This window comes from Rhizobium sp. P1_E6, assembly GCF_056405875.1.
In genome coordinates, this window is record NZ_JBFUBG010000036.1 from 1 (window position 1) to 55,023 (window position 55,023).

47 protein-coding genes, 1 tRNA gene, 1 pseudogene and 2 riboswitches are annotated in these 55,023 nt (G+C 59.8%); of the genes and pseudogenes, 19 read left to right on the top strand and 30 right to left on the bottom strand.

Annotation, left to right across the window (positions count from 1 at the left end):
• Both AC1D35_RS18335 and AC1D35_RS18340 read right to left on the bottom strand, forming a co-directional pair.
• A pseudogene (locus tag AC1D35_RS18335) lies at positions 1-318 on the bottom strand (adenylate/guanylate cyclase domain-containing protein); the annotation flags it as partial.
• Positions 319-401: 83 nt separating this feature from the next.
• Positions 402-1,424, bottom strand: coding sequence for a LacI family DNA-binding transcriptional regulator (locus AC1D35_RS18340; protein WP_113308281.1), 1,023 nt, complete (start codon positions 1,422-1,424; stop codon positions 402-404).
• A 94-nt stretch (positions 1,425-1,518) separates the two neighbouring features.
• Between AC1D35_RS18340 and AC1D35_RS18345 the strand changes: the two genes are divergently transcribed.
• The 3 genes from AC1D35_RS18345 (at position 1,519) to AC1D35_RS18355 (ending at position 4,690) form a co-directional block, all read left to right on the top strand.
• On the top strand, positions 1,519-2,706 hold the full coding sequence (locus AC1D35_RS18345) for a phytanoyl-CoA dioxygenase family protein (RefSeq protein ID WP_113308282.1): 1,188 nt from the start codon (positions 1,519-1,521) through the stop codon (positions 2,704-2,706).
• Positions 2,707-2,789: 83 nt separating this feature from the next.
• Positions 2,790-3,611, top strand: a complete 822-nt coding sequence (locus AC1D35_RS18350) for an SDR family oxidoreductase (RefSeq protein ID WP_113308283.1) — start codon at positions 2,790-2,792, stop codon at positions 3,609-3,611.
• Between the two features lie 167 nt (positions 3,612-3,778).
• Positions 3,779-4,690: an SMP-30/gluconolactonase/LRE family protein gene (locus AC1D35_RS18355; protein WP_113308284.1), complete on the top strand. Its 912-nt coding sequence runs from the start codon at positions 3,779-3,781 to the stop codon at positions 4,688-4,690.
• Between the two features lie 11 nt (positions 4,691-4,701).
• On the opposite strand, the gene AC1D35_RS18360 is transcribed toward AC1D35_RS18355, so the two are convergent.
• The 6 genes from AC1D35_RS18360 to AC1D35_RS18385 all read right to left on the bottom strand — a co-directional run bounded on the left by AC1D35_RS18360 (position 4,702) and on the right by AC1D35_RS18385 (position 10,102).
• Positions 4,702-4,983 (bottom strand): MurR/RpiR family transcriptional regulator, encoded by a 282-nt coding sequence (locus AC1D35_RS18360; RefSeq protein ID WP_162748453.1) that lies wholly within the window; start codon positions 4,981-4,983, stop codon positions 4,702-4,704.
• Between the two features lie 70 nt (positions 4,984-5,053).
• Entirely contained in the window at positions 5,054-5,803 is a 750-nt protein-coding gene (locus AC1D35_RS18365; protein ID WP_113308286.1) for a ThuA domain-containing protein, read from the bottom strand.
• A 16-nt stretch (positions 5,804-5,819) separates the two neighbouring features.
• Complete coding sequence (locus tag AC1D35_RS18370) at positions 5,820-6,902, bottom strand: sn-glycerol-3-phosphate ABC transporter ATP-binding protein UgpC (protein WP_113308287.1); 1,083 nt, start codon at positions 6,900-6,902, stop codon at positions 5,820-5,822.
• Positions 6,903-6,921: 19 nt separating this feature from the next.
• Positions 6,922-7,833, bottom strand: coding sequence for a carbohydrate ABC transporter permease (locus AC1D35_RS18375; protein WP_477939402.1), 912 nt, complete (start codon positions 7,831-7,833; stop codon positions 6,922-6,924).
• Between the two features lies 1 nt (position 7,834).
• Complete coding sequence (locus AC1D35_RS18380; protein ID WP_477939404.1) at positions 7,835-8,722, bottom strand: carbohydrate ABC transporter permease; 888 nt, start codon at positions 8,720-8,722, stop codon at positions 7,835-7,837.
• Positions 8,723-8,809: 87 nt separating this feature from the next.
• A complete protein-coding gene (locus AC1D35_RS18385; protein WP_477939405.1) occupies positions 8,810-10,102 on the bottom strand; it encodes an ABC transporter substrate-binding protein in 1,293 nt (430 codons plus the stop codon).
• Positions 10,103-10,303: 201 nt separating this feature from the next.
• On the opposite strand from AC1D35_RS18385, the gene AC1D35_RS18390 reads away from it, so the two are divergent.
• The 3 genes from AC1D35_RS18390 (at position 10,304) to AC1D35_RS18400 (ending at position 14,667) form a co-directional block, all read left to right on the top strand.
• Positions 10,304-11,308, top strand: coding sequence for a Gfo/Idh/MocA family protein (locus tag AC1D35_RS18390; RefSeq protein WP_113308291.1), 1,005 nt, complete (start codon positions 10,304-10,306; stop codon positions 11,306-11,308).
• A gap of 10 nt (positions 11,309-11,318) precedes the next feature.
• On the top strand, positions 11,319-12,317 hold the full coding sequence (locus tag AC1D35_RS18395; protein WP_113296778.1) for a LacI family DNA-binding transcriptional regulator: 999 nt from the start codon (positions 11,319-11,321) through the stop codon (positions 12,315-12,317).
• Between the two features lie 106 nt (positions 12,318-12,423).
• Positions 12,424-14,667, top strand: a complete 2,244-nt coding sequence (locus AC1D35_RS18400; RefSeq protein WP_113308292.1) for a glycoside hydrolase family 2 protein — start codon at positions 12,424-12,426, stop codon at positions 14,665-14,667.
• Positions 14,668-14,700: 33 nt separating this feature from the next.
• Here AC1D35_RS18400 and AC1D35_RS18405 read toward each other — a convergent pair whose 3' ends face one another.
• From AC1D35_RS18405 to AC1D35_RS18420, 4 genes are all read right to left on the bottom strand, one after another.
• Positions 14,701-15,816 carry an ABC transporter ATP-binding protein gene (locus tag AC1D35_RS18405; protein WP_477939408.1) on the bottom strand — a complete coding sequence of 372 codons (1,116 nt, stop codon included), beginning with the start codon at positions 15,814-15,816 and terminating at the stop codon, positions 14,701-14,703.
• Between the two features lie 3 nt (positions 15,817-15,819).
• A complete protein-coding gene (locus AC1D35_RS18410) occupies positions 15,820-16,767 on the bottom strand; it encodes a carbohydrate ABC transporter permease (protein WP_113308294.1) in 948 nt (315 codons plus the stop codon).
• Entirely contained in the window at positions 16,764-17,717 is a 954-nt protein-coding gene (locus AC1D35_RS18415) for a carbohydrate ABC transporter permease (RefSeq protein ID WP_113308295.1), read from the bottom strand. The genes AC1D35_RS18410 and AC1D35_RS18415 overlap by 4 nt, the downstream gene beginning before the upstream one ends.
• Positions 17,718-17,793: 76 nt before the next feature.
• Positions 17,794-19,053: an ABC transporter substrate-binding protein gene (locus AC1D35_RS18420; RefSeq protein WP_113308296.1), complete on the bottom strand. Its 1,260-nt coding sequence runs from the start codon at positions 19,051-19,053 to the stop codon at positions 17,794-17,796.
• Positions 19,054-19,354: 301 nt separating this feature from the next.
• Between AC1D35_RS18420 and AC1D35_RS18425 the strand changes: the two genes are divergently transcribed.
• Entirely contained in the window at positions 19,355-20,416 is a 1,062-nt protein-coding gene (locus AC1D35_RS18425; protein WP_477939411.1) for a LacI family transcriptional regulator, read from the top strand.
• A gap of 7 nt (positions 20,417-20,423) precedes the next feature.
• Here AC1D35_RS18425 and AC1D35_RS18430 read toward each other — a convergent pair whose 3' ends face one another.
• The 7 genes from AC1D35_RS18430 to AC1D35_RS18460 form a co-directional block, all read right to left on the bottom strand.
• Positions 20,424-21,647 carry an adenylate/guanylate cyclase domain-containing protein gene (locus tag AC1D35_RS18430; RefSeq protein ID WP_113308297.1) on the bottom strand — a complete coding sequence of 408 codons (1,224 nt, stop codon included), beginning with the start codon at positions 21,645-21,647 and terminating at the stop codon, positions 20,424-20,426.
• A gap of 95 nt (positions 21,648-21,742) precedes the next feature.
• Positions 21,743-22,717 (bottom strand): class 1b ribonucleoside-diphosphate reductase subunit beta, encoded by a 975-nt coding sequence (nrdF, locus tag AC1D35_RS18435; protein ID WP_113308298.1) that lies wholly within the window; start codon positions 22,715-22,717, stop codon positions 21,743-21,745.
• 14 nt (positions 22,718-22,731) lie between these two features.
• On the bottom strand, positions 22,732-24,900 hold the full coding sequence (gene nrdE, locus AC1D35_RS18440; RefSeq protein WP_113308299.1) for a class 1b ribonucleoside-diphosphate reductase subunit alpha: 2,169 nt from the start codon (positions 24,898-24,900) through the stop codon (positions 22,732-22,734).
• The gene (nrdI, locus tag AC1D35_RS18445; protein ID WP_112544454.1) at positions 24,879-25,292 is read right to left on the bottom strand and encodes a class Ib ribonucleoside-diphosphate reductase assembly flavoprotein NrdI; all 414 of its coding nucleotides are present in this window, start codon (positions 25,290-25,292) and stop codon (positions 24,879-24,881) included. The genes nrdE and nrdI overlap by 22 nt, the downstream gene beginning before the upstream one ends.
• A 13-nt stretch (positions 25,293-25,305) precedes the next feature.
• Positions 25,306-25,527 (bottom strand): glutaredoxin-like protein NrdH, encoded by a 222-nt coding sequence (gene nrdH, locus AC1D35_RS18450; protein ID WP_113296768.1) that lies wholly within the window; start codon positions 25,525-25,527, stop codon positions 25,306-25,308.
• 266 nt (positions 25,528-25,793) lie between these two features.
• A riboswitch (cobalamin riboswitch) is annotated at positions 25,794-26,020 on the bottom strand.
• A 176-nt stretch (positions 26,021-26,196) separates the two neighbouring features.
• Positions 26,197-28,521: a 5-methyltetrahydropteroyltriglutamate--homocysteine S-methyltransferase gene (metE, locus tag AC1D35_RS18455; protein ID WP_477939414.1), complete on the bottom strand. Its 2,325-nt coding sequence runs from the start codon at positions 28,519-28,521 to the stop codon at positions 26,197-26,199.
• Positions 28,522-28,628: 107 nt separating this feature from the next.
• Positions 28,629-28,834, bottom strand: a riboswitch (cobalamin riboswitch).
• Between the two features lie 40 nt (positions 28,835-28,874).
• A complete protein-coding gene (locus AC1D35_RS18460; RefSeq protein ID WP_113308300.1) occupies positions 28,875-31,169 on the bottom strand; it encodes a heavy metal translocating P-type ATPase in 2,295 nt (764 codons plus the stop codon).
• A 70-nt stretch (positions 31,170-31,239) separates the two neighbouring features.
• On the opposite strand from AC1D35_RS18460, the gene AC1D35_RS18465 reads away from it, so the two are divergent.
• On the top strand, positions 31,240-31,662 hold the full coding sequence (locus AC1D35_RS18465) for a MerR family transcriptional regulator (protein ID WP_113296765.1): 423 nt from the start codon (positions 31,240-31,242) through the stop codon (positions 31,660-31,662).
• 38 nt (positions 31,663-31,700) lie between these two features.
• Positions 31,701-32,912, top strand: coding sequence for a TIGR03862 family flavoprotein (locus AC1D35_RS18470; protein ID WP_113308301.1), 1,212 nt, complete (start codon positions 31,701-31,703; stop codon positions 32,910-32,912).
• Here the strand turns inward: AC1D35_RS18470 and AC1D35_RS18475 are convergent.
• Positions 32,899-34,758 (bottom strand): cytochrome c biogenesis protein DipZ, encoded by a 1,860-nt coding sequence (locus AC1D35_RS18475; protein ID WP_113308302.1) that lies wholly within the window; start codon positions 34,756-34,758, stop codon positions 32,899-32,901. The two genes, AC1D35_RS18470 and AC1D35_RS18475, sit on opposite strands and share 14 nt — an antisense overlap.
• 16 nt (positions 34,759-34,774) lie before the next feature.
• Positions 34,775-35,263 (bottom strand): peptide-methionine (R)-S-oxide reductase MsrB, encoded by a 489-nt coding sequence (gene msrB / locus AC1D35_RS18480; RefSeq protein ID WP_113308303.1) that lies wholly within the window; start codon positions 35,261-35,263, stop codon positions 34,775-34,777.
• Positions 35,264-35,680: 417 nt separating this feature from the next.
• Between msrB and AC1D35_RS18485 the strand changes: the two genes are divergently transcribed.
• The 8 genes from AC1D35_RS18485 to AC1D35_RS18520 all read left to right on the top strand — a co-directional run bounded on the left by AC1D35_RS18485 (position 35,681) and on the right by AC1D35_RS18520 (position 45,866).
• Entirely contained in the window at positions 35,681-36,640 is a 960-nt protein-coding gene (locus AC1D35_RS18485; RefSeq protein ID WP_113296761.1) for a sigma-54-dependent Fis family transcriptional regulator, read from the top strand.
• A 169-nt stretch (positions 36,641-36,809) separates the two neighbouring features.
• Positions 36,810-38,318, top strand: a complete 1,509-nt coding sequence (gene adh, locus AC1D35_RS18490) for an aldehyde dehydrogenase (protein ID WP_113296760.1) — start codon at positions 36,810-36,812, stop codon at positions 38,316-38,318.
• Positions 38,319-38,391: 73 nt separating this feature from the next.
• Positions 38,392-38,787, top strand: coding sequence for a DUF779 domain-containing protein (locus tag AC1D35_RS18495; protein ID WP_113308304.1), 396 nt, complete (start codon positions 38,392-38,394; stop codon positions 38,785-38,787).
• An 85-nt stretch (positions 38,788-38,872) separates the two neighbouring features.
• Positions 38,873-39,469: a DJ-1/PfpI family protein gene (locus AC1D35_RS18500; protein WP_113308305.1), complete on the top strand. Its 597-nt coding sequence runs from the start codon at positions 38,873-38,875 to the stop codon at positions 39,467-39,469.
• A gap of 123 nt (positions 39,470-39,592) precedes the next feature.
• On the top strand, positions 39,593-39,943 hold the full coding sequence (locus AC1D35_RS18505; protein WP_113308306.1) for a ribbon-helix-helix domain-containing protein: 351 nt from the start codon (positions 39,593-39,595) through the stop codon (positions 39,941-39,943).
• 182 nt (positions 39,944-40,125) lie between these two features.
• Complete coding sequence (locus tag AC1D35_RS18510; protein ID WP_113308307.1) at positions 40,126-41,256, top strand: calcium:cation antiporter; 1,131 nt, start codon at positions 40,126-40,128, stop codon at positions 41,254-41,256.
• Positions 41,257-41,457: 201 nt separating this feature from the next.
• Positions 41,458-42,654: an efflux RND transporter periplasmic adaptor subunit gene (locus AC1D35_RS18515; RefSeq protein WP_113308308.1), complete on the top strand. Its 1,197-nt coding sequence runs from the start codon at positions 41,458-41,460 to the stop codon at positions 42,652-42,654.
• Positions 42,655-42,695: 41 nt separating this feature from the next.
• The gene (locus AC1D35_RS18520; protein WP_113308309.1) at positions 42,696-45,866 is read left to right on the top strand and encodes a multidrug efflux RND transporter permease subunit; all 3,171 of its coding nucleotides are present in this window, start codon (positions 42,696-42,698) and stop codon (positions 45,864-45,866) included.
• Between the two features lie 15 nt (positions 45,867-45,881).
• Here the strand turns inward: AC1D35_RS18520 and AC1D35_RS18525 are convergent, their stop codons facing one another.
• The 6 genes from AC1D35_RS18525 to AC1D35_RS18550 all read right to left on the bottom strand — a co-directional run bounded on the left by AC1D35_RS18525 (position 45,882) and on the right by AC1D35_RS18550 (position 51,475).
• Positions 45,882-46,211, bottom strand: a complete 330-nt coding sequence (locus AC1D35_RS18525; protein ID WP_113296753.1) for a hypothetical protein — start codon at positions 46,209-46,211, stop codon at positions 45,882-45,884.
• Complete coding sequence (locus AC1D35_RS18530; protein WP_113308310.1) at positions 46,208-46,996, bottom strand: DUF2092 domain-containing protein; 789 nt, start codon at positions 46,994-46,996, stop codon at positions 46,208-46,210. The genes AC1D35_RS18525 and AC1D35_RS18530 overlap by 4 nt, the downstream gene beginning before the upstream one ends.
• 155 nt (positions 46,997-47,151) lie before the next feature.
• Positions 47,152-47,952: a hypothetical protein gene (locus tag AC1D35_RS18535; protein WP_113308311.1), complete on the bottom strand. Its 801-nt coding sequence runs from the start codon at positions 47,950-47,952 to the stop codon at positions 47,152-47,154.
• A gap of 532 nt (positions 47,953-48,484) precedes the next feature.
• On the bottom strand, positions 48,485-49,267 hold the full coding sequence (locus AC1D35_RS18540; RefSeq protein WP_477939422.1) for a FadR/GntR family transcriptional regulator: 783 nt from the start codon (positions 49,265-49,267) through the stop codon (positions 48,485-48,487).
• Between the two features lie 192 nt (positions 49,268-49,459).
• On the bottom strand, positions 49,460-50,446 hold the full coding sequence (locus tag AC1D35_RS18545) for a substrate-binding domain-containing protein (RefSeq protein ID WP_113296749.1): 987 nt from the start codon (positions 50,444-50,446) through the stop codon (positions 49,460-49,462).
• Between the two features lie 48 nt (positions 50,447-50,494).
• On the bottom strand, positions 50,495-51,475 hold the full coding sequence (locus AC1D35_RS18550) for an NAD-dependent epimerase/dehydratase family protein (protein WP_477939424.1): 981 nt from the start codon (positions 51,473-51,475) through the stop codon (positions 50,495-50,497).
• Positions 51,476-51,732: 257 nt separating this feature from the next.
• On the opposite strand from AC1D35_RS18550, the gene AC1D35_RS18555 reads away from it, so the two are divergent.
• Positions 51,733-52,473 (top strand): sugar ABC transporter ATP-binding protein, encoded by a 741-nt coding sequence (locus tag AC1D35_RS18555; protein WP_113308313.1) that lies wholly within the window; start codon positions 51,733-51,735, stop codon positions 52,471-52,473.
• A gap of 40 nt (positions 52,474-52,513) precedes the next feature.
• Positions 52,514-53,512 carry an ABC transporter permease gene (locus AC1D35_RS18560; protein WP_477939426.1) on the top strand — a complete coding sequence of 333 codons (999 nt, stop codon included), beginning with the start codon at positions 52,514-52,516 and terminating at the stop codon, positions 53,510-53,512.
• A 154-nt stretch (positions 53,513-53,666) separates the two neighbouring features.
• Here the strand turns inward: AC1D35_RS18560 and AC1D35_RS18565 are convergent, their stop codons facing one another.
• From AC1D35_RS18565 to AC1D35_RS18575, 3 genes are all read right to left on the bottom strand, one after another.
• The gene (locus tag AC1D35_RS18565) at positions 53,667-54,020 is read right to left on the bottom strand and encodes an EF-hand domain-containing protein (RefSeq protein WP_113296745.1); all 354 of its coding nucleotides are present in this window, start codon (positions 54,018-54,020) and stop codon (positions 53,667-53,669) included.
• Positions 54,021-54,037: 17 nt separating this feature from the next.
• Positions 54,038-54,280 (bottom strand): glycine zipper 2TM domain-containing protein, encoded by a 243-nt coding sequence (locus AC1D35_RS18570; RefSeq protein ID WP_113296744.1) that lies wholly within the window; start codon positions 54,278-54,280, stop codon positions 54,038-54,040.
• Positions 54,281-54,852: 572 nt separating this feature from the next.
• Positions 54,853-54,929: transfer RNA gene (locus AC1D35_RS18575), tRNA-Met, on the bottom strand.
• Positions 54,930-55,023 lie beyond the last annotated feature (94 nt).

Below are 55,023 nucleotides of genomic sequence, written 5' to 3' on the forward strand. Positions count from 1 at the left end.
TCGCACCTCTCGCACCTCTTTGGTACCGGTCGTCCAGAGATAATAGAAAGCCGAGCGGCGCCAGGTATCGAGGCCCTGCCCTTCGCTCGAAGGGCCATATTCGAATTCGCCCTCGAACGCCTCTGAATTGTCCCAGCGAAAAGCCCGGCCTTCATGGACCGGATGAAGCGTATCCATCAGCGCCATCGCACGATCGAGCCGCATGCCAGCCTTGCGGCAGGCCCCGCAAAAGCCAGCCAGCAACTCTGCTTCAGACACGCCATTCAGGCCCTGTTCGGTCACCCAGGCTGCAATTGTGCCTACGTCGCTATGATCCATGCGCGCTCCTCGCTTCCCGCAAGCTGTAGCGTGAATCTGCCGCGGATGGAAAGACAATCAACCCGGATGGATTCCCGAACAAATCATTGCACAGCCGGCATATTGTAGGGCGTGACGATTTCGACGGCCGAAAAAGAAGCCGGTGCCGTCCGATTGGCGGGAAGCGCCCGCGTCATGATCGCACGGAAGGCCGAGCGCGCATCGGTCCTGAGATCATGATGCAGCACGAAATCGATCCGCCGTTCGGCGAGCAGGATGCGATTGTCGGCATCGAGGTCGTGAGCCACGAAAGCCGAGATCGGTCGGCCCGCAGCCTCGAAGGCAGCAAGCACCGCGCAATTGCCGCCACCGACCGAATAGACGGCGTTGATGACAGGATCGTCCACAAGAGCTGCCGCAACGAGCGTACCTGTCGCGGCATCGGTGCCGTGCCCTTCGCTGATTTCGATAATGCCGATCGAAGGATAATGCGCACGGATCACCCGGCGAAAACCGATTTCCCGCTCTTCCTCGCCCCTGAAACGGCCACTTGACAACGTCACCAGCACTTTGCCCCCTGCAGCCCCGAGCAGCCGGCCGATGAGATAGGCAGCGGTCTCGCCCGCTGCCCGATTGTCGGTGCCGGCATAGGCAGAGCGCCCCGAATTCGGCAGGTCAGTGACGAGCGTGACGACCGGAATGCCCGCTGCCTCCAGCCGTGCGACGGCAGCGACAACTTCAGGCACATCAGGCGCCTTCAGAACGATACCATGCGTGCCGCGCAGCCGGATACGGTCGAGAAGCTGCACAAGCTCGGCTGCCCGCATCACCTCGGCGAAATGGAAGCGGCAGCGGAAGACGGTCGGCAGGAAAGTCGCAACCTCTGCTTCGAACGCAGCCCGAACCGCATCGCTGAACCGCTCCGGCGTCTCCATGACGATATCGATCGCAAGCTTCCGGCCGGCGACATCGGCGCCTGCCTGCTTTTCGAGTTCGGCCATCGCTGCCCTCACCCGCGTCTCCGTCTGCCGCCGCACACCGGGCCTATCGTTCAGCACCCTATCGACGGTCGCCGTGCTGAGACCTGCCTGGAAAGCGATATCCTTGACGAGAAAGGGATGGGCCATATCAGCTGTTCTGATGGATTTTTGATGGTTTCCTGATCTATATCAGGCTCCCAGCCGGCGTATAGTCCCTTCATCGGAAATGGAGGAGCACCCGATGAAATCAGACAACCAGCAGAAGCTGCGCGCCGATCGCGTCTGGCTGACAGAGGACGCCTGCGATCTCACCGATTTCCGCGCCCTTGCCGAGAAGACCACCTTGCTTGCCGACTATCCGACGGCCTCCGCCGTCGAGAAGAACGTATTGATCTACGACAGCCGCAAGGTCGTCGAGGCGGCTTCGACGCCGGAAGGCCGCCGCGCTGTTCTCGCCGAAATCAGCGAAGCTTTCGGCATCGGCCCCGGCGTCGTGGTCTTCAAGCGCGCCTATGAAGATACCGGCATCATCGACCGGGCGAGCGTGATCTTCGACGAAATCATCGAGGAGCAGCACCGCACCTCGACCGGCGGCGGCGACCATTTTGCCAAGCCTGGCGCCAACGACCGCATCTGGAACTCGCTCGAAAAGCACTGCCTTGCCGATCCCGAGAACTTCGCCTGCTACTACGGCAATGCCATCGTGGCGCTGGCAAGCGAGGCGTGGCTCGGCCCGCATTATCAGATGACGGCGCAGGTCAATCGCGTGAACCCTGGCGGCGCCGCGCAATCAGCCCACCGTGATTATCACCTCGGTTTCCAGTCTTCCAAGGTGATCGAGCAGTTCCCCGCGCATGTCCATCGCCTCTCGCCGGTGCTGACCCTGCAGGGCGCGGTCGCCCATTGCGACATGCCGCTCGAAAGCGGCCCGACGCTTTTCCTGCCGCACAGCCAGACCTATGAGCCGGGCTACCTCGCCCTCAAGCGCCAGGAATTCAAGGACTATTTCGACCAGCACCATATCCAGCTGCCGCTGGAAAAGGGTGACGTCGTCTTCTTCAATCCCGCCCTCTTCCACGCCGCCGGCACAAACCGCTCGAAAGACATCAAGCGCGTGGCGAACCTGCTGCAGGTTTCCTCGGCATTCGGTCGGGCAATGGAGACCGTCAACCGCGAACGCATGAGCGCCGGACTTTTTCCGGCCCTCAAGGCACTGAAGGGCAAGCTCTCTGCCGGCGAGATCGCCAATGCCGTCGCCTCCTGCGCGGAAGGTTATTCCTTTCCAACCAATCTCGACCGCGATCCACCGGTCGGCGGCCTCGCGCCGAAGACCCAGGCGCAACTGATGCATGAGGCGTTGGCCGAGAACTGGAGTGACGAGGCATTCACATCGGCACTTGCCGAACAGGCGGCGAAGAAGCTGAGCTGACGCTTGGCCTTCCACTATAATCATCTCAAAGCCCCTCGCCGCCGGCGAGGGGCCATTCGCATGTCATCAGGAGGAAAAGACATATGAGCACTGATCACACCCGCCTCGACGGCAAGATTGCCATCGTCACCGGCGGCACACAGGGCCTTGGCGCCACTATCGCCCGCCTCTTTGCCGAACGTGGCGCAAGAGGCATCGTCATCTGCGGCCGCAACGAAACCAAGGGCAAGGCGAAGGCCGAAGAGATTTCGTCAAAGACCGGCACCAAGGTCGTCTACGTCAGGGCCGATCTCGGCAAGGTCGAGGATGCGCAGAATGTCGTCCAAGTCTGCGACCAGACGTTCGGCCACGTCGATGCACTGGTCAATGCAGCCGCCATCACCGACCGCGGCACGATCCTCGATACCAGCCCTGAACTCTTCGATGCGATGTTTGCCGTCAATGTCCGCGCACCCTTCTTCCTGATGCAGGAGGCGGTGAAGGTCATGCGCCGCGAAAAGATCGAGGGCACCATCGTCAATATCGGCTCCATGTCCGCCAAGGCCGGTCAGCCCTTCATCGCCGCCTATTGCGCCTCGAAGGGTGCGCTGGAAACGCTGACCAAGAACACCGCCTATGCGCTGTTGCGCAACCGCATCCGTGTCAACGGATTGAACATCGGCTGGATGGCCTCAGAGGGCGAGGACCGCATCCAGAAGGAATTTCACAAGGCCTCGGATGACTGGCTCGCCGAGGCCGCCGCCAGCCAGCCCTTCGGCCGCCTGGTCGATCCGGAAGAGGTGGCCCGCGCCTGCGCCTATCTCTCCTCTGCGGAATCCGGCCTCATGACCGGCTCCGTCATCTGCTTCGATCAGTCGATCTGGGGCGCCTATGACGGTTCGCCGCATCCCGTTGCTGCGCTTTAAACCTCATGAGCAATTCCAGCAAAACTGTGCAGCGGTTTTGCGTTCGGAATTGCGTAGAAACTAAGAAACGGGAATGTCCGCAGCCCGGCGCTTTCTGCAGCCGGGCTCTGGAACGTTCAGCCGTTTGCCGCTACGAAGGTGGAATATCGATCTGGGAGGAATCGGGCATGGCCGGAAACGAGCTTTATGATAACAGAGATGAGCGTTTCGGCGCGTTGATCGCCGGCAGCGCGGTACTGGAAGAGCTTTACACAGGCTGCCGCTGGGCCGAGGGTCCCGTCTGGTTTTCCGATCTGAATTGCCTGATCTGGAGTGATATTCCGAACGAACGCCTGATGCGCTGGGTACCGGATGGAACGGTATCCGTCTTCCGCTCGCCTTCGAACTACGTCAACGGCAACACCCGCGACCGGCAGGGCCGCCTGGTTTCCTGCGAGCACGGCGGCCGTCGTGTCACCCGCACCGAGCCGGACGGCCGCATCACGGTTCTCGCCGACAGCTATGAGGGCAAGCGGCTGAACTCCCCGAACGACGTCGTCGTGAAGTCCGACGGTTCGATCTGGTTCACCGATCCGAGCTACGGCATCATGTCTGACTATGAGGGCCACAAGTCTCCGGAAGAACAGGAGACGCGGAATGTCTACCGCATCGACGCCGCGACCGGCGAGATCGAAGCCGTCGTTACCGACTTCATCCAGCCGAACGGCCTTGCCTTCTCCCCGGATGAGCGCCAACTTTTCATCGCCGATTCCGGCTCCTCCAATCACGAAGTCCCGCGCCATATCCGCGTCTTCGATGTCGTGGACAGCCGCAAGCTGACGAATAGCCGCTATTTCTGCTCGATCGACAGCGGCGTGCCGGATGGCCTTCGTTTCGATGTCTCGGGAAATCTCTGGACGAGCGCGGCTGATGGCGTGCACTGCTTTGCCCCTGATGGGACGCTGATCGGCAAGATCAAGGTGCCGCAGACCGTCTCCAACATCACCTTCGGCGGTCCGAAGAAGAACCGGCTCTTCATCACTGCCACGCGCTCGGTCTATTCGATCTATACGACGACGAACGGCGCGCAGTATCCGTAAAATCCGGCGGACTATTCCTTCCGGACTGCAGCCCGCAAGCCTTGCTGGAAAACCTGCTTCATCTCGGCAAAACCTTCAAAGCCGAGATGATGCGCGAAGCGGATAACGCTGGTCTGCGAGACGTTGCAACGCTCGGCTATCTTCTGACTGCTTTCGAAGGCGAAAACATCAGGTCGCTCGGCGGCCAGCCTCGCCAGCGTATCCAGCCGCCGCGGCAGATCGCGATGGATGGACACCCAGAATGCCTTGCTGAGAAAGGCATCACTGTCAGCCTTCATCGAAACAGTCTGCATTTGTCCCTCCATGCGTTACCGCCCGCGGAGGCCAAAGGCGTCATGACCTCAGCCCCGCGGGCGGAACTGCTTAAGCTTTCACTTTGTCCGGCCGGCCGTGCAACGGCTCCTTGCGATGCCAATTTTCGAGAATGCGGCCATCCGTGTGCTTCTGCTGCGCCCAGCGGATGCCGTTCGAGATGACCTTGTGTACGATCTTGTCATGATAGATCGGATAGGTCTCATGGCCGGGGCTGAAGAAGAAGATACGCCCGCGGCCGCGCTGGAAGGTGCAGCCGCTGCGGAACACTTCGCCGCCGGAATACCAGGAGATGAAGACCAGCTCGTCCGGCTGCGGGATATCGAAGGGCTCGCCATACATTTCCGAGGCGTTGACCTCGAAATAGGGCGGCAGGCCCTCGGCGATCGGATGCGAGGGATTGACCACCCAGACACGCTCCAGATCACCCTCAGGCGTCTCGCGCCAGGAGAGGTTTGCATTGGTGCCCATCAGCCGGCGGAAGAGCTTGGAGTGATGGCCGGAATGCAGGACCAGCAGGCCCATGCCCTTCAGCACCCGCTGCTGCACACGGTCGATCAGCCCGTCGCTGACTTCCTCATGCGCCATGTGCCCCCACCAGAGCAATACGTCGGTATCGTCGAGCACGGAGTCCGGTAGCCCCTCGTCCGGATCGTCGAGCGTACCACGGCGGATCTCGAAATCGGGATGGGCGATACCGGCAGCGATCGCACCGTCTATACGGTCAGGGTAAATGTCCTGAACCTCTTTGTGGACCTGCTCGTGGCGTCCTTCGTTCCAGATAGTGACCTTGATTGTCATGCGAGTCCTCGATGTTTCAAGCTTGGGCCGACCGGACGACCCGGCCGGCAGAATCGAACAGATGGCAGGCGGCGCGCTCCGCCGTCAGCGAAACGCGGTCACCGGGGCGGATGGTCATATCGCCCTCGGTGCGCACGACGATCGGCTGCTGCTGCGAACCGACCGTCAGATAGGTCTCGACGCCGAGCCGCTCGACGATGACGACCTCGGCCGAAAAATCGCCCTGCCCCTGTGGCGCGAGCTTCAGATGTTCCGGTCGGATGCCGAGCTTCGCTTCGCCCTGCGGCACGACGCCATTGGCGTCTGAAAGATCGATGGCAAGGCCGAGCGGGCTTTCCAGATGCACCTTGCCGGCATCCCGGCGCGTCGCCGTCATCGGCAGCACGTTCATCTTCGGCGAACCGATGAAGGTCGCGACGAACTCGTTTTCGGGCTGATGATAGAGCTCCATTGGCCCGCCCTGCTGGGCGACGACACCCTTGTTGAGAACGACGATGCGGTCAGCCATCGTCATCGCCTCGACCTGGTCGTGCGTGACATAGACGACGGTCGCCTTCAGCTCGCGATGCAAGCGCTGCAGCTCGGCGCGCATCTGTACGCGCAGTGCCGAGTCGAGGTTCGACAGCGGCTCATCGAACAGGATCAGTGACGGCTTCTTGATGATGGCGCGGCCGATCGCCACGCGCTGGCGCTGGCCGCCGGAAAGCGCTCCCGGCTTGCGACCGAGGTAGTCCGTCAGCTGCAGGATCTCGGCGACGCCTTCCACCTGCTTCTTGATTTCGGCTTCCGGCACCTTCTTCAGGCTCAGCGAGAAACCGATATTTTCCCCGACCGTCATATGCGGATAGAGCGCATAGGACTGGAACACCATGGCGATACCGCGCTTATCCGGCGGCACGTCGTTGATGCGCTGGCCGTTTAGCACCAGATCGCCCTCGTCGATACCTTCGAGGCCGGCGATCATGCGCAGCAGCGTGGACTTGCCGCAGCCGGACGGGCCGACGAACACGGCGAATTCGCCGTCTTCCACCGTGATATCAACGCCCTTGATGACTTCGAGCGCGCCGTAGAATTTGCGAACGTTTCTGAGATTGATCATTCGTTTCTCTTTCTTGATCTCAGCCCTTCACACCGCCCGAGAAAGTCTGGACGAGGAAGCGCCGCGCAAAGCCGAAGGCGACGACGGCCGGCAGCAGGTAAATGAAGGCGAGAGCCGTCAGCAGGCCGTAGTCGATCTCGTTGATGCGCAGAAAGGCGCGGAAGAGACCGAGCGGCAGCGTCTGCAACTCCGGCGACGAGAGGAAGATCAGCGGCAGCAGGAAATCGCCCCAGGCCGACATGAAGGCGAAGAGCCCGGCAGCGGCCAACCCCGGCATGGCAAGCGGGATCAGCACACGGCGAATGAGCTGCATCATCGTCGCGCCGTCCATGACCGCCGCCTCTTCATAGTCGCGCGGCAAGCCGTCGAAGAAGGTCTTCATGATCCAGAGCCCCAGCGGCAGCTGCATGGTGGCAAGCACCAGCATGATGCCGAGATAGCCATCGATGAACCCGGTCCAGCGCATGATGTCGCGCGCATAGCTGCCGAAGACCGGCCGCAGGATCGCAGCTTCCGCATTGTTCAGCGTCAGCAGGAACTTGTAGAGTGGCACGACGAGTGCGGTCGGCGGCAGCACGCGGATGAGCAGGATCGCATAGAGGAACGGCAGCTTCCACCAGGCTCGCGTGCGTGACAGGGCATAGCCGCCGAGTCCTGCCAGAACCATGACGATAAGCGTCGCGCCGCCGACCACAAAGAGCGAGTTGAACAGCCACTTCGCCCCGTCTTCTTTGGTGAAGACGCGCACGTAATTTGCGAAGGTCCATTGTTCCGGCCAGCGCAGGAAAAGCTGCGCGTTGCCATCGAAGGAGGCGAGCAACACCCAGAAGAAGGGCACGGCGCAGAAGATCGAGATGATCGTCAGTGTTGCGTAGGCAAGCAGGTCGGAGCGGGTCTTGTTGGCCCCTTCACTCGGGGAAATAACGGCCATGTCAGACCTCCACCTTCATGGCTCGAACATAGCCGATACCGAGGATCAGCGAGATGAGGAGCGCGACGACCGCGACCGCAGCGCCGTAACCGAGCTGGAAGGCCGTAAACGACTGGTTATAGATATAGATGCTGACGACCTCCGTTGCCCCGCCCGGCCCACCGCGCGTCAGCGCATAGACAAGGCCGAAGACGGCAATGGTGGAGACGGCCGAGATCAGCATGTAGAGCAGGATCGTCGGCATCATCAGCGGCAGGGTGATGCGGCGGAACATCTGCGAGGGCGTTGCGCCATCCATGCGTGCCGCCTCGTAAATCTCCGAGGGAATGGTGCTGAGGCCCGCCGTCAGCAGGATCATCGCCGTGGCGATGCCGCGCCAGGTATTGACGATGATGATCATCGACAGCGGGAAAGCATTCAGCCAGTCGGCGGGATCGATGCCGAAGAAGGCGACGATGCGCGACAGCGTGGCATGTTCGCCGCCGGCCAGCATCGAGATCCACATAAAGCCGGCAACGACCTCAGGTGCTGCGTTCGGCAACAGAATGATCGCGGAAAAGAYCTGCCGGAAGCGGATTGACCGACGCAGCGCCATGGCCGAGATCAGCCCGAGCACGAACTGCCCGATGACGGCCGAACCCATCACGAACACGAAGGTGACGAACAGCGAATTCCAGAACTTCGCATCGTTGAAAAGGCGCACGTAGTTGCGGATGCCGACGAAACGCGGCCGCAGCGCCGCAGCACCCGTCAGCGCCTCATTGGTGAAGCTCAGATAGACGGAATAGAGCGCGGGATAGATCACAAAGGCCAGAAGCAGGATCAGCGATGGCAGCAGAACCAGCAGGAGTTGGCGCTCGGTTCGCTTTTCATGAGAGTTTCGGGCCATTGAAGCTCACAACCTTATCGAATGAAATCGGGAAGACGCGGCAATCGTGCCGCGTCCCCGTCTTGGCGGGAGGAAGATATCAGTGACTTACTTGACCATGTCGTCGCCGAGCGTTTCCTTGACGTAATCGACAAGGATCTTCTGGGCGCCGGCAGCATCGGTTTCCTTGCGCAGCAGGGCTTCGGTGGCGCGCGCCACACCTTCGGCAACCGTGCCGAAACCGGAAGCCTGCTTCAGGAAGACAGCGTTTCCAGCAGCAGCATGGATCGGAACGAGTTCCGTCAGTTTCTGGAATTCCGGATCCTTGGCGGCATCCTTGCTGGCCGGAATGTTGCCGATGCGGGCAGCATAGGAGACCTGCGTTTCGACCGAGCCGATTTCCATCAGCGCTTTCTTGGCAAGTTCCACATTGGCGGACTTGGAGCTGACGGCCCACGGAGCAGCAAGGTTGGCAAGCACATACTGGCCGCCGCTCTGGCCCGGAACGGTCCAGGTGCCGACAATCTTGGTCACGTCAGGGATCGGGTTCTTGCTCTCACGGCCCCAGTCGAAGATGTAGCACCAGGAGCCGCAGGTGGTGGCGGCGAGCTTTCCGGCCGGGAACATTTCATACTTCGGCACGACCCAGGGCTCCGGCCCGAGCAGCGGCTGTACCGGCATCAGATCCTTGTCGATGAGCGTCTTGTAGACGTCGAACACATCCTTCACGCCTTCGCCGTTCAAGTCGAGCTTACCGTCGGCACCGACGAGCTGCGGCGTCTTGGAACCGACGATCAGGTGCTGGAAGCCTTCGTCGAACGCGCCGCTGCCCCAGGAAACGCCTGCCGGGAAGAGCAGGCCGTAAGAGCCGGTCTTCTGCTTGACCTCGGCTGCGCGATCGAGCAGCTCCTGCCAGGTCTTCGGCTGTTCCGTGGAAATGCCGGCCTTTTCGAGAACGTCCTTGCGGTAATAGATTTCCTGAATGCCGAGCATGAACGGCATCACATAGGTTTCTCCGTCAGGGCTGACGGCGAGCTGCTTGGCAACATCATAGAGGTTGGCGTAGCCGTCCCAGGCCTTGAATTCGGTGGTGACAGGCGCGAGATAGCCGGCTTCCACCATGTCGGCGACGGCAGCCGTCGTCGGAATGGAGAAGAGATCGGGTGCATTGCCGGCACCCAGTTCGGTCAGAAGCTTTGTAAGATAATCTTTGTCGGGTGCCGGATATTCAATGACCTCGACAGTCACGCCATATTTTTTCTCGATCCGCTCGACAGTCGACTTCATGGCGTCGATGCCGGCCTGACCGTGATTGGCGATACGGATTGTTTCAGCATGGGCCAGCGTCGAAACAGCGCTGAGCAGGATGGCGCACAAACCACCAATAACCGTCTTCTTCAACGGAAGTCCTCCCTTTTTAGAGTTACGGCGCCCTCCAGCACCGGCGACGAAAATGTACACGCATTCTGAATACTGACAAGACGATTTTTAAATCGTTTTCTGGCATCAAATTATCATATTGATTTTACTGTATTATTTATGCCTTGCCTTCGATCTATCGTTTGTGTAATCGTTTGCACAACGATATCAGGGAGGATTTCGATGTCTCAGAAATTACGCCTCGGCGTCATTGGCGCCGGCTTGAAAGCGGCTGAATATGCAGAGAGCTGGGCAAAGATGCCGGAAATTGAATTCGCAGCGCTTGCCGACACCAGCGAAACCTCCCGCAAACGCCTGACTGACGTCTGCACCGCGGCCGGTGCGCCGGAGCCGAAGGGCTTCGCCAATTACCGGGATCTGCTCACAAAATGCCGCAACGAACTCGACATCATCTATGTCTCGACCCCGCACGCTTCCCATGCCGAACAGGCGACCGCCGTCGCCGAAGCCGGCCTCGATCTCTTCCTGGAAAAGCCGATGGTGACCACGGTCGCCGAGGCCGAGACGCTGATCGCGGCACAGAAGAAGAGCGGCGTAACCATTGTCACCGCCTTCCAGGGCGGCCTGTCTCCGTTGGTACTCGACACCCGCAAACGCGCGCTGTCAGGCGAATTCGGCGAACTGATCGCCATTTCCGGCATGATCTGGGAAAGCTGGTCTTCGAACTATGACGGGCACTGGAAGCAGCAGCCGGAAATCTCCGGCGGCGGTTTCATGTTCGATACCGGCGCGCACATGATGAACACCGTCTGCCTGCTCGCCAATTCCGATTTCGACAGCGTCTCCGCCTATATGAACAACCACGGCAAGAAGGTGGATATCGCCACCGCCGTCTCCGCCCGTCTGAAGAACGGCGCGCTGGCGACCCTGACGGCCGCCGGTGAAGGCCCTCCCGGCTGCGCCTCCTACATCACCTTCTTCTATTCGAAGGCGATCGTGCGGATCGACGCCTGGGGCGGCTGGCGCGAAATCAGCGTCGGACGTACCAGCGAACCGCGCGAAGAGGCCGAGATTCTCGGCAATCCAATGAAGAATTTCCTCGCCATCCGCGCCGGAACGATGGAAAACTCTGGCTCCGTTGAAATGGGTCTCAGATTCGCTAGGCTCTGGGATGCAATCAAGCAATCGGCAGCGGCCGACGGCACCCCCGTCAGGATCACCGCATAGGCGCAAGACGATGAGCGGAACGAACAGACGGCGGATCACCTCGAAGGAACTGGCGAAATTGGCCGGGGTATCCTCGGCCACCATTTCCCGGGCCTTTTCGCCGGATTCCAGGATCGGCAGCGCCACGCGTGATCGCATCCTCGCCGTCGCCCGGGAATATGGCTACCAGCCGAATGCGATCGCTCGTTCGCTGAACAACCAGCGTTCGCGCCTCGTCGCGCTCGTCGTCAATGCCATCGGCAACCCCTGCGAGGCCGAGGAGCAGCAGCTTCTCGTCCACCGCCTGCAGGCCCGCCAGCTCCTGCCCATCATTCTCTGCTGCGCCGATCATTCGGACCGGCTGCAGCTCATGCGGCTCGCCTCGACCTATCAGGTCGATCACGTCGTCATCTTCTCCGACATGGTGTCGATGCAGGACGCCGTCGATATCTTCCACACCACGAAGCCGATCATCGTTTCCTTTGAACCGCTGGAAAACGAAGATGTCTCCAACATCCGCATCGACGGAGCCGCCGGCGCCGGCGAAATCATCGACAAGATCGTCGCCGACGGCAAACGGCGCTTTGCCTATCTCTCCGGCACCAAATCGAGCTGGATCGACAAGCTGCGCCGCAAATGGTTTGCCGACGCTCTGGCGCGCCACGGCCTTGCCTTCGAGGCTGAAGCCTTCGGTGACTATTCCTATGATTCCGGCTTCAAGGAAGCGGTCCTCTTGCTGCACCGTTCCAAGGTCGATGCCGTCATCTGCGGCAATGACGTCATGGCGATCGGCGCGCGCGATGCCGCCCGCCGCGTGCTCGGCAAGAATACGCCCAACGACATTGCCATCGTCGGCCAGGATGGCATTGCCATGGCTGGCTGGGATTGCAACGACCTGACGACGCTGAGCCTCGACCACGCCGCCTTCATGGACGCCGTCGTCGAAGTGATCGAACGCCATGAGGCCGGCGATGAAGGCCCGCACAGCATCACGCTTGCCTGCACGCCCCGCTGGGGCTCGACCGCCTGAGGGGGCGGTTCCAGTCATTCGCATCGAGGAGGATTACCGATGACCACCCTTTTCCGCGCCGCCATCCGGCGCCACCTCTCCCTTGCCGCCTGCCAGGGAGAATGAGATGCGCTCTGTCGTTTCCTTGAACGAATCCTGGAGCTTCCACGAAGGCTTCAGCCCGAGCCTGACTGAAGCTTTTGACGGCGTCAGCATGGTCCACCTGCCACACACCGCCGTCGAGCTGCCCTTCAACTATTTCGACGAAAAGCGCTATCAGCGCGCCTTCACCTATCAGAAGGTGCTGCGCTGGCTGCCCGAATTCGAGGGACGCGAAGTCTCCATCCTCTTTGACGGCGCCATGGCCGACAGCGTCGTCTATCTGAACGGCGAAGAGATCATCGCCCATAAGGACGGCTACACGCCTTTCGAGGCTCGCCTCACCGGCAAGCTGATCAAGGGCGACAACCTGATCACCGTCAAGATCGACGGAAGCGAGAACCCGGCCATCCCGCCCTTCGGCGGCCGCATCGATTATCTCACCTATGCCGGCATCTATCGGGACGTCTGGCTGAAGGTCACCGAAAAGGTTTTGATCCGCAATCTCAAGATCGAAACGCAAGACGTTCTCTCAGACACGAAGTCGGCGACAGTGCGTGTCGACATCGCCAACCCGCAATTTCTGACTTATGCGGCAACCGTCACCGGATCGCTGAGAGATGCGCACGGCAACATACTTGCGAGTGCGGCCGGCGAAACGATCGGCACCACCACTACGCTGTCCTTCGGTGGCCTGACCGATATAACGCTCTGGGATCTGTCGAACCCGGCGCTCTATGAAGTCTCGGTCGAACTGAGGACGGAGCATGGCGCGGACAGAACCACCGCTCATTTCGGCTTCCGCACCGCAAAGTTCACGCCCGAAGGTTTCCTTCTGAACGGGCATCCCGTGAAGCTTCAGGGCCTCAACCGCCATCAGGCCTATCCCTATGTCGGCTATGCCGCCGGCCGCTCCGCGCAGGAGCGCGACGCCGACATCATGAAGTCGGTGCTGAAGTGCAATATCGTGCGCACCTCGCACTATCCGCAGTCCAAATGGTTCCTGGACCAGTGCGACCGCATCGGCCTGCTCGTCTTCGAAGAAATCCCCGGCTGGCAGCATATCGGCGATCTCGACTGGCAGAAGGAATCCATCGAGAACGTGCGCCGCATGATCGAGCGCGACTGGAACCATCCCTCGATTATCATTTGGGGCGTGCGCATCAACGAGTCGCTCGACAGCCACGACTTCTATACCGCGACCAACCGGCTGGCCCACGAACTGGATTCCACCCGCCAGACCGGCGGCGTTCGCTATCTGACCGAAAGCGAGTTGCTGGAAGACGTCTATACGATGAACGACTTCATCCTCGGCAACGAGGAACTGCCGGGCGCCAACCGTCCACGCACGGCGCTGCGCAGCCAGCAGGAAAATACGGGCCTCTCCTACAAGGTCCCTTACATCATCACCGAGTTCAACGGCCACATGCATCCGACCAAGATGTATGATGCCGAACAGCGCCAGGCCGAACATGTGCGCCGCCATCTGGAAGTACTGAACGCTGCTTACGGCGACCCGGATATTTCAGGCGCGATCGGCTGGTGCATGTTCGACTACAACACCCACAAGGATTTCGGCTCGGGCGATCGCATCTGCTATCACGGCGTCATGGACATGTTCCGCGAACCGAAATTCGCCGCCTATGTCTATGCCAGCCAGTGCGATCCCTCCGATGAAGTGATCATGAAGCCGGTCACCTTCTGGGCGCGTGGCGAACGCAGCATCGGCGGCGTGCTGCCACTGATCATCCTCACCAATTGCGACGAGGTGGAACTGAAATATGGTTCCCTAACGAAGCGTATCGGCCCGGATCGCGAGAACTATCCGCACCTGCCGCATCCGCCCGTCGTGCTCGACCACCGCCATTTCACCCAGGATGAACTCGGGCGCTGGGGCTTGGAATGGATCGATGGTGAGTTCACCGGCTTCATCAATGGCGAGCCCGCGGCAAGGCTGACGCTGGCAGCCGATCCATTGCCAACCAAGCTGGAAGTCTCTCCCGACAGTACCACGCTGAAAGCCCGCGAACGCGACACGACCCGTGTCATCATCCGCGCGCTCGACCAGCGCGGCCAGCGCCTGCCCTTCCTGAACGACGTCGTCACCCTGACGGTCCGTGGCCCGGCCAAGGTCGTCGGCCCTACAACGGTACCGTTGCAGGGCGGTACGACCGGTTTCTGGCTGGAGGCAACGGGTCTGACGGGCGAAATCACAGTCGAAGCGACGTCGAGCCACTTCGCACCGGTAACGCTCTCGGTGGCGGCCGTCTGACGGCCGCCACAGCACCTGCGCAGCGAAGAGGCTCTAAGCGATCCTGAGCTGACTGGCGGGATCGAAAAACACCGCCTTGTCGAGATTGAAGGCAAGGCGGGTGTTCTGGCCGGGCAGGATGCCGGTATCGGCGCCGAGTCGCGCCACCACCGACTTGCCGCCGAGCTTGGTGACGGCAAACGTATCCGAGCCTGCCGGTTCCACGACTTCGATGGCGCAGTCGCCGTGGACGACCGACTTCGCCTTGCGGTCGGCCCCGTCAGGATCCGTCAATGCTTCGGGACGAATGCCGAAGATCACCTGCTTGCCCGCATAGCCGGTCAGGCTGTTATTGCCCGCATTGACCGGTAGCTTCAGCGGCGCGGCATTGGGCCGCTCCAGCGATACTTGCAGTCCGCCGTCGCCGTTTTCGACGGTGGCGTTAAGCAGGTTCATCGCCGGCGACCCCATGAAATCAGCCACGAACACATTGGCCGGGCTATTGTAGATTTCCGCTGGCGTACCGAACTGCTGCAGCACGCCGTCCTTAAGCACGGCGATCTTCGTCGCCAGCGTCATGGCCTCGATCTGGTCGTGGGTGACGTAAACGATCGTCGTTCCCATGCGTTGGTGCAGGCGCTTGATTTCCGTGCGCATGTCAACGCGCAGCTTCGCATCAAGGTTGGAGAGCGGCTCGTCGAAGAGGAAGACCTGCGGATTGCGCACCAGCGCACGACCCATCGCGACGCGCTGCCGCTGGCCGCCGGAAAGCTGCGAAGGCTTGCGATCGAGCAGATGGCCGATCTGCAGCATGTCGGAGACCTGCTTGATCGCCTTCTCGCGCTCGTCCTTCGGCACGCCGCGAATTTCCATGCCGAAGGCGATATTGCCGGCAACCGTCATGTTCGGATAGAGCGCGTAGCTCTGGAACACCATGGCGATATCACGCTTGGACGGGTGCAAGCCGTTGATGGAGCGGCCATCGATGCGGATCTCGCCCGAGGTGATCGCTTCGAGCCCGGCGATCGTGTTGAGCAGCGTGGACTTGCCGCAGCCGGACGGGCCGACCAGCACCAGGAAGCCGCCTTTTTCGAGTTCCAGKTCGATCCCCTTGAGAATATCGACGGCGCCGAAACGCTTTTTGAGACCGGAAATTTCAAGGAAAGCCATGGATCACCCTTTGACGGCGCCCGCCATCAGACCGCGAACGAAATAGCGGCCGGCGAGGATATAGACGATGAGCGTAGGAACGGCAGCGATCATCGCCGCAGCCATGTTGACATTATATTCGACCACGCCGGTCGAGGTATTGACGACATTGTTCAGCGCCACCGTCATCGGCATGGAGTCGCCTGTACCGGCATAGGCCGAGGCAAAGAGGAAGTCGTTCCAGATATTGGTGAACTGATAGATGACCGTAACGACGATGATCGGCAGCGAGTTCGGCAGCATGATGCGCCGGAAAATCTGGAAGAAGCTCGCGCCATCGACCTGCGCGGCCTTCACCAACTCTGTCGGGAAGGCCTCATAGAAATTGCGGAAGAACAGCGTCGTGAAGCCGAGACCGTAGACGACATGCACGAAGACAAGGTTCACGGTCGGATTGCCGAAGCCGAAGGTGAAGCCCGTGGCATTCTGCAGCGTCGTGCCGAAACGGCCGAGAAAACCGAGAATGGTCGCCATCGGCAGCAGCACGGACTGGAACGGGATGAAGCAGGCAAAGAGCATCAGCCCGAAGACCAGCGTATCGCCGGGAAACCGCCACTTGGTCAGCACATAACCGTTGAGCGCGCCGAGAATGGTGGAGATCGCGACAGCCGGCACGACCATCTTGATCGAATTCCAGAAATAGCCCTTGATGCCGGCGCAGGTAAGACCAACGCAGGTTTCGCCCCAGGCCTTGAACCAGGGATCGAGCGTCGGCGCCTGCGGCAGCGCCAGCATGTTGCCGTTTTGGATCTCATCCATCGTCTTGAACGAGGTCGTCAGCATGACGAAAAGCGGCATCAGATAGAGAACGGCGAAGATCAACAGCAGGCCGTAGATGATGACGCGGCCAATCCAGCGGCCGCCATTGCCACCATGTGTGCGCGCGATATCGGAAGAGGTCACGCTGCTCATCGCGCCTTCTCCTTCAGTTCGGAATAAAGATAGGGAACGATGATCGCCGAGATGGTCATCAGCATGATGATGGCGCTTGCAGAACCGACAGCCATTTCATTCCGCTTGAACGTATATTCGTACATGAAGTTGGACGGCAGCCAGGCCGAGCCACCCGGACCGCCTGACGTCAGTGCCACGACGAGGTCATAGGATTTGATCGCCATATGGGCGAGCACGATGAAGGCGGAGAGGAAGATCGGCCGCAGCAACGGAATGACGATGCGCCGGTAAAGCTGGAACGGTGTAGCGCCATCGATCTGCGCCGCCTTCATGATCTCACCGTCGATGCCCCGCAAACCCGCCAGGAACATCGCCATGACGAAGCCGGAGGCCTGCCAGACACCGGCGATGACGACGGTGTAGATGACGAAGTCCTTGTTCTTGATCCAATCGAAGTGAAAGCTCGTCCAGCCGAGATGATGCAGCGTCTGCTCCAGGCCGAGGCCCGGATCGAGGAACCACTTCCAGGCAACACCTGTTACGATGAAGGACAGCGCCATCGGATAGAGAAAGATCGGCCGCAGCACGCCTTCGCCGCGAATCTTCTGGTCGAGAAGGATCGCCAGCATCAGGCCGAGCCCGAGGCAGATGAAGATGTAGAGGAAACCGAAGATCCCCATATTGGTGATCGACGTGTACCACGAGGACGGCGGATCGCTCTCGAAAGTCCAGCGCCAGAGCCGCTGATAGGCGCGAGGCCCTGTCAGCACATAGGACGGGAATGTCTTGGAATTGGTGAAGGAGAGATAGGCCGTCCAGACGATGAAGCCATAGACGAAAATCACGGTGATCAGGAAACTCGGCGCCAGCACGATCTTCGGCAGCGCATCCTGCAGCCGGCCTCGAATGGACGTGCGGGTTGAAGACTTCGACGTCAGGACCGGATCTGTGGTCGCAACTGTGCTCATGTGATCATCTCCTCCCTGCACCGCAGGGGCTGTGGCTTCCCCGCAAGAGTGCGGGAAAGCCTTGGTCGGTGGAATATTAGCGAGCGTCGTCGATAGCCTGGACGAGCTGAGTCACAGCTTCGTCGGAGGTCTTGATCTGACCATGGACGAACTTCGAGACGACGTCCTTATAGGCGTTGGCGATAGCCGGAGGTGCGCCATAGCCCTGTGCCAGCGAGCCGAACAGCGTGCCGCCTTCGTTGGCGTGCTTCAGGTCGGCAATGCCCTTCTTGCCGCAAGCGTCGAAAGCCGTATCCGGAACGTCGGTACGGGCCGGAACCGAACCCTTGACGACGTTGAAGGCGGACTGGAAGCTCTTCGACAACGTTGCCGTGGCGAGCGCCACCTGAGCGGCCTTGCGGTCGTCAGGAACGTTGAACATGCCGAACATGTCGGAGTTGTAGATCACGCTGCCATCGGTGCCGGGGAAGCGGTAGCACAGGAAGTCGGTATCAGGGGTCTTCTTGGCGGCAACGAATTCGCCCTTCGCCCAGTCGCCCATGACCTGCACGAGCGCATCGCCCTTGATGACCATGGCGGTCGCCAGGTTCCAGTCGCGGCCCGAGAAGTTCGGGTCGACATACTGGATGATCTTGGCGAGGTTATCGAACGACTTCTTCATCGTGTCGGACTTCAGCGAAGCCTCGTCGAGGTCGTTGAAAGCCTTCTTGTAGAATTCCGGACCGCCGGTCGAGAGCACGATGGAGTCGAACATCGTGGCTTCCTGCCAGTTCTGCCCGCCGAGCGCGAGCGGGATGACGCCCGCTGCCTTCGCCTTGTCGAGCAGGGCGATCAGATCGTCAAAGGTCTTCGGCTGCGTGCCGCCGATCTTGTCCATGACGGACTTGTTGATCCACAGCCAGTTGACTGAGTGAACGTTAACAGGAGCTGCAACCCACTTGCCGTCATAGACCGAGAACTTCTGAAGTGCTGCCGGAACGGACTTGTCCCAGCCTTCCTTCTTGGCCGTCTCGGTCAGGTCGCCCATGACGCCTGCCTGGGCGTAATCGAGCACGGTATAGCCAAGCATCTGCGAGGCGGTCGGATAGGTGCCTGCAGCAACCATCGCCTTCAGGGCGGTCATGGCTGCGTCGCCGCCACCGCCTGCCACCGGCACATCCTTCCAGGCAAAACCTTCCTTGGAAAGGTCCTGCTTCAGCACGTTGAGCGCCGCGGCTTCACCGCCTGACGTCCACCAGTGCAGCATCTGAACTTCCTTGACGTCAGCCGCGTGAGCGCTRCCGAAACCAGCCATCATCACGACAGCAAGAGCTGCCGAGCTCAAAAACTTGCGCATGAATATCCTCCCGTTCGTGATTAGGCGGCGAGACCCTCCTCAGCCGCCCAGATGCCTCCCGTCTCAACGGCGGTCAGACACCACACCGCACCTCCCAGCGCGGTTAACAATTTAAAACGTTATAAACACAACGGCGTCAAGTCCTTCTCGACTCCCGAGAAAAATATCCTTAATTCGCATAAACACTGATTTTATTGGATTTTTTTAAGGAGGCTAGGAAACCCCTAAGAATTTAAATCGTTTGCATAGATTGATTGCGCGTCGGTTGCATCGTGTTAAGGTAGCCGCGATCCAGCATGGAATGTCCTCAGTGACCGAATCGCCTCAACTGCAACGCGGTGAAAATCCCGAGAACGCGCAAAGACGCGGCAAGCCGACATTGCGTACCATCGCGACTTTAACGGGCCTTGCGGTGACAACGGTTTCGCGGGCGCTCAGCGACGCCCCGCAGATATCGGTCGAGACGCGTGAGCGCGTCCACCGCATTGCGCGCGAGATCGGCTACCTGCCGGACCGGGCTGCCCAGCGCCTGAAGACTGGCCGCACCAATGTCATCAGCATTCTTCTCGATCCGCATCAGGAAGTCGTCGGTTTCGGCACCGCCATCATGTACGGCATCGCCAAGGTGCTGAAGGAGACGTCCTATCATCTTGTCGTCGCCCCGAACTTTCTGTCGACGACGGATCTCGAAGCGGCGGAATACATCGTTCGCAACAATTTCGCCGACGGCCTGATCTTCACGCGGACGGAGCCCTTCGATGCCAGGGTTCGGATGCTGCAGGAAGTCGGCTTTCCCTTCGTCTGCCACGGCCGCACCGAGTTTTCGACACCACACCCTTACGTCGATTATGACAACTACGCCTTTGCCTATGAGGCCACCCGACGTCTGATCGCCAAGGGAAGAAAGAGGGTCACGGTCGTCATGCCACCGAAGCGGCTGACTTTCAGCCAGCATATCCTTCATGGCTTCATGACCGCAGTGCGCGAGGCGGGCGTCGCCTACGAAATATCGGAGGCCGTCACGCTCGATTCACCAGCCAATGAAATCAGAGATTTCTTTCGCGCGCGTGCCGCCGCAGCCGATGTTCCCGATGGATTCGTCTGTCCGGGCGAGGTCTCGGCGCTGGCGCTTGTGACAGCCATGGGTGATGCCGGGCGGATTCTCGCAGAAGACTATGATATTGTCGCCAAGGAGACCTCGCATCTCCTGACGCATCTTCAACCGAAGATCGACACGATCTACGAAGATCTGGTCAAGGCCGGCGAACATCTGGGACAGATGCTTCTCCAGCGAATCAGCAATCCGGCAGCGGAAAACGAGATCCTGCTCCTGCCGCCTCAGATCAACTTCCCGGTCGCCTAAGCTCGCATCACTTGTCACGAAAGGCAAAGACGTCGACTGGCTCTCCGAGCCCGCGTAGCGGGAAGCTGCCGAGACTGTCCATCTCTTGGCTGCAAGTGGCCATCTCGACGAAAGCGCGGGAGAGAAGGACTGGTCGCTTGACCTCCTTCGTCAGGCTCTCGAGCCGTGAGGCGACATTGACCGCCGGACCGATGACGGTAAAATCCAGCCGCCGGCGCGAGCCGATATTGCCATACATCACATCACCCACGTGCACGCCCACGCCATAACGCAGGGGCTCGCGCCCCAGGCGTTTGTGCTGCTCGTTGAGCTGTGCCATCGCCTCCTGACCTTCCCTGATGGCCGTCAGGAGATCCTCGCAAGCCGAAGGCTTCGACAGGGGGAAGATGGCAAGTAATCCGTCGCCCATGAACTTCAGGATTTCGCCGCCGTGCCGCTCGATCGGGTCGGACATGGCGTCAAAATAGTCGTTAAGCAACTGGATGACGTCATCGCGCGGCCAGAGATCGGAGATCGCCGTGAAATCGCGCAGATCGCAGATCATGATCGCCGCGCCGACGGTCGTACCACTGCCTCGGGTAATGACGCCGGAAAGAATCTGTTCACTCGCATGCGGCCCGACATAGGTCTGCAGCAGCGTGCGCGCCATGATGTTCTTCAGCCGGATCTCGCTGACCAGCGTCAGGGCGGGCAGCAGGTCGCGCAGAAAATCCAGGTGTTCGCCGGTAAAACCGCCCGGTCGATTGGTCGAAAAGGTCACGACGTGGCGCTTGTCAAACGTGTGGTCGATCGGCCAGGCGATATATTCGGAATAGCCTTCGTCGCGCAGCTCCTGGTAGAAGGGATTGTCGTCGCCCTCCCACAAATCCTCCAGGTTCTTCCGCACCTCGTTGGCGCCGTTGTGGATCTCGTTGACCGGGCTATTCAGATACTGCGGCGTATTTTCCACGCCATAGGCAAACGTATTGATCTTTGCCTCCTTCATACCCTCGGCCCAGAGGATACGGGCGCCGATCCATTGCGGATGATTTGTGCGGAAATGCAGGCTGGAGCGTGTCACCGGCACGCCGGCGGCCAGCAGCTTCTCGCACATTTCCATCAGGATATTATCGATGAAGCGCTCGCCGCGCGTCTCGTTCACCAGCCAGTCAAGAATCCGCCTCCGGCGGATCGGCCACACGCCTTCGACGGTTTCGTTGGCCACAGCGGCCTTGTTGACAGAGGACTTCATCGAAAACTCCCGCTACGCCACATTCAACTGAATCTGCTCGCGCTGAATGTGGGCGATGGCGGGCCCGATGATAAGGGGCTTCGTGAAGTTAGGCCTCAGAAATCCCAGTCTTCGTCTTCCGTCGCGACTGCCTTGCCGATGACATAGGAGGAGCCGGAGCCGGAGAAGAAGTCGTGGTTCTCATCGGCATTCGGAGATAGCGCCGACAGGATCGCCGGATTGACCTTGCAGGCTTCAGCCGGGAACAGCGCCTCGTAACCGAGGTTCATCAGCGCCTTGTTGGCATTGTAATGCAGGAATTTCTTGACGTCCTCGGTCAAACCGACGCTGTCATAGAGTGCTTCGGTATATTTCGCCTCGTTATCGTAGAGCTCGAGCAGCAGGTCGAAGGCAAAATCCTTGATCTCCTGCCGGCGCTCTTCGGGAAGGCGCTCCAACCCGCGCTGGAACTTGTAGCCGATATAGTAGCCATGCACGGCTTCGTCTCTGATAATGAGGCGGATCATGTCGGCCGTGTTGGTGAGCTTTGCGCGGCTCGACCAGTACATCGGCAGATAAAAGCCGGAGTAGAAGAGGAAGCTCTCGAGAAAGACGCTCGCGACCTTCTTCTTCAAGGGATCGCCGGAGGCATAATGCTCCATGATCAGCGCCGACTTCTTCTGCAGGAACTCGTTCTCTTCCGACCAGCGATAGGCATCATCGACATCTGGCGTCAGGCAGAGTGTCGAGAAGATCGAGGAATAGGAGCGCGCATGTACCGCTTCCATGAAGGAAATGTTGGAAAGCACCGCCTCCTCATGCTGTGTTGCCGCATCTGCCATCAGCTTGACCGAGCCGACACCGTTCTGGATCGTATCGAGCAGCGTCAACCCGGTGAAGACGCGGATCGTCAGCTGTTGTTCGGCGGTCGTCAGCGTTGCCCAGGAAGGAATGTCGTTTGACAGCGGCACCTTTTCCGGCAGCCAGAAATTGCCGGTGAGGCGGTTCCAGACCTCCAGATCCTTGTCGTCCTCGATGCGGTTCCAGTTGATGGCGCGCACGCGGCTGACCGGCTTTAATTGCATGTTCATGATGTCTCCGGTCGTTAAAGCGTGCAGGAAACGCAGCCCTGCACCTCGGTGCCGGACAACGCCATCTGGCGAAGGCGAACATAGTAGATCGTCTTGATGCCCTTCTTCCAGGCATCGATCTGGGCGCGGTTGATATCGCGCGTGGTTGCCGTATCCCGGAAGAACAGCGTCAGCGACAGGCCCTGATCGACATGCTGGGTCGCCGCCGCATAGGTGTCGATGATCTTCTCAGGGCCGATCTCGTAGGCATCCTGATAGTAATCGAGATTGTCGTTGGTCATGAACGGCGCCGGATAATAGACGCGGCCGATCTTGCCTTCCTTGCGGATCTCGATCTTCGAGACGATCGGATGGATCGAAGAGGTCGAGTGGTTGATGTAGGAGATCGAGCCCGTCGGCGGCACCGCCTGCAGGTTCTGGTTATAGAGGCCGGAGGCCATTACGGCCTTCTTCAGCTCAAGCCAGTCTTCCTGCGTCGGGATATGGATGCCGGCGTCATCAAACAGCGCCTGCACCCTCTCGGTAGCCGGCTTCCATTCCCGGTCGGTATATTTGTCGAAATAGTCGCCGGAGGCATATTTCGAATTCTCGAAGCCCTTGAAGCTCGCACCACGCTCGACCGCAAGGCGGTTGGAGGCGCGGATCGCGTGATAGGTCACCGTGTAGAAATAGATATTGGTGAAATCGACGCCCTCTTCCGAACCGTAATGGATGCGCTCGCGGGCGAGATATCCATGCAGGTTCATCTGTCCCAGGCCGATCGCGTGGCTGTCATCATTGCCCTTCTCGATCGACGGCACCGAGGAGATATGACTCATGTCAGAAACGGCTGTCAGCGCCCGGATCGAGGTCTCGATCGTCTTGCCGAAATCGGACGAATCCATCGCCATGGCGATATTCAACGAGCCGAGATTGCAGGAGATATCCTTGCCCATCACCTTATAGGAAAGGTCGTCGTTGAATTCACTCGCTTCGCTGACCTGCAGGATTTCCGAGCAGAGATTGCTCATGCTGATGCGGCCGGCGATCGGGTTTGCCCGGTTCACCGTGTCTTCGAACATGATGTAGGGATAGCCGCTCTCGAATTGGATCTCCGCAATCACCTGGAAGAATTCGCGCGCCTTGATCTTCTTCTTGGTGATACGGGCATCCGCCACCATCTCGCGGTACTTTTCCGTCACCGATATCTCGGTAAAGGGCACGCCATAGACCCGCTCCACGTCATAGGGCGAGAAGAGGTACATATCCTCATTGTTCTTGGCGAGCTCGAAGGTGATGTCGGGCACGACGACGCCGAGCGACAGCGTCTTGATGCGGATCTTTTCGTCGGCATTTTCGCGCTTGGTATCGAGGAAGCGCATGATGTCGGGATGGTGGGCGTTGAGATAGACGGCACCCGCACCCTGCCGAGCACCGAGCTGGTTGGCATAGGAAAAGCTGTCTTCCAGCAGCTTCATGACCGGGATGATACCGGAAGACTGGTTTTCGATCTGCTTGATCGGCGCGCCGGACTCGCGAATATTGGTCAGCGAAAGCGCTACCCCGCCGCCGCGCTTGGAAAGCTGCAGCGCCGAATTGATGGAGCGGCCGATTGATTCCATATTGTCTTCGACGCGCAGCAGGAAGCAGGAGACGAGCTCGCCGCGCTGCTTCTTGCCGGCGTTGAGGAAGGTCGGCGTTGCCGGCTGGAAACGGCCGGTAATGATCTCCTCGACTAGATCGCGGGCGAGCTGCTCATCGCCTCGGGCAAGCGCCAGTGCCACCATGCAGATACGATCTTCGTAGCGCTCGAGATAGCGCTTTCCGTCGAATGTCTTCAGCGTATAGCTGGTGTAGTATTTGAAGGCGCCGAGGAAAGTCGGGAAACGGAACTTCTTGGCATAGGCTTCGTCGAAGAGGTCGCGGACGAAATTGAAGGAATACTGATCGAGCACTTCCTGCTCGTAATAACCTTCCGTGACCAGATAATCGAGTTTCTCCCGGAGATTATGGAAGAACACCGTGTTCTGGTTCACGTGCTGCAGGAAATACTGCTTGGCCGCCATGCGATCCTTGTCGAGCTGGATCTTGCCCAGCTCGTCATAGAGGTTCAGCATTGCGTTCAGCGCGTGATAATCCAGCACGTCCGCTGCCTTTAGCGGTTTTGCGCCCGCATCCCGCGTCAGATTTGTCCCCGTGTCCAAAATCGTCCCATCCCGTCTTTGACATTGGCGACATCCTCGGCAGTCCCCAGAAGCTCGAACCGGTAGAGGTACGGCACCTGGCACTTCTGCGAGATCACGTCGCCGGCAAGCCCGTAGGTCTCGCCGAAATTGCTGTTGCCCGCAGCAATGACGCCACGGATGTTGGAGCGGTTTTCCGCATCGTTGAGGAAACGGATCACCTGCTTGGGCACGGCCCCCTTTACGACCCCTGGGCCGCCATCCCCGCAATAGGTGGGCGAGATCAGCACATAGGGTTCGCGGATGTGGATGTCTTCAGCGCCTACGGGAATGCGCGCCGCGCGCAGTCCCAGCTTCTCGACGAAACGATGGGTATTTTCGGACCGGCTGGAATAATAGACGATCAGGCCCACCGTTCTTCTCCGATCAGGAGAGCGCGCTGATCATATCAGGGCGGAAGCCCGCCCAATGGTTCTCACCGGCAACGACGACCGGAACCTGCATGTAGCCCATGCCGCGCACGCGATCGAGCGCGTCGGCATCTTCGGAAATGTCGATGATTTCATAGTCTACGCCCAGACGGTCGAGGGCGCGGTAGGTCGCGGTGCACTGAACGCAGGCAGGCTTGCTGTAAACGGTAACGCTCATCATGTTCCTCGTGATGTCAATGGATTCCGGACGCAGAACTAGGGTCGGGCGCCTTACGGCGTCCGGGGCAACGCTTGAGAATGATCTGACAAAGTTGGCGCTCTACACGCCTGGCATTATCCCTCGCAGGATGTGCATCGGCGGCGGTTTTGATGCTCTCAACATGACTTCAACCCCGAAGTGCTCATGCGGACGTTCGGGGCAGCGCAACAGGTGCGGATTTGATCCGCCTGACATGCACACAACCTTCCGGACACCCCGCCCGTGGACGTTTCTCGTTCAAGGCAGGTCTCCTGGCTCGCGGGTCGAAGCACCCTGCCCGCAGCCTTCCCAAAGCATCATGCCTCAGTGACCTGAAATCGGACAGTTGCTCGCCGCTTACAGTTGCGGGGGCAGCTCCGGCCTTGTTTCGCCTTCATGGCAAAACGCACCGTATTCCCGTCTTAGCCCTCAATCCTGACGAATCGAAGGAACCTTGAACACTAGATATAGTACTCGAATCGAAGTTGACGTCAACGGATGGTTTGTGCGTCGCGTTACGGCATGTTTGAAATTGCTACATTCCTGTGAAAAACATGGATAACGGCTGGTTAACAGCAGCAGGCTGTGGAGAAGGCCGCCGAGGCGAGAGCCGACCTATAGCCGGCTCTCCAGGAATCGAACAGGCGCTCAGACGTGAGTCATCACTGCGGCACCACGTAACAGCCGGGCGGCGGCCACCATGTTGACGAGCGCCGGGCGCACTTCTTCCCACTTACGGGTCTTCAATCCGCAATCGGGATTGATCCAGAGCTGTCCATCCGTCAGACGCTCGCGCGCCAGCGTCAGAAGCTCGGCCATTTCCTCGACATCGGGAACGCGCGGCGAATGGATGTCATAAACGCCGGGACCGATCTCGTTCGGATATTTATAGCTGCGGAAGGCTTCCAGCAGTTCCATCTTCGAGCGTGAGGTCTCGATGGAAATCACGTCGGCATCCATGGCCGCAATGGCGTCGATAATCTGATTGAACTCCGAGTAGCACATATGCGTGTGGATCTGGGTTTCGTCGGAAACACCGGATGAGCACAGGCGGAAGCTTTCCACCGCCCAGTCGAGATAGGTCTTCCAGTCCACTTTGCGCAACGGCAGACCTTCGCGAAGGGCCGCCTCGTCGATCTGGATCATCGCCGCACCCGCCTGTTCGAGATCAAACACCTCGTCGCGGATCGCCAGCGCGATCTGCCGGCTGACATCGGCGCGGGAGAGATCGTCGCGAACGAAGGACCAGTTGAGGATCGTCACCGGCCCCGTCAGCATGCCCTTCACCGGCTTCTCCGTCAGCGACTGCGCATAGCGCCACCATTCGACCGTCATCGGTACGGGACGGGAAACGTCGCCGAAGATGATCGGTGGACGGACATAACGGGAACCATAGCTCTGCACCCAGGCATGCTGCGTGAAGGCGAAGCCGGAAAGCTGCTCGCCGAAATACTGCACCATGTCGTTGCGCTCGAATTCGCCATGGACGAGCACATCGAGGCCGATTTCCTCCTGCCAGCGGATCGCCGCTTCGGTCTCCTTCTTCAGGAAGGCATCATAATCCGCCTCGCTGATCGCCCCCTTTGTGAAAGCAGAGCGAGATTTGCGCACATCAGCCGTCTGCGGAAAGGAGCCAATCGTCGTCGTCGGGAAAAGCGGCAGCCGAAGCTTTCGATCCTGCAGGCCGGTGCGCTCCGCAAAGTCACTGCTGCGTGTCTTCATCGCCTCGTCGATTGCGGCAACCCGCTGCCTGACCTTCATGTCATGCACGCGCACTGATGCAGCACGCAAGCCAACGGCTCGCGACGCGGCCGCGATCACCTCTGAAGCCGTGCCGGGGTCGCCTAACGCTACAAGTTCGTCCAGCTTCTGGGTCGCGAAAGCGAGCCATGACCTCAGCTCGTCGTCCAGTCCGGTTTCCAACTCCAGATCGATCGGCACATGTAGCAGGGAGCATGACGGCGCGATCTGCAGCCGGTCAGCACCGAAATGCTGGATCAGCGGCTCGATCCTTTTCAGGATCGCAGCCAGATCCGCCTTCCAGATATTGCGCCCGTCGATGACGCCAAGCGACAGCGTCAGGTCGCCGGGCGCATCGAGAAGGGCTTCGATCTGCCGCGGAGCACGAACGAGATCGACATGCAGGCCCGCGACCGGAAGCGCAAGCACCGTCGGCAGGTTGTCACCTATGTCGCCGAAATAAGTGGCAAGCATGATCTTCAGGTTCGGCACCAGCTCATGCAGCGCGCGATAGGCATGTTTCAGCGCCGCCTGCTCTTCTCCCGTTAGATCCAGCACCAGGCACGGTTCGTCGATCTGCACCCAGTCGGCACCGGCAGCACTCAGCTCCGCCAGCACCCTCGCATAGACCGGCAACAGGCGCTCCAGCAGGCTGATCGGCGCAAAACCGTCATCGGTTCCCTTGGCGAGTTTCAGGAAGGTGACCGGACCGAGGATGACCGGCCGGGTGTGTATGCCAAGGGTCTTGGCTTCGATGAAGGCATCGAGCGGCTTGTTTGCCGTCAGCGCAAAGGACTGATCGGGACCGAGTTCCGGCACCATGTAGTGATAGTTCGTGTCGAACCACTTCGTCATTTCCAGCGCCGGCACGCCATGTCCGTGATGGTGCTGATGGCCGCAATCGGCATGCGCCGCATCGCCGGTCGAGCCGCGCGCCATGGCGAAATAGGTATCGAGCGCAACAGGGCCGCCCTTCCAGCCATAGGTCGAAGGAATGGCGCCGACCATGACGGCCGTGTCGAGCACATGGTCGTAAAGCGAGAAATCGTTCGAGGGAATGACGTCGATCCCCTTCTCTTTCTGCAAGGCCCAGTTTTCGGCCCGCAACCGCTTCGCAACATCGAGAAGCGCGMCGCCATCGGATTTTCCGGCCCAATAGTTTTCCAGTGCGAATTTGAGTTCGCGATGCTTTCCGATCCTGGGAAAGCCGAGATTGGCAGTCTTGATGGTCATTTCCTTACCCCGAAGGTTATGGGCAAGGCTGAGGCGCAACGCATCGACGAGATGCGGACACAGGAGTGCCGTCTCGCGCAAAGCGGCACACCGGGACACCCCGCCCGTGGACGTTATCTATCGCGGCAGGTCTCCTGGCTTGCGGGTCATCGACACCATCCAGTCTTCCCAGGCGTCTTCCCAGTGACGTCGAAGGACGGTGTCTATCCGCTTACAGTTGCGGGGGCAGCTTCGGTCTTGGCGATCGCCGCACCGAATTCCCTCTTAGCTTGGGATTGTCTGATCCCAAGAACCAACGATGCGGCAAGCATGCACCCACCGCATCGCAACGTCAAGATCACATAAAGAAATCTTTATATCTTTATACGAAGAAGGCGAAGCGCATTCATCGTCACCAGCACGGTCGCGCCGGTATCGGCGAGGATCGCCGGCCACAGGCCGGTAATACCGACGATGGTGGTGACAAGGAACACCGCTTTCAGCCCCAGCGCGATGGTGATGTTCTGGAAGATATTACGCATCGTCCGCTTCGAAAGGTCAATCATGCGCGCAACGTCGCCGACACGTCCGTGCAGCACGGCCGCATCCGCGGTTTCCAGCGCCACATCGGTGCCGCCGCCCATGGCGATGCCGACATCGGCAGCGGCAAGCGCCGGCGCATCGTTGATGCCGTCACCGACCTTGGCGACGAACAGCCCTTCCTTCTTCAATTCGCCGACGATCCGCTGCTTGTCCTGCGGCAGCAACTCGCCGCGCCAGTCGATGCCGAGATCACCAGCAACGGCAGCGGCCGTGCGCTTGTTGTCGCCGGTCAGCATAATGGCACGCACGCCTGCCGCCTTCAGCGTCGCAAGGCCGCTCTTTGCGTCCTCACGCGGCTCGTCGCGCATGGCGATGAGGCCGGCAGCGACTCCATCGATCAGCAGCACCGAAACACTTTTGCCCGCGCCGTTCAGGACGGCGACCTGCTCATCCTGCTCCGCACTCAGAGCACCACGCTCTCGCGCAGCCGGTGGCGACAGGAGATCGAGCGTCTCGCCGCCCACCTTACCCGTCACACCCTTGCCCGGCAGCGCCTCAAGTTCGAAAGCCGGCGGCATCGGCACACCATCGGCCTTCGCCCGGTTGAGGATCGCCAGCGCCAGCGGATGGCTGGAGCCCTGCTCCAGTACCGCGGCGCGTGACAGCACCTGCGCCTCGGGACGTCCATAGGCAATGATATCGGTCACCTGCGGCTTACCCGCGGTGAGCGTACCCGTCTTGTCGAAGGCAACGGCCGTCACCTTGCCAAGCGACTCCAGAACCGCTCCGCCCTTCATCAGCAACCCGCGACGCGCACCCGCCGAAAGCGAGGCCGCAATCGCCGCCGGCGTCGAAATGACCAGCGCGCAGGGGCAGCCGATCAGCAGGATCGCAAGACCCTTGTAGATCCACTCGCCCCACGCCGCACCCATCAGAAGCGGCGGCAAGGCCGCGACAAGCGCCGCCACGACAACAACGCCCGGTGTATAATAACGCGAGAAGCGGTCGATGAAGCGTTCTGTCGGCGCCTTGGATTCCTGGGCTTCTTCCACAAGCTTGACGACACGGGCAATCGTATTGTCCTCAGCAGCGGCCGTTACACGAATGCGCAGCGCGGCATCGCCATTGACCGTACCGGCGAAGACAGTCTCGCCCGTTCCCTTGCGCACCGGCGTGCTTTCGCCGGTCACCGGCGCTTCGTCGATAGCGCTTTCACCAGACAGGATCGTACCGTCGGCGGAAATCCGATCGCCCGGCCGTACGAGAATGACGGAGCCCACAGCGAGTGTTTCCGCCGGCACTTCCTTCACCTCGCCACCCGTTTCAAGCAGCGCAATCTTCGGCACCAGTGTTGTCAGCGACTGGATGCTGGCGCGCGCCTTGCCGGCCGCAACGCCTTCCAGCAGCTCACCGACAAGGAACAGGAAGACCACCGTCGCCGCTTCTTCGCCGGCATTGATGATGACTGCGCCGACGGCGGCGATTGTCATCAGCATTTCAATCGAAAAGGGAATGCCGGCAAGCGCCGCCATGATGGCGCGCTTGGCGATCGGAACCAGCCCGACCAGCATGGCAATGATGAAGGCATAGGAAGCAATCGATGGCACCAGATGGCCCACCACATAGGCTGCCACCAGTGCCACGCCGGAAAAGATCGTCAGCCGACCCTTCTTGCTCTGCCACCACGGACCCGTCATCGGTCCATGATCATGGCCATGCAGCCCTTCGACTTCCTCCGCGCCATGCGAATGCCCGTGATCGGAATGGTCATGACCAGCATGATCATGATCGCGATCATGGCCTTCATGGGAATGGTCATGATGCTCATGCTTATGCGCATGGTCATGATCGTGATCATGATGTGCGTGATCATGACTACCCTTCGGTTCCTGAACGGGCGCCTTGCCCTTGAGCGGAGCAACGGAATAACCGAGGCCGGTTACCTTCTTCTCGATCGCCTTCAGGTCGCTGCTTCCGTCATGACGCACGGTCATCGTACCTGCCGTCACCGAGACGGCGACATCTTCGACCCCGTCCATGCGCCTGACGGCCGTGTCGATTTTCGTCGCGCAAGCGGCGCAATCCATGCCGCCAACCCGGTACCGTGCCTGTGCTGCTTCACTCATGATCTAAATCCTTGCTTGTAGGCAGCTTCCTTCCTACATCCTCTAGCGACTAGAGGTGCAAGAGGAAATCATGAAAAAGATCACCATCGGCGAGGCGGCACGCCAAAGCGGCGTCAAGGTGCCGACGATCCGCTATTATGAGGGCATCGGCCTGTTATCGGCACCTAGCCGCAGCGAGGGCAACCAGCGTTCCTACGAGCCAGCCGATCTCAACCGCCTCGCCTTCATCCGTCACGCCCGTGAACTCGGCTTCGAGATCGATGCGATCCGCACGCTGCTGCACCTGCAGGACGACCCGGACCAGTCCTGTGCCTCCGCCGATGCCATCGCCAAGGCGCGCCTTATCGAAGTCGAACAGCGCATCCGCAGTCTGAACGCCCTGAAGGCCGAACTGGAACAAATGGTCGAAGGCTGCGGCCATGGCCGCGTCGACCAGTGCCGGGTCATCGAGGTGCTCGCCGACCACGGCAAGTGTGCCCATCCTCATCACTGAGACTTGCGCCAGATCACCTGCCGCGCCAAGAAGGCGTAATGGAACAGAAGACTATCGCGATCATCGGTGGAGGCCCTACCGGCCTTTCGGCTGCCGAAGTGCTGTCCGAAAGCGGCCATGCCGTTTTCATCTATGATGCCATGCCGACCTTCGCCCGCAAGTTCCTGCTCGCCGGCAAGTCGGGTCTCAACATCACCCACTCCGAAGACTACGACCAGTTCGCCTCCCGCTTCGGCGGTGCCAATTCTCGGCTGCGCGCCGCCCTCGATGCCTTCACGCCAACAGATATCCGCGCCTGGGCGGCAGGCCTCGGCACGGAAACCTTTATAGGCTCCTCGGGCAGAGTCTTCCCTAATGTCATGAAGGCTTCCCCTTTACTACGCGCCTGGCTCGCCCGGCTGGAAGCCCGTGACGTGACCTTTTTTACCCGCCATCGCTGGATCGGCTTTGCCGAGGGTGGACATGCATTCGAAACCCCCGACGGCCGCAAGACCGTTTCCTGCGACGCCACGATGCTCGCGCTCGGCGGCGCCAGCTATCCCCGCCTTGGCTCTGACGCCGGCTGGGTATCGCTGCTTTCCGAACGCGGCACGACAATCGCGCCATTTCAGCCTGCCAATTGCGGCTTCGATGTCGCCTGGAGTGATCTCTTCCGTGACCGCTTCGCCGGAGAGCCGTTGAAATCGGTCATTGCGACATCGCGCGCCGGCACATTTCCCGGCGAATTCGTTATCAGCCGGCACGGCATCGAGGGCAGCCTCATCTATGCACACGCGGCCGCTCTGCGTGATGACCTGCTGCAGCATGGCGAGGCAAGGCTGGCAATCGACCTTTCCCCCGGCCGCACGCTGGAACGCCTATCTCGCGATCTCGTCCGGCAGGACGCCAAGTCGAGCTTTTCGAACCGTCTGCGCAAGGGCGCCGGCATCGATGGCGTGAAGGCAGCACTCTTGCGCGAACTGATGTCGCAGACGGATCGCAACGATCCGAACAAGCTCGCTGCCGCCATCAAGTCCTTGCCGATCCCCCTGTTACGCCCTCGCCCCATCGCCGAAGCCATATCCTCCGCCGGCGGCATCGCCTTCAGCCAAATCAACGAGACCTACATGCTGAAGCATCTCCCCGGCACTTTTGCAGCGGGAGAGATGCTGGATTGGGAGGCGCCGACAGGCGGCTATCTGCTGACAGCCTGTTTCGCTACGGGCCGAGCCGCAGCGAAAGGCATCGACGACTGGCTCAGCCGAAAGTGAAGGCAAAAGCCTGCACGCCGGGATCGAGGAAATGGATCTCGAACGTATGGTCGCCGACCGGCCCCGCCTCGCGCACCAGCTGATAGAGCCGCTGTCCCGTCACCGTACCGTTGCCGTCAGTATCCGTATCGACGCCGTGACCGTCGCCCGGCGCCTTGCCATCCACCGTCACCTGGAAGCGCACCGGCTTGCCATCCGCACCAGGTCCGAGAACCAGGTGCAGATCGCGGGCATGAAAGCGATAGTAGATGCTGCCGCCGGGAGTATTGAGCGTTGCCTGCTCGGACCCAACGGTCCAGTTGCGGGTCAGACCCCATTCGTTGAGCTTCGGCGTCGTGGCAACATAGTCATGGGCTGCATCGTTGACAGTGCCCTTGTCATCGACGAAATTTTGCGAGCGCTGATAGCCGACATAAGTTTCCGGTGACTGCACGTCGGCCGTATCCGAAGCTGCTTCGGCCCCCGTGGCCTTCACATTGACGATGTCGCTTGACACACCGGTCTTCCCGGCTTCGGCCAGCAATTGCTGGATCACCCGCTCGGACTGGTCATAGTCGCCTTCGCCAAAATGGTGATGCCGGATCTCACCCTTCGCATCGATAAAATAATGCGCCGGCCAGTATTCATTGTCGAAGGCACGCCAGATCGCATAATTGTTGTCGACTGCGACCGGATAGGTGATGCCGAGATCGGAAATCGCCTTCTTCACATTGTCGACGTTCTTCTCGAAGGCGAATTCCGGCGAATGCACGCCGATGACGACGAGGCCCTGATCCTTGTATTTCTCGGCCCAGGCTTTGACATAAGGGATGGCGCGCAGGCAGTTGATGCAGGAATAGGTCCAGAAGTCGACGAGCACGACCTTGCCCCTCAGCTGCTCAGCTGTCAGGGGCCCGGAATTCAGCCATTGCACAGCGCCGTCGAGCGGCGGCATCTGGCCTTCGACCGGCAGCTGCTCGGCAACACCCTTCGGCTTCATCGCCATCATCATCGAGTTGCCGCTCATCGTGGCGGGGTTCATCTGATTGTTGGAAGTCATCGCCATCGAGCCGCCCCCATCCGTGAGCGTGACAACGGATTCCATGGCGCCGCCGGCATTGTCAGCCGTTTGCTGTTGCGGATGGAACCGGTCGACCAGTCCCTGTTCCAGAACATTGGTGCTGGCAAGCGAGGCCTGCGTCAGGAAGCCGGTATCGAGGCCGAGCGCGATTGCCCCGACGGCGGCGAGAACCGCCACGCCGACACCTCGCCGCAGCCACTCGCCGACGCCCAGAGATCGCTTCATCGCCTGATAGACCTTGCCGCCGATGAGAAGCGCAAGCGCAAGCGATGTTGCGGCACCAAGCGCATAGGCAAGCAGCAGCAGCGTCGTGCCGACATTTGCACCCTGCAGCGCAGCACCTGTCAGGATGAGACCCAGAACCGGCCCGGCACAGGGAGCCCACAGCAGTCCGGTCGCAACGCCAAGCAGCAGTGAGGCGGCGATGGCCGAGCCACCACCGCGGCTGCTCTGATCGGCCGACTGCGACAGGCGCGCGCCGAGCGAAACGAGCGGCCGCGTCAGATAGTCTGACAGCGCCGGAAAAAGCAGGATGATGCCAAAGATCGCAAGCAGCACGATGGCGGCATAGCGGCCATATTCATTGGCCTGCACCGCCCATCCGCCGCCGACGGCCGCCAATGTCGCGACGCCGGCGAATGTCGCCGCCATGCCGATAAGCATTGGCAGCGTGCTGCGCATGAACGGCTGCCCCGCACGCGCAAAAACAAAGGGCAGTACCGGAAGGATGCAGGGGCTGACGATCGTCAGCACCCCACCGAGATAGGCAAGGACGAAGAGAAGCATCGGAATAATCCGTCAATCAGGCAGAAGCTGGGTGGAATGTCATGGCCACGCCGTTCATGCAGTAGCGCAGGCCGGTCGGTTTCGGTCCATCGTTGAAGACGTGGCCGAGATGCCCGCCGCAGCGGCCGCAATGGACGGCATCGCGCACCATGCCGAAGGAGGTATCGTGCGTCGTACCGACGACCTTACCATCAAGCGGCGCCCAGAAGCTCGGCCAGCCTGTTCCGCTGTCGAATTTCGTGGCCGAGGAAAACGCCTCCTGATCGCAGCCCGCGCAGGCAAAATTGCCCTTGCGCTCTTCGTGCAGCAGCGGGCTGGTGAAAGGATATTCCGTTCCCTCCTGCCGCAGCACCGAATATTGATCCGCCGTCAGGAGCTTGAGCCATTCATCGTCGGTATGGGTCACGGTGAAGGTCTCCTCCGCCATGGCGTGGCTGCCAAAGCCGAAGCGCAGGGCGAAGGCGCCAAGTCCGGCAGTGGTCAGCAGAAATCGTCTGTTCAGCATCGCGTCGCTCTCCTATGTCTACAGCATCTGCGACAGGCACTTTCATTCAGTAGACAACGATCGGCCGGATTTATTCCCGGCATTCAGATCTTTTTAGTCCACACAGGAAACTACGGAGCCATGCGTGTTTTGTTACGCAGGGACCGGCCGAAACACGCAAACGTGAAACGGTAGCTGCCGGCTGGATCGTTATATCCTTTGAAATACGATGCTGTTCCACAAATGCGGGCCGGGCAAGCGGAAGGCCGGTCATATTGTCGCGATCACGATGCCGAGGTGGGCCGGCGCAACTGTCTCAGAAATGCGACACCCGCCATCAGGCAAATTCCATTCACGCAATCCGCCGTCACGTCGGTCTGATTGCAAAGCGGCCGCATTTACATCAGAATATGCGCAAGTTCCGTGGGAGGAGCCTCAATGCATGAACAATCCGCGCATGCGGAACATGTCTATACGAGCGCCCAGCAGAATTCCGCTGCGGCCAGCTCTCCGATCGTGGCTTCCTGGCGCCGCTGCATGACGATGTACCAGCTGGCGCCCGAGGACAAGCGTGCGCCCTTACGCCTCACGGAGCAGGAGTTCCGGCTGGCGCGGGAGCAATCCGAACAATTGATCGCTGACGCCCGTGATGAACTCGACCGCCTCTTTGCGACGGTCGGAAGAGCCGGCTGCTGCCTGCTTCTGACCGACCGCAACGGCATTGCGTTGGAGCGCCGTGGAGCGGTCGGCAATGACAAGGAATTCCACGATCTCGGTCTCTGGACCGGCTCCGTCTGGACCGAAGCCAGCATCGGCACAAACGGCATCGGCACGGCCCTTGCCGACGACCGCTCCGTCGCCGTCTTCCGCGACCAGCATTTCTATTGCTCCAATATCAAGCTCAGTTGCACCACGGCACCCATCCGCGATCATCGCGGCCTGCTGACCGCAGCGCTCGACATCTCCACCTGCCGCGACGACGTCAACGAAATGACGCTCTCCATTCTCTCGCAGGCGGTACGCGATGCTGCGATGCGCATCGAGCTCAACCTGTTCCGCTCCGCCTTTGCGGGCGCCCGCTTCGTGATGGTTCCAGCCGGCCCCAATTCCGCCAATGCGCTGCTTGCCGTGGACCGGCACGATCTCGTTCTCGGCGCCACCCGCGCTGCCCGCCTCGCCCTCAAGCTCGATGATTTGCGCATCGCCGCCGGCCTGCCGGCTTCCGATGCGCTGCATGAAGGCCGTGTTTCGCAGGAAGAGGAAATGGCAGAAGCCGAAAAGGCAGCCCTCTTGCGGGCGCTGTCGCGCACCCACGGCAATGTCTCCCAGGCCGCCGCAGCGCTCGGTATCAGCCGCGCCACGCTGCACCGGAAGATGAAAAAGCTCGACCTCCACTGAGATTGACCGAAAGGTTCAATCACGTTTTCGTGGTGCTGTCGGAACCTGTCGCAACTCTGCGACACTGTGCACTGCGGTATTGGCAAGCCGCCCTGTTCCGTCAGGCGAAAGCAACACAGATTTCCTCCCACTGGTTCGATCCGGAACCCGTTCATCAAGGGAGGATGACATGCTTCATCAAAAAATCGTCGAGTCGCCGTTCAAACTGAAATACGGCAACTATATCGGTGGCGAGTGGCGTGAGCCGATAGGCGGCAGATACTTCGACAACGTCACGCCCGTCACCGGCGGCAAGCTCTGCGAAATCCCGCGCTCCGATGAAAAGGACATCAATGCCGCGCTCGATGCCGCCCACGCCGCAAAGGAAAAGTGGGGCCGCACCTCCACCACCGAGCGCTCCAACATTCTCATGAAGATCGCCCAGCGCATGGAAGACAAGCTGGAGCTCCTGGCCCAGGCCGAAACCTGGGACAACGGCAAGCCGATCCGCGAAACCATGGCAGCCGACATTCCGCTCGCCATCGACCACTTCCGCTATTTTGCTTCCTGCATCCGCGCACAGGAAGGCACGATCGGCGAAATCGATCATGACACTGTCGCCTATCACTTCCATGAGCCGCTCGGCGTCGTCGGCCAGATCATTCCCTGGAATTTCCCGATCCTGATGGCAACCTGGAAGCTGGCCCCGGCTCTCGCCGCCGGCAACTGCGTCGTCATCAAGCCGGCCGAACAGACGCCCGCTTCGCTCCTGCTCTGGGCAGAACTCGTCGGTGATCTGCTGCCCCCCGGCGTGCTCAACATCGTCAATGGCTTTGGCCTCGAAGCCGGCAAGCCGCTCGCTTCCAGCCCGCGCATCGCAAAGATCGCCTTCACCGGCGAGACGACGACAGGTCGCCTCATCATGCAATATGCCAGCCAGAACCTCATTCCGGTCACGCTGGAACTCGGCGGCAAGTCACCCAACATCTTCTTTGCCGATGTGGCAGCCGAGGATGACGACTTCCTCGACAAGGCTCTCGAAGGTTTCGCCATGTTTGCGCTGAACCAGGGCGAAGTCTGCACCTGCCCGAGCCGCGCTCTCATCCAGGAGTCGATCTATGATCGCTTCATGGAAAAGGCCGTCAAACGCGTCGAGGCCATCACCCAGGGCAACCCGCTCGATCCGGCAACGATGATCGGCGCCCAGGCCTCCACCGAGCAAATGGAAAAAATCCTCGCCTACCTCGATATCGGCAAGCAGGAGGGCGCTCAGGTCCTTACCGGTGGCTCTCGCAACGATCTCGGCGGCGAATTGTCCGAGGGCTATTACATCAAGCCAACCATCTTCAAGGGCCACAACAAGATGCGTGTGTTCCAGGAGGAAATCTTCGGCCCGGTCGTCTCGGTCACCACCTTCAAGGATGAGAAGGAAGCGCTCGAGATCGCCAATGACACGCTCTATGGCCTCGGCGCCGGTGTCTGGACCCGCGACGGCAACCGCGCCTATCGCTTCGGCCGGGAAATCCAGGCCGGCCGCGTCTGGACCAATTGCTACCACGCCTATCCGGCCCATGCCGCCTTCGGCGGTTACAAGCAGTCCGGCATCGGCCGTGAAACGCACAAGATGATGCTCGACCACTACCAGCAGACCAAGAACATGCTGGTCAGTTACAGCCCGAAGAAGCTCGGCTTCTTCTGAGAAGCGGTTGATCGTGCTATTATCGCGCCTCCTCCCTTCACGGGGAGGAGGCATTGTCTTGGAGGAGGCAATCATGGAACAGACAATCAATGGCGAACCGCGTGTCCTCGCAACCGATGCGGCGCTCGATCTCATCAAGGAAATCCAGCGCGACTACCCGGAAATCCTCTTCCACCAGTCCGGCGGCTGCTGCGACGGTTCCTCGCCCATGTGTTACCCGACAGACGATTTCATTGTCGGCGATCTGGACGTGAAGCTCGGTGAGATCGGCGGCGTGCCTGTTTATATCAGCGCCAGCCAGTTCGAAGCCTGGAAGCATACGCAGCTCATCATCGACGTCGTGCCCGGCCGCGGTGGCATGTTTTCGCTCGATAACGGCCGCGAGAAACGCTTTCTCACCCGCTCCCGCATCTTCGGCGGCGGCGAGGCCTGCGCCATTCCCGATGTCAGGGCCCGCGAGACGACCTGACCGAAATCCGGCGTAGTATTCCCTTAATACCCGCGTCCGCGATCCTTTGTTAAAGTCCATCTGTTGGTTTTTACGGGAGGAAGACATGCCAGCGAGCAAGATCCTGATGATCACAGGCGATTTCACGGAAGATTACGAAACCATGGTGCCGTTTCAGACGCTGCTTGCCTGCGGCTATACGGTCCACGCCGTCTGCCCCGGCAAGACTGCCGGCCAGACGGTCGCCACCGCCATCCATGATTTCGAGGGCGACCAGACCTATTCGGAAAAGCGCGGTCATAACTTCGCGTTGAATGCCACCTTCGAAAGCGTGCGCGCCGAAGATTACGATGCCCTCGTCATTCCGGGCGGCCGTGCGCCGGAATATCTCCGCCTCAACCCCGAGGTCATCAAGGCTGTCAGGCATTTCTTCGATGCCAACAAGCCCGTCGCCGCAATCTGCCACGGTGCCCAGCTTCTGGCGGCTGCCGGTGTCCTCAAAGGTCGCACCTGCTCGGCCTATCCCGCCTGCCGCACGGAAGTCGAGCTTGCCGGCGGCACCTATGCCGACATCGCCATCACCGATGCGGTTTCCGACGGCAATCTCGTCACCGCACCGGCCTGGCCGGCCCATCCTTCGTGGCTGCGTCAGTTCATGACGGTGCTCGATGCGGTAACGACCCTGGAGACCAACGCCGCCTAAAGCATGTCGCGCAAAAGTGCGCAGCGGTTTTGCGATAGCGACATGCAAAATCGAAACCTAAAGCGTGGCAAGCGAATCCGAAGGATCGCGACACGCTTTAGATGGACCGGCGGGAGGAACGAGATGTGTGAACTGTTCATCAAGGCCGATGCCCTGCTCTGGGAAAGCACCACCCGGTCGCTGCGGATCGACGGCATGGTCACCAGCGTGCGGCTGGAGAATTTCTTCTGGTCGAAGCTGGAAGAAATCGCCCGCCGCGACGGCATGAACGTGGTCCAGCTCATTACTCGGCTGCACCACGAGTCGATCGACGCCGGCCATGATCTCGGCAACTTCACCTCGTTCCTCCGCGTCTGCTGTGCCCGCTATCTGGACCTCCAGCTTGCCGGCGACATCCCTGCAGACCTCTCTAGACCGATCGCTGGCCTCGACGCGCCACAAATTCTGGGGCGGGAGAAGCGGAAGTATCATTGAATTCGCCGGAAACGTGAGGCGATGATTTTTAGATAGCCGGAATGCCCCTCCGCGTGAGACAATCACTCTCGACCCCCGCCAAACCGCACCGCTCGGTTTGCCCGGGCGGGCGAAGGCGGAGAGGAAAATGGCAGCGATCGTGGTCGTGATGCTACGGTATTCCGTGGCCGGCAGTAGTTCCGATGACTGACAGCGCCGCATTTCGCACTACCAGCATGGCGGGTGCCATACGTGAGGAATGGTTCCTCGGCGTCAGCGTCGCGACCGGCCTGGTTTTCTTCGTCTTCTCCGGGCCAATCTTCGCGCGGCTTTCCGAGCCCCTCTGGTTTACCGTCATTTTTCTTTGGCTTTTTGCCGTTGTGCTGGGCTCCGCCATGTCGGTCGTTCGTCATGCCGATCATCTGGCCGAGCAGCTTCGGGAGCCCTACGGGACCCTCATCCTGACCCTCGCCATCACCTCGATCGAAGTGATGGCGATCTCAGCTGTCATGCTTCATGGGGAAAATAATCCGACGCTCGCACGCGACACACTGTTTGCCGTGGTGATGATCATCCTGAACGGCATGGTAGGATTGTCGCTGCTGTCAGGCGCATGGCGCAGAGAGGATCAGCAGCACAATCTGCACGGTGCCAATACCTATCTTGGCGTCATCGTGCCGCTGGCGACCCTCAGCCTCGTCATGCCGACTTTTCTGACCGGTCCGGATGGTCCCCACCCATCGACCCCGCGGCAGATGTTTCTCGGCATCGTCTCGATCGGCCTCTACAGTATATTTCTGCTCCTCCAGGCCGGCCGTCATCAGCGCTACTTCGCCGATGATGACCATCATGAGCACCATATAGTCGGCATACGGCACCATCGATCCGTGTGGCATCATGCTGTCCTGCTCCTCGTTTACATGGGGCCGGTTGTTTTCCTGGTCGAACAACTCGCCCGGCCGATCGACTACGTGATCGAAACCCTGCACGCACCGGCAGCACTCGGAGGTGTGGTCATGGCGGTGCTTGTCGCGACACCAGAGGCGATCAGTGCCGTGCGCGCCTCGATCGCGAACCACCTGCAGCGGGCCATCAACATCTTCCTCGGCTCGGTCCTGTCGACGATCGGCCTCACCGTGCCGGCCATGCTGGCAATAAGCCACCTTTACGGGCACCCGGTCACGCTAGGGCTTCAGGGTCCCGATCTTGTCATGTTCGTGCTGACGCTCGCTGTCAGCATCATCACCTTTTCAAGTGGCCGCACCAATCTCATGCAGGGCGCAGTTCACCTGATGCTGTTCGTGGCTTACGTGCTGCTCATTACTCAGCAGTGAGCACAAAATCTGCGAACTAAGCCGTTACCGGGATTACGCGGCCACCAATCATTTAGGCACAGCTAAATTGCGTGCCGGGAACTATTGCAATTCCGAACAATCCCGCGACATAGTATCACATGCCTGATATCTGGCGACTTATGGGGGTCGCCGCCAAGGCACGCATGAGACCGGGGCACACAGATCGTCGGGGCAGCAGCAATGCATGAGGGATTGCATCGGGGCCTGCAAATTTTCGTATCACTCATCGGCATGGGAGCACTCGCTGCCTGCGATGGCAGCAGCAATACGTATGTTCCGCCGCCGCCGCCCGCCGTCCGCGTTGCGCAGCCAGTCCAGCAGCCGATCACCCTCTATTTCGAACTGACGGGCAATACTGCGGCGCTGAATTCGGTTGATATCGAAGCGCGCGTCCAGGGCTACCTTCAATCGATCGACTATCAGGACGGTACGACGGTGACGAAGGGCACCAAGCTCTTCGGCATCGAGCGCGATACCTACCAGGCGCAGCTCGATCAGGCGAAAGCATCGCTCGCCTCGCAACAGGCGTCCCAGGTCGGGGCCAAGCAGGAATATGACCGACAGCTCAACCTTCTGAAGCAGCAGGTCACCACGCAAACCGCCGTCGACAGCGCCAAGGCCACGCTCGACGAAGCAAACGCTTCCATCCTCAATGCCCAGGCCAATCTCGAGCTTGCGACAATCAATCTCGGCTATACCGAAGTGCTTGCGCCCTTCGACGGCACTGTGACCAATCACCTCGTCGATATCGGCACGCTCGTCGGCGTCTCGGGTCCGACCAAGCTTGCCAGCATCGTTCAGACAGACCCGATCTATGCCTATTTCAACGTCAGCGAAACACAGGTGCTGATGATCAAGGATATGCTGAGAAAGCAGGGACGCACGTTCAAGCAGACGGATCTACCCAGCATCCCTGCCGAGCTCGGCTTGCAATCCGAGGAAGGGTATCCCCACAAAGGGCATCTCGATTACGTCTCGCCCCAGCTCGATGCGTCCACCGGCACGCTTCAGGTGCGGGCTTTGTTCGACAATAAGGACAAAGTCATGCTCCCCGGCCTCTTCGTTCGCGTTCGCGTGCCCGTCGAGCAGAACAATAAAGCACTGCTCGTGCGCGACGACGCGATCGCCACCAACCAGCTCGGCAGCTACCTGCTCGTCCTCGGCAAGGAGGATATGATCGAGCAGAAACAGGTCAAGACGGGCCAGCGCGAAGGCGCCCTCCGCGTCATCGAGTCCGGTATTCAGCCAGCTGACTGGGTTGTGATCCAGGGCATCCAGCAGGCCATCCCCGGCAGCAAGGTTGCGCCTGAGAAAATCGATATGAACGCACAGCCGGCGGAAGCCAGCACCGATGCAAAGGCCATGACGACGCAGTAAATCCGCCACCACGCTTCATCTGAACGTCCAAGGACAACAGCATGATCTCGCGCTTCTTCATCGAACGGCCGGTGCTCGCCAATGTTCTGGCATTGGTCTTTGTTCTCATCGGCGCGGTGGCTCTCTTCCAACTGCCGGTGGCGCAATATCCGAATGTCGTTCCGCCGACCGTGCAGGTCACGACGCGGTTTCCGGGCGCCAGCGCCAAGACGCTTGTCGACACGGTCGCGCTGCCGATCGAGCAGCAGGTCAACGGCGTCCAGGATATGCTCTATATGCAGTCCACGAGCGCAAGTGACGGGACCTATTCGCTGACGGTCACCTTCGCCATCGGCACCGATCCCGACCAGGCGCAGGTCCTTGTGCAGAACCGTGTCGCCATCGCCATGTCGTCGCTGCCGCAATCGGTGCAGGTCCAGGGCGTCACCACTCAGAAGAAATCGACGTCAATCCTCGGCTTCGTCACCCTGACGTCGTCCGAAACCCTATATGACAGCCTCTACCTCTCAAACTATGCCGTCATCAACCTGCAGAATGAACTTGCCCGTCTGCCGGGAGTCGGCAACGTCACGGTTTTCGGCGCAGGCCAATATGCCATGCGCATCTGGATGGATCCGAACTTGCTGCAGGCGCGTGGCCTGACGCCGCAGGATGTCGTCAACGTCGTGCAGCAGCAGAGCCAGGAGGTCACGGCCGGTCAGCTCGGCATTCCTCCAGTCCCTCAGGGGCAGACCTTTCAGTACACGCTCAACGTCAACGGCCGCCTGAATGACGCTGTCGACTATGAGAATATCATCGTCAAGGTGGATGGCGCAGATGGCGGCCGGGTGACGCGGATTCGCGATATCGGCCGGGTCGAGCTCGGCGCCCAGACTTATAGCCAGTCCTTCATGCAGAATGGCCGCCCGGCCGCCGGCATTGGTATCTTCCAGTTGCCCGAGGCAAACGCCATTGCGGTCGCGCAGGCGGTCAGAACGAAAATGGAGGAATTGTCGAAGAGCTTCCCGCAAGGGCTCCAATATCAGATGCCCTTTGATACGACGAAGTTCGTCAATGCCTCGATCGACGAAGTCTATGTGACGCTGATCGAGGCCGGCGTTCTCGTTCTCATCGTCATCCTTCTGTTCCTGCAGGACTGGCGGGCGATGCTCGTACCGGCAACGACGGTTCCCGTCACCATCATCGGCGCTTTTGCCGCGATGGCGGCGATGGGCTTCACGGTCAATCTGTCCACGCTGTTTGCGATCGTTCTTGCCATCGGCATCGTCGTCGATGACGCGATCGTCATTGTCGAAGGGGTCGCCCGACACATCGAGGCCGGCATGTCCGGCCGCAAGGCAGCCGAGAAGGCAATGGATGAGCTGCTGGGCCCGGTCATCGGCATTACCCTGGTATTGATGGCCGTGTTTATTCCGGCTGCTTTCCTGCCGGGGCTTACGGGTCAACTCTACCGGCAGTTCGCGCTCGTCATTGCCGCTACGGCACTGATCAGCGCCATCAACGCCGTGACGCTGAAACCGACGCAATGCGCCCTTTGGCTGCGCACGCCTGTACCTCCCGAGAAAAGAAACTTCATCTATCGTGGCTTCAACAGGGGCTACGATTGGGGCGAACGCGGCTATGTCAGGCTGATCGGCGCCATGACGCGCCACGCCGCCATCATGGTCCTTCTGGCGCTAGCACTGATGGGAGGCGCCATCTGGGGGCTGACCCGCATACCGACCGCGTTTCTGCCGATCGAAGATCAAGGCTATGTGCTGATCGGTGCCCAACTGCCCGATGGCGCATCCAAGGAACGGACCGACGCCGTCATCGCCGAGGTCGGCAAGATCGCTCAACAGACGCCTGGCGTCGATCAGGTCCTGACAATCAGCGGCGTATCGGTTCTGGATAACAATGCCAGCCTCCAGAATGCCGGCGTTGCCTATGTCGTGCTGAAGGACTGGGACGAGAGACTGAAGGTGAAGGGACAGGATCTCCTGTCGATCTACGAACATCTGAATGGCGCCCTGGAGAGTGTCCTGGTTGCCAAGACCCTGGTCATCGTACCGCCTCCGATCCAGGGCGTCGGCAATGCCAGCGGCTTCACGATGCAGGTGGAGCTCAAGAACGGTATTTCTGATTACGCTCTGCTGCAGTCGCTGGCCGATACGATCGTGAAAAACGGTGAAGCCCAATCATCGCTGCAAAGACTCAGTACGCCGTTCCGTTCCAACGTGCCGCAACTTGAGGTCTCCGTGGACCGAATCAAGGCGGAGACGCTGGGTATCACGGTCGGCCAGGTCTTCTCCGCTTTGTCAGGCTATGTCGGATCGAGCTATGTCACCCAGTTCAACAAGTTTGGCCGCACCTTCCAGGTCTATGCCCAGGCATCCTCCGAATTCCGCGTCAGCCAGGACGATATCCGCAATCTGAAGGTCAAAGCCGGCGATGGCACCATGGTGCCGCTCGGAACCGTCGTCGATATCAAGGCCATGCAAGGCCCATCGTTGATCAGCCTCTACAATCTGTACCCGACCGCAACGATCGTTGGCGGGCCTGCTGCCGGCTTCAGCTCGGGTCAGGCGCTCGACGTCATGCAACAGGTCGCCGACAGCACTTTGCCGCCCGGCACCGGCTATGAATGGACGGCACTCTCCTACCAGGAGAAAATTGTCGGCGGGCAGATCTACTACATCTTCGCGCTTGCCATGCTGCTYGTCTATTTCGTGCTTGCGGGACAGTATGAAAGCTGGATCCTGCCCTTTGCGGTGCTGCTCGCCGTGCCGCTTGCCCTGCTCGGCACCGTCGGGGCGTTAACGGCAGCGGGCGTCGCCAACAACCTCTACACCCAGATCGGCCTGATCCTGCTGATCGCGCTCGCATCGAAGAATGCCATTCTGATCGTCGAATATGCGCGGGAAAAGCGGGCGGAAGGCATGGAGATAATGGATGCGGCAGTCGAAGCGGCGCGCTTGCGTTTCCGCCCGATCCTCATGACATCCTTCGCCTTCATCCTCGGCGTTTTGCCGCTCGTTCTGGCGACGGGTGCCGGCGCATCCGCCCGCAAATCGATCGGCATATCGGTCTTCAGCGGCATGATCGCATCGACCTGCCTTGCCGTGCTGTTCGTCCCGTCCTTCTACGTCGTGCTGCAGCGCCTCGAAGAGTTCAGAAGGCGCCGCAGCACCAAAGACCCGGCGGTCGTAGATGCGGAGATGAAGGTGCAATAGGATTGCATTAAGAGCCTATTGCACGATTACCTGCACATAAACGCCGCCGCTCTTGGCATAGTACAGGCCACCGCAGCGGTAATAATAGCCACCATAGTAGGGACCATAAAGGCAGCCGGGCGGCAGAACCGCGATCGTTGTTGCCGTTCGCCGGACAACCCGGCGCGTCGTCCGGCGGGCAACGCCGGCATAGGATAGCGGTGTCAAGGGACGGCCGATGACAGCCCCCGCCGGTGTGGCGAAGCCGATCGAAAACGGCAGCGGACCTTCTCCCTCTACGCGAAAATCGGCAAAAATCATCCCGCCGGCAAGGCAAAAGGCGAAAAAGAGCTTACTGAAGGTCATTTCATCTCTCCTGTAACTGCAGGCGCCGGAAGCTCATCGATCGATTGGAGTTCGCTCAGATCGACGGTCTTGGCATTGGCCGGGATCTCGATGTTGTAGGAAGTGGCGGCAACCTCTGCCCCGGTTTTGAAGTCGCTGATCTCAAGCGTGTATTGCGGCGCCTGGACGACGTGTTTGCTGGTGATCACATAGCGTCGCGGTATCGGCTGCGACCCCGTCTGTATCCAGATTTGCCAGTCGAGTTCCGGCGTGCGAAAGGTGAGATATTCGCATTCCACGCCATCGACGAAGGCGCTGGAAATGTGCTTTGACTCGGTCACATCGGACATCAATATGTCGTTGACATGAGATGACAAAAGATCGGCGCCAGGCGCTTCGACGCCTGCATCGGCAAGCCGGTCGATCAGATCATCGAGCGAACCCTTGCCGTCGATCTTCGCATAGGCATCGAGATTCTTGCCATGCACGGTCAGTACCGAACCGTCAAAGCTGACGTCGATATCGGCAAAGCCCCCGGTTCTTGTGACGCGCAGTTTGTCAGGCCGGGTGATATTGGCCGTACCCGAACTGACGAACTGTAGCTTCTCGAAATCCGGTGTCACGGCTTCGAGCGATGATTGATAGCTGAAAGATATCGTTTTCTGCGCCGCGAGGAAATCGGACATGGCCTTAAGAAGATCTTTGGCATCATCCGCCCACGCATGGGTCGGCAGGACGAGGCCGGCAGCAACGGTGGAATAGGTCAGTATTCGTTTCAATCGCGATAGATGAGAAGTCGATGACATGGCAATTGCCTTTCGCTTGTGTCGTCATTGAATTCATCGAATGCGGGGATTTCGGATCGCGCTGCAACGATCGCAGAATGGTGGTGCGGACCTGTCAGCGGAATGCCTGACGGTTCAGGCATTCCCAGCGAACCCGTATGCGTATTGGAAAGCCGCTACAGTCCCGAGGTCAGCACCCTGTGACAGGCTGGCGATACACGCTGCAGATTGTCCCGCAGGCACGAGATGACCCGCCCTCCGCCGACCGGCACCATCCGGCAAAATGCCCGAAAGTCCGGTCCGCAGGTCTCGCGCACGATCATCACTTCCTCACGCGGAGAGAAGACGGGCATGGCCGCCGGTCGCGTCGCCGGCGGTGCGGCAGCTGTGGCAGCACCTGCACCGGCTGCGGGCGCACCCGCTGCATTAATGGCCGCGACCGCCTGCTGGCAGGGCGCCGACAGACGGGCACTATGCTGCTGCAGGCAGGAGAGCGCCGCCGCACCGCCGGGGGTCACGCCGGAGCATTGCGCCATGAAATCGGAGCGGCAGGCCGACTTGACGGCATCGCGCTGCGCCTCGGTTGGTTGAACCGCCGTCTGAGTGCCGGCTGCCGGGGCCGGCGTCGCCGCACCTGTCGTGACAGGCGCAGTTTGAGATGGCTCTGCGGATGTCGATTTCGGTTTGGTGCCAATCGCCGACACCGCCTTACGACAGGCAGCGGAGAGGGTGGAATCGTGTTGCTGCAGGCAATTCAGTGCCTCCATGCCCCCCGGCTGCACGCCAGAGCATTGTGCGATGAAATCGGATCGGCAGGCTGATCTGATCGCGCTTTTCTGCTCGTCGGTGGGCGCCTGCGCGACGGCGATCCCGGCGAAAAGACTGGCCGCGCAGACGACACTGAGCGTCGATAATTCGAAGATCAGATGACGCCTCCAGCGTCGCTCCGCTCTTAGAGAAGATGCACATTCTCGCATTGTTCCCCTCCCTGGAAAGCTCATCGATTTACGGCATGAAAACAAATACCCCAGCTGAATGAGACAGCAGGACCTCGAAAGGTCGATGAAGGTCGCTAAACGGAAATTGTGGAACGTCCACTCGCCTTTAAATTTAGCACATTCGAATTTTATAGACTAGGCTCGAATATCCCGACAAGGATTGGCGCACTATGCTTATGGCTTAGCGGTGGGATGCATTCTTCACAGCTGGCAGGCGACAAGAACATCAGCTATCTATGCTTGTAGAAGCTTGGCTGTGTTTGAAGTAACCTCCAGCTCACTGGAAACGCCACCAGAATCTCATGGCCCATTGCTGCCTAGGCATCCGGAAATTTTGCAAAAGCAGCCGCGCGCCTCTGCGCCGGGTGCTAAATCATCGCTCTGCTGCCAACAAAGAAGTCCGCTTTGGCCGGCCTACCTTTTGGCTTCTAATGCGGGCTTTGCGCTATTCGCTGGCGAAGATACGCCAGCGGAACTGGCGGCCGCTTCCTCGGCCGGCAAAATGCAACTTCTATCGTGACCACCGCGCTATGATTTGGTCGGTATTTGCCAGCACCTTACGGACTGCGTTGCGCGCCATGTTAGGTCGCTGCAATCGGATGCTTTTCTCAATATTTTCATGAAGTTTCAGCGCATATTGCAAATTGTCTTCCTCCCGGGTGACATGGGCGAAGAGCTGGTTCAGAGCCGATTCGATCAAGACGCCGAGCGGCACCAACAGATCATTTCCGGAGGCGCGCAAGATTGCGATGTGAAATCGCGCATYGGATTCTGTGCGCTGCTGGAGTGATGTCGCCTGATCCATGTCATGCAGGGCCTGACTGATCGCGCTCATCTGCTCCTCCGTTCGGCGCTCGGCAGCAAGTGCTGTCGCCTCCGGCTCGATCATATGCCTGAGTTCCTGCACGGCCCTCAGAAACGATTCACGATCGGGAGATGCGGCATACCAGCCCAATACATCCCGATCCAGCAGGTTCCAACGTTCCTTGGGTTCGACCCAACTACCGATTTTCGGGCGGGAAGACAGCAGGCCTTTTGCCATCAGCATCTTGATCGCTTCGCGCACCGCCGATCGGCTGACTTCGAAGACTTCCGACCACTTTGCCTCATTCGGCAGGATCGTGCCCGGCGGATAGTCGCCGCGCACGATTCGCAGGCCGATCTCGCCTGCCAAAGACACATGAACACTCGCCCCGGTCATGCGGGGAGCATTTGGGCGCCTTGCGGTGGCCGAACGGTCAACCGTCACCACCTCGGCCGGAGCCGTCAGCTTTCCCGATTTTTTGTCAGGCATCTTTTCTACTGCCTCAGCATTCTTCGATTGTCTGCACGTACCATCAAAACAATCGTAATAACGAGGAAGTCGCCTGCGATTGACCCCGCCAGAAAGCGCGGAATCTAGGTCGCGTCAAGCCCTGCAGATCTTTCGATCCGTCTCGTGGAGGCAGTCGGCGCACCCTTGTATCAGGTGCGCCAAACCGCGAGCCTACTTTTGAATGCAGGTATCGACTGTGTCCTTCGTGCACTCATCGAGCCCGGTGAAAACAGGATCTTCAACCGGCTTGCCGGCAATCAGATCCATCATCACCGAAGGTGCCTTGTAGCCCATCTCGAATGGCCGTTGGCCGACGAGCGCAGTCACCAGGCCTTCCTTCGCAATAGCGACCTCGTCGCCGATCGTGTCGGCGGCACCAATGACGAAATCGTTGCTGGCGATCTTGTCGGCCATCGGCTTGAACAGATCGCGATAGGGTTGCGGCGCGCCGAACAAAGGCCAGCCACCCATAATGCCGAATGCATCCAGGTCGGTATTGGCCGCAAGGATATCGGTCATTGCCTGCACGCCCTTGGCACCGTCGTCATTGGTAAATACCGGGCAGCCTGCGACTTCCGTCCAGCCGCCCTCGCCTTTCAGCGCGGTCAGACCTTTCTGGCCGGTGAGCGTGTCTCGCATACCCTGCGCGCGGCGCAGAATATTGTCCGCTCCCGGATTGCCTTCGATAGTGCAGATCTTACCGCCACTCGGCTTGGCCTTCTTGATGTATTCGCCGATGCGTGCGCCCATCAGATAGTTGTCGGTCCCGAGATAGGTCTTGCGCAGCGCGGCATCCTCGGCTGCAAGATCGGCATCGAGCGTCATCACCGGAACCGTCGGATTGGCTGTCTTCAGGGTCTGGGCGATGAGCTTTGCATTCGACGGCGAAATTGCGATTGCCGCCGTGTCTGCCTTGCCCAACATATCCTGAACAATCTGTGCTTCGCCGGCTTCATCGGATGTCGATGCCGGACCGGTGTAGAAGCACTCGTATTCCGCAGTGGGGTTCTCCTTGTTCCATTTCTGGCAACCCTGGTTGATTGCTTCGAAGAACGGATTGTCGAGGCCCTTGACGACGATGACGAGTTGCTTCTTGGCCAGGGCCTGCCCGGCGGTTAGTGCTAAGACTGCGGCTGTAAGTAATAATGCCTTCCTCATAGTTTCCTCCCTTGAAACAGACGGGCACCACGTGCCCGCCACACGACATCAACCCGGATACCAAACGATACGAGGCTCCTCCTCCGAACGCTCGTATTGCCATGCCGAGTCGATAAGCATTTCGAGATTATAGTTTGGCCGCCAACCCAGAAGGTATTTCGCCTTGCTGTTGTCCATCCAATTGGAATGGAACCGGCTTGGTATCTCGACAGAGCCGAGATTGCGCGTGCGCGACAGGTAGGCGGCAACTTCAGCATAATCGACGGGTCGATCCATGCAGATATTGAAGAGTTGGCGCTCGGCCCGGGGGTTGTCGATTGCCGCCAATATTGCAGACACCAGGTCATCGACATGCACGAAATTGCGTTTCAGCGGACGCCCGTCGGCATCGAGCAACAGCGGCACCGTCCCCATGGCCGCATAACGCCGCGCCGCTTCCTCCGGAACGAGTGTCTTCCAGTCTGGACCGCCAAACACGTCGTCACCAAAAGAAAGCGTATATTTAAAATCATCCTTTTCCATGATCCAGGGCGCGCGCAGACAACAACCATTGAGGCCGTACTGAATGCCGAACTGCTCCAGCATGACCTCTTCCAGGACCTTGGAGAGCGCGTAGCTTCCTGGATAGGCACAATGAGGAGCGTTCTCGGTGATCGGCCCATTGTGGCGATAGTGGAAATGCCCTATGCCCGCATCGCCGCCGATCAGGATGAACTGGCGTGCCGTGACGCTCGCGCGGAACTCCTCAAGCAGCCAAAAGAGACCTTTGACGGTAACGTCCATGATGTCTTCAGGCGTTTCCTTGCATGTGGCGAGATGCACGACATGGGTGACGTCATGKAGCGCCGCTGCCACAACATCGCGGTCGGCGATCRAGCCGCGGATGACGGCGACACGGTCGGTTTCATCGCACAAACGATTATGACAAAGCGCGCGAATACGGGCTTTGGAAAACCTCGGATCGTCAAGCAGCCCAGCAATGAAGTGCCGCCCGACCTTGCCCGTCGCACCGGTAACAAGGATTAGCATGCTCTCTCTCCCCCACTGAAAGCTAATATTCAGGCGCTGCCCGCGTCAAATGATATTTGTCTGACAAAACAGATTTTTGCGACAATAGACCCAATACCTCGGACAATCTGTTGACGCTGTCGCAGGGTTTTGCGTAAATGCTCACAATCGCTTTTCCTGGGAGGACGTTGGAAAAGCGAATTCGCTGGAGCCGCGCGTCGAAAACAAGCCGGGTTCGGAGCGACGGATAGCTGCAGGTTTTGGGAGGCCGGAGGCTGGTGGCGGTTCTTGAACTCACCAATATTTCCAAACATTTCGGCGCCATCCAGGCCGTCAACGATGTTTCGTTTTCACTCGAAGCTGGGCAAGTGGTCGGCCTCATGGGCGATAACGGCGCTGGCAAATCCACATTGGTGAAGATGATCGCCGGCAACTTTCGACCGAGCCATGGAACCATGCGCCTCGACGGCGCCGATCTCGTGCTTCATCGGCCGAAGGAGGCACGCCAGCATGGCATCGAGATCGTTCATCAGGATCTGGCGCTCTGCAACAATCTTACGGCGGCAGCAAATGTGTTCCTCGGACGAGAATTGCGCCGCGGCATATGGCCTCTTCGCATCCTCGACTACAAGACCATGTACAAGCGCGCCGGAGAGATTTTCCGCGAACTCAAATCCGAAACGCGACCGCGCGATCTCGTCAAGCAAATGTCAGGGGGCCAGCGGCAAGCGGTAGCGATCGCCCGCACCATGCTGTCGGAAGCGAAAATCGTCTTGATGGACGAGCCGACGGCAGCCATTTCCGTGCGTCAGGTCGCTGAGGTTCTCAATCTGATCCGTCAGTTGCGTGACCGCGGTATCGTCGTTGTCCTGATCAGCCACCGCATGCCCGACGTCTTTTCGGTTGCCGACCGCGTGATCGTGATGCGGCGGGGCAGGAAGGTCGCTGACAAGCAGATTGCGGCAAGTTCGCCGGAGGAAGTGACGGGGCTTATTACCGGCGCCATCGAACAGGTGTGATCGATGCTATCCGTTGCAACAAAAACGAAGAAGGTCGACGATGGCGATTACACTTGACCAGACGATCGGACAGAAGCAACGGAGCTGGCTTGCAGCAGTCTTGGGCGGCCAGACATTCTGGGTTCTGATTGCGGTCATTCTCGCCTGCATTTTTCTGTCGATGGCGACGGACTCCTTTGCGACAGCGAAGAACATCTACAACATCACCCGCAACGTCACCTTCGTCGCAATTATCGCGCTGGGCATGACGCTGGTCATTATCACCGGCGGCATCGACCTGTCCGTTGGCTCCGTGCTGTGCCTGTGCAGCATGGTGCTGGCGGTCGTCATGCACGCGGGATACAGCATTGAAGTCGGTATCGCCGCTTCGATCGGTACTGCTCTCTTGGTCGGAGCTTTCAACGGCGTATTGATTGCCTATCTTGGCTTCCCGCCTTTCGTCGTCACGCTCGGGATGCTGTCGATTGCGCGTAGCCTTGCGATGGTCGCATCCAACAACACCGTCGTTTTCGAGTTCGGGCCCGATCACGACAAGCTACTAGCGCTGGGCGGTGGCGCCTGGTTTTTTGGCATCGCCAACCCAGTGCTTTACATGGTCGTGTTGGCACTCATTACTGGTTTCGTGCTGCGCTGGACCAAGTTCGGCCGCTATGTCTTTGCCATCGGCGGCAATGAGCACGCCGCGACTCTCACGGGCGTTCCCGTGCCGAGGATCAAGGTTATCGTATATATGATTTCTGCCCTGTCGGCGGGGGTTGCCGGTATCATTCAAACCGGCTGGCTCGGCGCTGTCACCACAAATATCGGCGCCGGGATGGAACTTCAGGTCATTGCCGCCGCGGTTATCGGCGGCGCCAACCTGGCTGGCGGTGTCRGCACCGCCTTTGGTGCGTTGATCGGCGCCGCACTCATCGAGATTATCCGGAACAGTCTTGGTTTGCTCGGCATCAACGCGTTCTGGCAAGGTAGTTTTATCGGTGGCGCAATTGTGCTTGCCGTCCTCTTCGACCGAATTCGCAACCTGCGACGCGATGAGTAGGCAACCCTGTCCCACACCCTCGAGCCTCACGAGACCGGCATGATGAACTATGTGCGGGCCGCCTCAATGAAGCCTGCCGGACGAACGCAGCTGGCCGTCGTTACCGCATAGAGGCGAGTGGAACACACTTGCTTTGGCGCTTGGGCCGCTTTTGTTACTGCAGGCTCCCGTCGCCGCCGCGGTCGGCAGCCTTGAAGTCCGCCATCACCCTATTCAGGAACTCGCTCTGGCTGACCTTGCCGTCACCGTTGGCGTCGGTGGCGGAGAATTGTTGGACAGTCAGAACTTGGGCAACTTCGTCAGAGTTCAGGCTGCCGTCCTTGTTCTTGTCCAGACCAGCGAAGGCCGACGTCATGAAGGCTTGATATTCAGATCGGTCGACCGCTCCATTCTTGTCACGATCGAGCCGGTCCATTTGGCCCTGGTTCATAGCTATCGGTTGATTCTGCGCATCGGCCGCAATKGCGGTAAAGAAAACGAACCCCGTCAGCAGGACTACTCTTTTCATAATTCCGACCTTTCGCGTCAATGACATGTCAACGCACTGCCACCCGCAGCGCCCAGCGTGGCGCCGCCGCCAACAGCCCAGAGCTGTCCGGTCCCTGAGCCAATGGTCGCGCCAAGCAATCCGCCGACGACCGCGCCGCCGACCGTACCGGCGATGCAGCCGAACTCGTTACTGCGTCCTCCTTGGGACGTCGAAGCAGATTGGCAGCCAGACAAGGCAAGGCAGCCTAAGAGAGTGAGACTTATCGTGTACGTGTTCATTTTTCCCTCCAGTATATCCGTGCACGTTTGAGACAAACAGGCGGAGGCACCGTTGAGCGGCGGTGGTTGAAAGCAAGCTTCTGAGTAAGTCTCTCACGCGCGAGAGATTCTCTGCTGATCAGAGGCAACTCACAGACGAAACATACAAAGCGCGCGCCAAAGCTGCAACGATACTACAGAATACTACCACCGCGACCGATTGAAGACAACACCTGCACTTATCTCCACCGCTGATGTCCTGCCGAGGCGAAAATAGATCGCTCGTTCAGCGCATCCCGGACCGGATACGGTCCCCTCCTTTAAGCGATCGTCGGTCCGCCCTAATCGTGAGGCCGGCGCAACGGCTCGCCAAACCGATCTACGCTCGGTTAGGCTTTTAGTTCGGTCACCGGTTTTTACGGCAGATCGACCTTTTGCCCGCTCCTTATGTCGGTGGCGAGCATCTGTCCCGATTCGTCGGGTTTTGCCTTTTTACCGGCCGCTGACGATGCGTTTTGCCCTGCGCTAGAACGTCGAAAGGCCCGCAGGTTTTACCATGCGGGCTTTTTGATTGTTAGGTCGATATGGAAGATTGGTTGCGGGGGCAGGATTTGAACCTGCGGCCTTCAGGTTATGAGCCTGACGAGCTACCGGGCTGCTCCACCCCGCGTTATCCAGTCGACGCTAGCGTCGTCCGTCCAGGTTTTTGCCTGAGGCAAAATACCGATTTGCGCAAATCCCTTTGGGATTTGTCGCGTCTACGC

Excerpts from the sequence above, each read along its gene's own strand:
- AC1D35_RS18340 (WP_113308281.1), bottom strand. The coding sequence starts at position 1,424 with ATGGCCCATCCCTTTCTCGTCAAGGATATCGCTTTCCAGGCAGGTCTC.
- AC1D35_RS18345 (WP_113308282.1), top strand. The coding sequence starts at position 1,519 with ATGAAATCAGACAACCAGCAGAAGCTGCGCGCCGATCGCGTCTGGCTG.
- AC1D35_RS18350 (WP_113308283.1), top strand. The coding sequence starts at position 2,790 with ATGAGCACTGATCACACCCGCCTCGACGGCAAGATTGCCATCGTCACC.
- AC1D35_RS18355 (WP_113308284.1), top strand. The coding sequence starts at position 3,779 with ATGGCCGGAAACGAGCTTTATGATAACAGAGATGAGCGTTTCGGCGCG.
- AC1D35_RS18360 (WP_162748453.1), bottom strand. The coding sequence starts at position 4,983 with ATGCAGACTGTTTCGATGAAGGCTGACAGTGATGCCTTTCTCAGCAAG.
- AC1D35_RS18365 (WP_113308286.1), bottom strand. The coding sequence starts at position 5,803 with ATGACAATCAAGGTCACTATCTGGAACGAAGGACGCCACGAGCAGGTC.
- AC1D35_RS18370 (WP_113308287.1), bottom strand. The coding sequence starts at position 6,902 with ATGATCAATCTCAGAAACGTTCGCAAATTCTACGGCGCGCTCGAAGTC.
- AC1D35_RS18375 (WP_477939402.1), bottom strand. The coding sequence starts at position 7,833 with ATGGCCGTTATTTCCCCGAGTGAAGGGGCCAACAAGACCCGCTCCGAC.
- AC1D35_RS18390 (WP_113308291.1), top strand. The coding sequence starts at position 10,304 with ATGTCTCAGAAATTACGCCTCGGCGTCATTGGCGCCGGCTTGAAAGCG.
- AC1D35_RS18395 (WP_113296778.1), top strand. The coding sequence starts at position 11,319 with ATGAGCGGAACGAACAGACGGCGGATCACCTCGAAGGAACTGGCGAAA.
- AC1D35_RS18400 (WP_113308292.1), top strand. The coding sequence starts at position 12,424 with ATGCGCTCTGTCGTTTCCTTGAACGAATCCTGGAGCTTCCACGAAGGC.
- AC1D35_RS18410 (WP_113308294.1), bottom strand. The coding sequence starts at position 16,767 with ATGAGCAGCGTGACCTCTTCCGATATCGCGCGCACACATGGTGGCAAT.
- AC1D35_RS18415 (WP_113308295.1), bottom strand. The coding sequence starts at position 17,717 with ATGAGCACAGTTGCGACCACAGATCCGGTCCTGACGTCGAAGTCTTCA.
- AC1D35_RS18425 (WP_477939411.1), top strand. The coding sequence starts at position 19,355 with ATGTCCTCAGTGACCGAATCGCCTCAACTGCAACGCGGTGAAAATCCC.
- AC1D35_RS18430 (WP_113308297.1), bottom strand. The coding sequence starts at position 21,647 with ATGAAGTCCTCTGTCAACAAGGCCGCTGTGGCCAACGAAACCGTCGAA.
- nrdF (WP_113308298.1), bottom strand. The coding sequence starts at position 22,717 with ATGAACATGCAATTAAAGCCGGTCAGCCGCGTGCGCGCCATCAACTGG.
- nrdH (WP_113296768.1), bottom strand. The coding sequence starts at position 25,527 with ATGAGCGTTACCGTTTACAGCAAGCCTGCCTGCGTTCAGTGCACCGCG.
- AC1D35_RS18460 (WP_113308300.1), bottom strand. The coding sequence starts at position 31,169 with ATGAGTGAAGCAGCACAGGCACGGTACCGGGTTGGCGGCATGGATTGC.
- AC1D35_RS18465 (WP_113296765.1), top strand. The coding sequence starts at position 31,240 with ATGAAAAAGATCACCATCGGCGAGGCGGCACGCCAAAGCGGCGTCAAG.
- AC1D35_RS18470 (WP_113308301.1), top strand. The coding sequence starts at position 31,701 with ATGGAACAGAAGACTATCGCGATCATCGGTGGAGGCCCTACCGGCCTT.
- AC1D35_RS18475 (WP_113308302.1), bottom strand. The coding sequence starts at position 34,758 with ATGCTTCTCTTCGTCCTTGCCTATCTCGGTGGGGTGCTGACGATCGTC.
- msrB (WP_113308303.1), bottom strand. The coding sequence starts at position 35,263 with ATGCTGAACAGACGATTTCTGCTGACCACTGCCGGACTTGGCGCCTTC.
- AC1D35_RS18485 (WP_113296761.1), top strand. The coding sequence starts at position 35,681 with ATGCATGAACAATCCGCGCATGCGGAACATGTCTATACGAGCGCCCAG.
- adh (WP_113296760.1), top strand. The coding sequence starts at position 36,810 with ATGCTTCATCAAAAAATCGTCGAGTCGCCGTTCAAACTGAAATACGGC.
- AC1D35_RS18495 (WP_113308304.1), top strand. The coding sequence starts at position 38,392 with ATGGAACAGACAATCAATGGCGAACCGCGTGTCCTCGCAACCGATGCG.
- AC1D35_RS18500 (WP_113308305.1), top strand. The coding sequence starts at position 38,873 with ATGCCAGCGAGCAAGATCCTGATGATCACAGGCGATTTCACGGAAGAT.
- AC1D35_RS18505 (WP_113308306.1), top strand. The coding sequence starts at position 39,593 with ATGTGTGAACTGTTCATCAAGGCCGATGCCCTGCTCTGGGAAAGCACC.
- AC1D35_RS18510 (WP_113308307.1), top strand. The coding sequence starts at position 40,126 with ATGACTGACAGCGCCGCATTTCGCACTACCAGCATGGCGGGTGCCATA.
- AC1D35_RS18515 (WP_113308308.1), top strand. The coding sequence starts at position 41,458 with ATGCATGAGGGATTGCATCGGGGCCTGCAAATTTTCGTATCACTCATC.
- AC1D35_RS18525 (WP_113296753.1), bottom strand. The coding sequence starts at position 46,211 with ATGACCTTCAGTAAGCTCTTTTTCGCCTTTTGCCTTGCCGGCGGGATG.
- AC1D35_RS18530 (WP_113308310.1), bottom strand. The coding sequence starts at position 46,996 with ATGTCATCGACTTCTCATCTATCGCGATTGAAACGAATACTGACCTAT.
- AC1D35_RS18535 (WP_113308311.1), bottom strand. The coding sequence starts at position 47,952 with ATGCGAGAATGTGCATCTTCTCTAAGAGCGGAGCGACGCTGGAGGCGT.
- AC1D35_RS18545 (WP_113296749.1), bottom strand. The coding sequence starts at position 50,446 with ATGAGGAAGGCATTATTACTTACAGCCGCAGTCTTAGCACTAACCGCC.
- AC1D35_RS18570 (WP_113296744.1), bottom strand. The coding sequence starts at position 54,280 with ATGAACACGTACACGATAAGTCTCACTCTCTTAGGCTGCCTTGCCTTG.